Origin of the sequence: Streptomyces sp. NPDC005805 (genome assembly GCF_040630445.1) — a bacterium.
GTDB lineage: Bacteria > Actinomycetota > Actinomycetes > Streptomycetales > Streptomycetaceae > Streptomyces.
Map to the genome: position 1 here is coordinate 1 of NZ_JBEXXN010000053.1, position 51905 is coordinate 51905.

Consider the following 51905-nt stretch of genomic DNA (forward strand, 5'->3'; position numbering starts at 1 on the left):
CGGCGACAACCCCGTCGTCTTCGCCGTCGACTCCTTCCCCGAACAACTCCACAAACCCGTCACCGACCACGGCGACTTCATCAACGTCTTCGACGAGGCGCTGATGACGGAGCTGGTGGCCTGCGTCAACGAGGGCCGTCAGTGCGGCCCGGACGACACGGGCGGCACTCCGCCGGACGCGGGCGAGCAGCCCCCGGGCGACGGCGACGGCCAGGACACCGGCGGCCAGGACGGCGGCGGTCAGAACGGTGGCGGCGGCGCGCCCGAGCAGCCCGGCGACCCCGGTGAGCAGCCCGGTCAGAACCCCGGCGCGACCGGTGGAAACGGCGGCCAGGACGGCGGCGACCCGGGCCAGGGCGGCAACGGCGGCAACGGTGGCACGGAGGCACCCGCGCAGCCCGGCGCCCCGGACCAGGGCCAGGATCAGGCCGGGCAGGACGGCTCCGGCGCGGGCGGCGGCGGCCAGGACGGACGCCCCGGCACCGCTCCGGCCAAGGGCGCCCCGGCGGACCGCCCGGCGGCCGGGCGGCCGGCGGCGGACGACGGCGCCACCGCGCCGGACGCCCGGCCCGCGCCCGATGTCCTGGCCGACGGCGGCGACAAGCCGGCGGCCGGCAAGGGCGACGCGCCCACCGTCCGGGAGGACGCCCCGGAGGCGGGCGACGCGGCGGCGGCACCCGCCCCGGCGCCCTCGGCGGCGGACCGCACGGACGCCCCGCAAGGGTCCGGCGCCGGTTACGGCACCGCCCCCTCCCCCGCGGGCGGCACGGCGCCGCAGCAGTCGGCGGGCGGTTCCCTCGCCTCCACCGGCGCGCAGTTGTGGCCCTCGGCCGTGGGCGCCGCGCTGCTGGTCGCGGGCGTGGTGCTGCTGAGGATGCGCAACCGTCGTGAGCCGGTCGGGGGCCGCTGACCGGACCGGTTCCACCGGATGCCCGGGCGGGAGACGTGAGGTCTCCCGCCCGGGCATCCGCCGCTCCGGGGCCGGGCCGGGGCCCCCGGCGAGAGCCGCCCCGGCCGCACCGTCAGGGTGCGAGGTACGGCAGATCGTCGTAGCGTTCCCCGGCGCAGAAGCGGGCCATCAGCTCCGCGAAGTCGGAGATGCGTTCGATCGGGGCGAGGTGGTCGGTCTCCCGGACCGTCAGGAACCGTGCGCCGGGCAGATGCGCGGCGAGGTCCCGGCCCATGGCGGGGGTGGTGAGGGTGTCGTGCTCGCCGGTCACCACCAGGGTCGGCACGGCCGGCAGGGGGTCCGCCCGGTACCAGTCGTGGCGCATCAGCCGGGTGTTGTGCTCGGCCGACTTGGCCATCTCCTCGGGGCTCTGCCCGGCGATCTGCTGGTGGACGAGGCGGGAGACGGCCGCGTGGCGGCGGACGGTGCCGGCGCCGGCCGGCGACATGAAGCGGTCGGCGAGTTCGCGGGCGACCGTGGCGGTGTCGCCGGCCCGGATCAGCCCGTCCCAGCGGACCATCGCGGCCGCGTAGTCCGCCGGGATGGCCCGGGTCATGCCGACGAGCATCAGCCGGGCGATCCGCTGCGGATGGCGCTGGGCGACGCGCAGGCCCACGGCTCCGCCGAAGCAGGCGCCGACCAGGTTGACCCGGGGCAGGCCGAGTTCGTCCAGCAGATGGGCGACGGCCTCGGCGAGGAAGTCCGTGCCCCGGTCGGCGGGCAGGAAGTCGGCGGAGCCGTACCCGGGCAGGTCGGCGGTGACGACGTCGCACACCTCGGCGAGCCGCCGTTCGTGCCGGGTCCAGGAGTACCGGTCCTGGGAGGAGCCGCCGAGGACGAGCGCCGGTTCGGCCACCGGTGCGGCGCTGCGCACGACCCGCGCGGCGTAGCGATAGCCCTGGACGCGGAGCCGGTGCTCCGTGACGCCGGACCGGCGTGTGTCGTCCGGGCGGGTCGTCTGGCCGGGGAAGGGGTGCTGGACCGTGGTGACGGTGGGGGGCGTCGTGCGCGGCACCTGGGCTCCTGTGCTTGCGGGCGGGTCGGGGTGTCCAACGACGCCGGAGCGGGAGAGGTGTGCCGGGGGTGGCCCGCGAACGGATGTGCCCCGGGGCGGGGCGGGGCGGGCGCCCGGTCGCGCCCGCCCCGGTGCCGTCACGCGCCCGGGTGGCGTGGGCGCGGGGCCGCCGGGCCGGGGGCGGTGGGCGGGGTGGCGAGGGCCGCGGCGAGGGGCGCGGCCCGGATGATCGCGGCGACCCGGTCGTGCGGGGCCGCGCCCGCCCGGTGGCCGGTCCTGGCCGCCGGGATGCCGGCCGCCGGCGCCGGGCGGTGCGGTTCGCGGGCGGGCGGCGGCCCGCCGGCAGGGGCGTGGCGGACGGTGCGGCCCGCCCGGGGCCCGGTCACGACGCGCCGCTGCGGCGCTTGCGGCAGGCGGCCGCCGCGCGGCGCAGGAGCCATTCCACCTGCGGGCCGACGCCGTCGGCATCGCGCACGGGGCCGGTGAAGGAGATCCGGACGTCGGCATGGCTGCGCGGGTACTCGCAGCGCAGCGTGATGCCGTAGCGGTCCAGGGCGAGGGGGCGCACCCGCACGGCGCCCTGGAGCACCTCCGGGTCGACGAGCCGGCTGAGCTGCTCCACGACCTCGTGGTGGTCGTCGTCGAGGTGGGTGAGCATCGCCGCCTCCTGGCAGGCGAGCACATCCGGTTCGGCGAGGGCCAGTTCGTCCAGTCCGACGTACTCGACCAGGCCGCGCCGTTCGATCCCGGCCCGGGCGGCGTCGAGGCGGAGGACCAGGGCGCCGGCCGTGGGCTGCTCCTCGCAGGGGGTGAGCCAGCCCGAGAGGGTGACCCGGGAGCGGACCCGGTCCCGGACGCCGGTGGGGGCGACGTCGGTGAACTCCAGGAGCCCGGCCAGGACCCCCCGGGGAGCGAACGCGATCTGCACGGCGAGCGGGCTGTCCGCGGGCGGATGGAGCCTCAACTGGCCCCGCCGGTCGATGGTGTGCATCGCGATCAGGTCGTAGCTGCTGCCGTCGGTCGTCAGGCTGAGCGACGTGGCTGCGGCGACGACGGAGCGGATGCGCTCCGCGTTGCTCGGCCCGGCGGTGCGGACCTTGGCAAGGACCATTGGTAACTCCTAACTAAGGTAAGCCTAACCTAACAGACCCTGAGGGCCACTTGAAGCCCTCCGGACACATGAACACCAGGCGACCGGCGCCCATGCGGCGGACGATGTTTGTTAGGTTAGCCTTACCTAATAGCCAGGAGGGGGTCATGGTCGTTCACAGCGCGCTCCACCCGTACACGGGCCACGCCCCGGAGAGCGCCGGAGCACGGCGCGAGGACACCTTCGGGGCGGTGCTCCGTGCCCGCGCCGCCGCGCACCCGGCCCGGCTCGCCCTGGTGGCGCCGCCGGCCGGCCGGGGCACGGCCCGCCGCACCTGGACGTACGCCGCCCTCGACCGGCGCGCCGACCGGCTGGCCGCGGGGCTCGCCGCGCGGGGCATCCGGCGCGGGGACCGGGTCGTCGTCCAACTCCCCCGTACGCCCGAGTTCTTCGAGACGGCCTTCGCGCTGTTCCGGACGGGCGCGGTGCCGGTCTTCGCGCCCGCCTCCCCGAGCCGCCGGGAGCTGTCCGCGCTGCTGTCGGCCACCCGGGCGGTGGCCCTGGTGACCTCCGGCGCGGCCGGGGGCGCGCCGGTCGCGGGACCGGCGCTCGCCGCGGCGGCCCGCGCCCACGCGCCCTCGGTGCGCCATGTGTTCGTGGCCGGCGGCGACCCGGGGTACTTCGAGAGCCTGGCCGAGGTGTCCGCCGAGCCCGGTGAGCTGCCCGGGCCCTCGGCCGGGGACCTGGCCTTCCTCCAGTACGCGGGCGCCGGGACCCTGGCGCCCCGGCTGGTGCCCCGCTCGCACGGCGACCATCTGCGGCTGCTGCGCGCCGCCGGGCAGGCGGGCGGCCTGGACGGGCGGAGTGTCCACCTCTGTGTGCCGGACCAGGGCCCGGACCCGCTGCTCGCCTCCCCCGGGCCGCTGGCGGTGCTGTGCGCGGGCGGCCGGGTGGTGCTGGCCCCGGACGCCTCCCCCGACACGGGCTTCCGGCTCATCGAGAGCGAGCAGGTCACCGTGACCGGCCTCTCGGCGGCGACCGCCCGGGTGTGGACGGAGGCCGCGCCCCACACCGCGTACGACATCTCCGGGCTGCGGGTCCTCCAGGTGATCGGCGGGCGGCTCGGCGAGGAGGCGGCCCGGCGGGTGCGCCCCGCCCTCGGCTGCTCGCTCCAGCAGGTGTTCGGCACACCGGAGGGCCTGCTGACGTGCACCCGCCTGGACGACAGCCCGGAGACGGTCGCCACCACCCAGGGCCGGCCGGTGGGCCACGGCGACGAACTGCGGGTCGTGGACGACCAGGACAACGAGCTGCCGCCCGGCTGCACGGGCCATGTCCTGGCCCGCGGCCCGCACATCGCGGACGCCTACTGGAACGACTCCGCCGGCCGGCCCCGCGCCTTCACCCGGGACGGCTTCCACCGCACCGGCCGCACCGGCCGCCTCACCGGCTCCGGCCATCTGGTCATCGAGGGGGACGCGGACCGCGCCGGGGCCTGACACGCGGGCCGGGGCCCGGCCCGGGGAGCGCCGGGCGCGCTCAGGTGAACGGCCCGCCGGACACGAGCGCGCCGTCTACCCAGGTGCCCACGACCTCGATGTCCCCGATCCGGGACGGGTCCACGGCGCGCGGGTCGTCGCCGAGGACGACCAGGTCGGCGCGCTTGCCCGGGGTGAGGCTGCCCAGGGTGTCCTCCCAGTGGCAGGCCCGGGCAGCGGCGAGTGTGCAGGCGTGCAGGGCCTCGTCGACGGTGACGCCCTCGTCCGGGCCGATCACCCGGCCGGAGGCGGAGGCCCGTTCCACCATGAACTGGACGGCGCGCAGCGGCGATCCGTCCGCGACGGGGCGGTCGGAGCTGCTGACCAGGGGGATGCCGTGGTCCAGGAAGGACCGGCCGCGGTAGAGCCACGGGGCGCGTCTCTCGCCCATGACGGCCGCGTAGTCGTCGCCGAAGTACCGCAGGAAGCTGGGCTGGACGACCGCGCTGAGGCCGAGGCGGGCGAAGCGCGGGAGCTGGTCGGGGCGGATCAGCCCGGCGTGTTCGACGCGGTGCCGGGCGGCGGGGCGCGGCCAGTGGCGCTGGGCGTGCTCCACGGCGTCCAGGGCGAGGTCGGCGGCGCGGTCGCCGATGGCGTGGACGGCGAGCTGCCAGCCGGCCCGGTGGCCGTCCACGATCAGGGCGGTGAGGGCCTCGGGGTCGTCCTGCAACTGGCCGGTGTGGTCCAGCCCTTCGTACGGGTCGGTGAGGGCGGCGGTGCGGGCCATCATGCCGCCGTCGGTCCAGATCTTCAGGGCGCCCAGGGAGAGGCGGTCGCCGCCGAACCCGGTGCGCAGGCCGAGGTCGAGGGCCCGGGGGATGCCGTCGCCCCGGTGCGCGGCGACCGTGCGCAGCCGGTCGGCGGAGACCATCAGCTGCACCCGCAGGGGCAGCAGGCCCTCGTCGTGGGCGAGTTGGTAGGCGCCGAGTTCGACCGGGCTGTGGCCGAAGAGGGCGCCGCCGACACCGGCCTCGGCGCAGGCGGTGACGCCCTCGGCGAGGCAGGTCCGGGCGGCGCGGCCGATCGCCTCGGCCAGTTCCCGCTGGGAGTGGGGCAGGCGCAGCGCGCGGGCGGCCCCCATCGCGGCCTCCACGAGGAGGCCGTCGGTGTGCGGGACGCCGGCCGGGAGGAGGTCGAGGACGGCGGTGCTGACGACGCAGCCGTGCCCGGAGTCGTGCAGCAGGAAGACCTTGCGCCCGTGGGCCGCCTTGTCGAGTTCGGCGGCGGTCAGATGGCGGCCGAGCGCCCGCTGGTCGTAGCCGGCCAGGGTGACCCAGCCGCCGGGCTCGCTCGTGCGGATGACGGTGTCCGCCACGACGGCGAGGACCTCGTCGGCGCGCCGGAGGCCGGCGATGCTGACGGTGTTCTCCTTGAACCCCGTCCAGGCCAGGTGCACATGGGCGTCGACGAAGCCGGGCAGCACGGTGGCGCCCCCGAGGTCGATCACCTCCCGTGCGGGCAGGGCCCCGACGGCCTCGTCGAGGCCCACGATCCGGCCCCGCCAGATGCCCAGTTCATGGGCGAGGGGGCGGTCCGGGTCCATGGTCACGAAGCGCGCGTTGGTCAGCCTGGCGCAGAGCACGTCGGAGGTCCCGGTTCGCCGTGGGGTCAGTCGGTGGAGGCCGCGAGGGAGCGGGGGCGCAGGTCCTTCCAGTGCTCCTCGACGTACTCCAGGCACGCCTCGCGGGTGGTCTCCGGGAGGGCGACCGTCCAGCCGCCGGGGACCTCGGCGAAGGAGGGCCAGAGGGAGTGCTGTCCCTCCTCGTTCACCAGGACCAGGAAGCGGCCCTCGGGGTCGTCGAACGGGTTGGTGCTCATCTGCCGGTGCCTCCTCGGCCGTCTGCTGACGCCACGTCAACTACCGCGTGGAAAAGGGTGATTGAGCCCTCGGACAGCGGATCTTAGGTTAGGCTCACCTCATGCAGGCTGAGCCTAACCTCTCCCCCCACCCCCCACAAGAAGACCCCGCCCCGGGCCCCGGCGAGGGGTTCGCCCTGCCCGGCGCACCGGGCTCCGAGGAGTTCTGGGCGGCGGTGCGCACCCCCGTGATGGCGCCCGGCCCCGGCGGTGGCTGGCGGGCCCTGTTCCTGTGGCGCGGGTCGCCCGCCGGGATCGACTTCGAGAGCTGGTCGCCGCCGGTCCCGCTGCGCCGCTGGGCCGGTACGGACTGCTGGTACGCGCAGGTGCGGATGCCCGCGCGGCTGCGGGTGACCTACCGGTTCCTCGCGGACGGCACGCCGGCCGCCGACGCGTTCAACCCGGTCGGCGCGGGCCCCGACCGGTCCATCGCCGCGACGCCGGACGCCCCGGACCAGCCGCACTGGCCCGCCCTCGGCCCCGACGAGGCACTGCCGCTCCCCCGCACCAGGCTCCGCTGGGCCGGTGGACGCCTCGGCGGACGGCGCACCGTGCGGGTGCACCCGGTGGGCGGCGGGGGTCCGGTGGTGCTGCTCCTCGATGGGGACGACTGGCTGTATCTGCACCCGGCGGCGCAGGCTTTCGACGCGGCCTTCGAGGCCGGTGAGCTGCCGCCCGTCACCCTGGTCTTCCTGCCGGCGAAGGACCGGGAGGCCGAGTTCGGGTGCGAGCCCGCGCTGTGGGAGGCGGTCCGGGACGAACTCCTGCCGCTGGTCGCGGAGTCCGGGGTGCCGGCCGATCCGGACCGGCTGGTGGTCGCCGGGCAGAGCCTGGGCGGGCTGAGCGCGCTGTACGCGGCGCTGGAGTTCCCGGAGCTGGTCGACCGGATCGCCGTCCAGTCGCCCTCGTTCTGGTGGACGCCCGGTGCCGGGGACCTGGCGGACCCGCTGGGCGGTCCGGCGGGCGGGGTGATCGCTCAGCGGCTGCGCCGGGGCCCCGATCTGTCCGGGCTGCGGTGCGCGTTCGACGTGGGCGAGCACGAGAGCCGGATGCTGCCGCACTGCGAGCCGGTGGAGGCCCTGACCGAGCGGGCGGGGGCGGCGGTCCGGGTCTCGCGGTCGGCGGCGGACCACGACCGGGCGGGCTGGCGGCACGCGCTGCTGCGGGACGTCGCCTGGGCGCTGGGCTGAGCCGGTCGGCCGGACGTCCCCGGACCGCCGGGTCAGCGGGCGACCGCCAGGCAGTAGTCCTCGTCGGTGGCGAGCAGGTTGCGGTGGGTGTCCTCCGCGGTGACCACCCCGTCGTCCAGGACGAGGACCCGGTCGGCGGCGTCCAGGAGGGCCGGGCTGCTGGTGATCACCAGGGTGGTGCGGCCCCGGCGCAGAGCGGCGACCCGGCGGGCGATCAGCTGCTCGGTGACCGCGTCGACGGCGGTCGTCGGGTCGTGCAGCACCAGGATCCCGGTGTCGGCGGCCAGGGCGCGGGCCAGGGAGAGGCGTTGCCGCTGGCCCCCGGAGAGGTTGGCGCCCCGGTCGCGGACCGCGTACTCCAGCCCCTCGGGGTGGAGGGCGACGACATCGGTGAGCAGGGACGCCTCCACGGCCTCGGCGACGGTCCGGCTGGTGCCCGAGGGGTCGATATTGCTGCGCAGGGTGCCCGCGAAGATCTCCCCGTCGTACGGGTTGACGAGCAGGTGTCCACGGACCGCCTCGACCGACAGCTCCGCGAGCGGCTGCCCGCCGAGGCGCACCGCCCCCTCGTACGCGCCGGGCGGGACGTTCAGCGCGAGGACCGCCGCGAGGTCGGCCGCCGCGCGGGGCTGGTAGGCGGCGACGGCGACGAACTCCCCCGGGGCCACGTCGAACTTCAGGGTGCGCAGGGCCCCGTGGCGGACGCCGTCCACCTGGAGGCCGCCGCCCGGGGCGGGGCGGCCGGTGCCGGGGGCGGCGACCGGCGGGGCGGAGAGGACCAGGGCCATCCGGTCGGCCGAGGCGCGGGCCATCATCACGTACTTGGGCATCTCCGAGAACATCTTGAGCGGCTCCATGATGAACTGCGCCAGGCCCACGGCCATCACCAGTTCCCCGATGGTGATCTGCCGCTGGAAGGCCAGCCAGCCGGCGGTCAGGGAGACGGCGGCGGCGAGGACGGCGTTGAGGGCGAGCGCGGTGCCCGCGTAGACGCCGTTCACCCGGGCGACGGTGATCGCCTGGCGCTTGGCGTCCGTGCTGACCCGGCGGTAGGAGCCGAAGGCGGCGTGGTTGCCGCCGAAGCCGTGCAGCGGGCGCAGGCCGATGATCAGGTCGGCGACCTTGGCCCCGGCGCGCGCCACCCGCGCCTGCTGTTCGCGGGTGCCGGCGCCGATCCGCCGGGACATCACGGTCAGCACGGACAGGATGGCGACGGTTCCGGCGACCACCAGCAGCCCGAGCCGTAGGTCGGCCAGGCTCAGCGCGACGGCGGTGACCACCACGGCGGCGAGGGAGCTGACGAGCAGCGGCACCACCTCGATGATGTCGGCGGTCTGGTCGGCGTCCTCGGTGGCGACGGTCAGCACCTCGCCCGATTTGAGGTCGACGTCCCGGGCCACCGGCTGGAGGGCGCAGGAGGCCACCCGTACCCGCCAGCGGTGGGCCTCGGTGGTGTTGGCCTTCTGGAGGACGCGCATGCCGAACCGCCACGACAGCGACACGGTCGTGATGATCACGGCGAGGGCGCCGACGGACAGGGCGAGCGCGATGGGGCTGCGGTCCTGGAGGGCGTGCTCGACGATCAGGCCGAGCGCGATGGGGAAGGCGGTCTCCCCGGCCTGGTACAGGCCCATCAGGACGGTGCCCCAGACCATCGCCCCGACGTTGCGGCGCAGCGCGGTCCGCAGGATGGCCGTCCCCGGGCGGGGCCGCTGGGTGTCAGGAGTGTTCATCAAGGTGGCGGGCAATCGCTTCCGGGGTTCGCAGGGTGAACAGATCGCGGATGGTGACCACAGGACCGTACTCCCGGCGGAGCAGGCCGATCAGCCGGACCGCCGTCATGGAGTGCCCGCCGAGGGAGACGAAGTCGCCGACCGCGCTGACCTCGTCGTCGTCCAGGTCCAGGGCCTCGGCGAAGAACTCGCAGACCACGGTCTCGGTTTCGGTCCGCGGGCCGCGCTCGCCCGCCGTGGTCAGCGCGCCGAGGGGCCGGGCCTCGGGCAGCGCCCTGGTGTCGGCCTTGCCGTTGACGGTGAGCGGGATGGCGTCGACGCGGGCGTAGTGGGTCGGGCGCAGGAAGTCGGGCAGCGCGGCGCCCACTTCGGCGGCGACCTCGGCGAGTCCGGCGCCGTCGAGGACCAGGTAGGCGGCCAGCCGGTACGCGCCGTCGACCCGGGGGTCGGGCTGGGCGACGGCGGCGGCGAAGCGGACCGCCGGGTGGGCAGCGAACGCGGCCTCGACTTCGCCGGGTTCGACGCGGTGGCCGCGGATCTTGACCTGCTGGTCGGTGCGGCCGAGGTACGCGAGGTTGCCGTCGGGGCGCCGGGCGACCAGGTCCCCGGTGCGGTACATACGCTCGCCGGGCGTGCCGAAGGGGCAGGCGACGAAGCGGTGCGCGGTCTCGGCGGGCCGGTCGAGGTAGCCGCGGGCGATGCCGGCGCCCGCCACGTACAGCTCGCCGGGGACGCCGTCGGGCAGGGGCCGCAGCCAGGGGTCGAGGACGTACACATCGGTGTTGTCGATCGGCACGCCCACCACGGGGTCCTGGCATTCGAAGGTGCCCACGCCGAGGGTGTTGATGGTGTATTCGGTGGGCCCGTACAGGTTGTAGCCGACCGTTCCCTCGGTCCCGGCGAGCCGCTGCCACAGGGCGGGGGTGACGGCCTCGCCGCCCAGCAGCACCAGCGCGGGCCGCCGGCCGGGGGTGTCGAGCAGGCCCTCGGCCACCAGCTGCTGGGCGTAGGTGGGCGTCACGTTGACGACGTCGATGCCGTGGTCGAGGCAGTAGGCGGTGAGCCGGGGCGCGTCACGGCGCAGTTCCTCGTCGCAGATGTGCACCTCGTGGCCGTCGGCGAGCCACAGCAGCTCCTCCCACGACATGTCGAAGGCGAAGGAGACGGTGTGGGCGATCCGGAAGACCCGGTGGCCGTGCCTGGCGAGGACCGGTTCGAAGATCCTGCGCCGATGGTTGATCAGCATATTGGTGAGACCGGCGTACTCGGTGACCACGCCCTTGGGCTTCCCGGTCGATCCGGAGGTGTAGATGGTGTACGCGGGGTGCCGCAGGCGGTCCGGGTCGCCGGGGGTGAAGGTGGTGAACGGGTCCGCGGCGGGCAGCGGGCGGTCCAGTTCGATCAGCTCGCCGCCGAGCGGGGCCAGCCGGGGGGAGACGGCGCTCACGGTGAGGATCACCCGGGGGCGGGCGTCCTCGACGATCGCGGCGATCCGCTCGTCGGGGTGGTCCAGCTCCAGGGGGACGTAGGCGGCGCCGGTGCGCAGCACGGCGAAGAGGGCGGTGATCGAGTCCAGGGAGCGCGGGATCGCGAGGCCCACGGTCGTCTCGGGGCCGATACCGCGCGCGGCGAGGACACCGGCCACGGCGCGGCTGCGGTCGCGGAGTCCGGCGAAGGTCATGGCCGCGCCGCCGGCGACCAGGGCGATCCGCTCGGGGTCGCGGTCGGCGGCCCGGTCGAAGCGGTCGACGACGGTGTCCGTGCCGATGGCGGTGCGCGGGCCGGGTTCCGGTCGCGGGGCGAGTCCGGGCAGGGCGCCGAGCGGGCCGCGGGCGCGGGCCAGGTCCAGCAGGACGCGCAAATAGGCGTCGAGGAGCTCACGGGCCCCGGCCGGGTCGCCGCCGCGCTGCTCCAGTTTGACGGTGAGCCGGTCGCCGGGGGTGACGACCCAGGTGTACGGGTAGTGGGTGGAGTCGTCGGCCAGCACGGAGGTGATGCCGTGCCGGGCGTTCATCGCGGCGAAGGCGTCCAGGTCCAGGAAGTTCTGGAGCACGAACAGGTTGTCGAACAGGGTGTCGTGGCCGCCGGCGCGCTGGATCTCGCCGAGGCCCAGGTGCTCGTGGTCCATCGCCGCGACCCGGGCCGCCTGGACGGCCGTCAGATACTCCCGGGCGGTGTGGTCGGGGCGGGCCCGGGTGTGCATGGGCACGGTGTTGAGGAGGACGCCGACGATTCCGGCCAGCCCCTCGCCCTCCCGGCCGGAGACGGTCACACCGAACACGGCGTCGCTCCGGCCGGTGCGCGCGCCGAGGAGGAGGCCGAAGGCCCCGGTGAGGACGGAGTTCAGGGTGACGCCGTGGGTCCTGGCGGCCTCCCGCAGCAGCGCGGACTCCTCGGCGGAGAGGGTGTGGAGGAGGGTGTGCGGCAGGGCGTCGGAGAGGGCGGGCGAGGGACCGGCGAGCAGGGTGGGGCCGGTGAGGCCGGCCAGGTGGCCGGCCCAGAAGCGTTCGGCGGGGGCGGGGTCCCTGGCGGCGAGGGCGCGGGCGTGGTCCTCGAAGGAGGGCACGGCCGGGGCGTGGGGCAGCGGGGTGCCCTCGGCGGCGGCCCGGTAGGCGTCGAAGAGGTCCCGGAGCACGGTCTCGCGGGACCAGCCGTCCCACAGCAGCAGGTGGTAGCTGAGCAGCAGGCCGTCCCGGCCGCCGGGCAGGCGCACCACGGTCAGCCGGATCAGCGGGGGTGCGGCCGGGTCGAAGCCGGTCTCCCGGTCCCGGGCGCGCAGGGCCTCCGCGGCGGCGTCCGGATCGGTGCCGGTGCTTTCGGTGAGGTCGACGGTGCGGACGGGGACGCGGCGGCCCGCGCCGAGGAGTTGGACCGGGTTGCCGTCGTCGTCGGTGCCGAAGCCGGCGCCCGCGACCGGGTGCCGGGCGATCACATAAGCCATCGCCTCGGCCATCGCGTCCGGGTCCAGGCGCCGGTCGAAGGTGAACCAGCTCTGGGCGACGTACTGCCCGGCGGTGCCCGCCAGCTGGGCCTGGAAGTAGAGGCCGCGCTGGAGCGGGGTGACGGGCGCGGTGCGTTCGGCCGTCGCCGAGGCCGCCGCGATCTCCTCCAGGGCCGCCAGCCAGTGGCCGGTGAGCGCGTCGGGCACGCCCTCGGCGAGGGTGAAGTGGGCGTGCAGTCGGCCGGTGGCGTCGTCGGTCCAGGCGTTGACCTCGACGGCGTACGGGCTGTCCTGGTCGCCGCCGGTGATGCGCGGCACCTCGGACTCACCGCCGCGGCCCAGGTAGTTGAAGAGCACCTGCGGGCGGGCGGTGAGCAGGGGCGCGGTCTGCGGGTTGAGGTAGCGGAGCTGCCCGTAGGCGAGGTGTCCGTGCTCGTCGGGCTGGCGGTCGGCGAGTTCGCGGGCGGCGGCGACGGGGTCGGTGTGCGCGGTGAGCCGTACGGGGGCGACGGCGGTGAACCAGCCGACCGTGCGGGTGTAGTCGTGGTGCGGGAGGACGGGGACCCGGCCGTGGCGCTCCAGGTCGACGGCGAGGTCGGTGGGCGCGGGCTGGATCCGGGTGAGGGCGGCGCGCAGCGCCCCGCACAGCAGCTCGGTGAGACCGGTGCCGAGGGCGGCGGGCGCGGTGCGGGTGAGCCGGTCGCTCGCCTCGGCCGCCAGGACGGCGGTGGTCTCGCGCAGGGAGCCGGCGGCGGGCAGCAGCGGGGGCGCCTGGAGGGTGGTGATCCAGTGGCCGAGATCGCCGGTGGTCTCGGCGGCCCGCGCGGTCAGCGCTGCGGCGTACTCGGCGTAGGGGGTGGTCGGCGGGGGCAGGGGCGTGCCGCGCAGGGCGGTGGCCAGGTCGTCGAGGAGGATCAGCCAGGAGACCGCGTCCACGGCGAGGTGGTGGGCGGTGACCACCAGGGTGCGGGTGGCCTCCAGCCAGGTGAAGGCGACCGTCTCCCCCGCTTCCGGGTCGAGGCGGCCGGCCGCCTCGTTCGCGGCGGCGGCGGCGGTGGCGGTCGGTGCGTCGCCGTCGGCGCGGGCGACGGCGACCGGGCGGGCGGGTTCGGTGCGCAGGGACCACACGCCGTGGTGGACGTCCAGCCGCAGCCGGAGTGCCGGATGCGCGGCCACGACCGCGTTCGCGGCGCGTCCGAGGTCGGCGAAGGAGACGTCCGGGTCCACGGTCAGGGTCCTGGCCTGGGCGAACCGGGCGAGGGAGCCGCCCAGTCCGCGCCGGCGCAGGATGATCGGCGTCGGAGTCACCGGGCCGTCCTCGGCGCGGGGCGTCGCGGGGGCGGCGGGCCGGGGGGCGGCCGCGTCCAGCCGCTGGGCGATGGCGCGCGGGGTCTTGTGCAGGAACACGTCCCGGGGCGCGATCGGCAGGCCGAGGGCGCGGGCCCGGTTGACGACGGCGATGGCGACGATGCTGTCGCCGCCGGCTCGGAAGAAGTCGGTGTCCTCGTCCACGGCGGAGCCGGGCAGGGCCTCGGCGAACACGGCGGCCAGGGCGGCGAGCGCGGAGCCGGGCGCGGGCTCGTGTGCGCCGGCCGCCGCGTCGGTCGCCGCCGCACCGGCCGTAGCCGGGGCGTCCTCGCGGGCGGCGGCCCGTTCGGCCAGGGCCTTCCGGTCCAGCTTCCCGTTGACGGTGAGCGGAAGGGCGTCGGCCGGCAGGACCCGGCCGGGCACCATGTGTACGGGCAGCTTCTCGGCGAGCAGGGCGGGCAGATCGGCGGGGAACCGGCCCACGACATGCGCCACCAGGTGGTCCCCGCCGGCCGCGACGGTGACGGCCGCGTCGACCACACCGTCCACGTCCCTGATCGCGGACTCGACCTCGCCCGCCTCGATCCGGAAGCCCTTGACCTGGACCTGGTCGTCGGCCCGGCCGGTGAACTCCAGCTCCCCGTCGAGGGTGCGGCGGGCCAGATCGCCGGTGTGGTACATCCGGGAGCCGTCGCGCGCGAACGGGTCGGCGACGAACCGGGACGCGGTGAGCCCCGGGCGGCCGAGGTAGCCGAGGGACACCTGGTCGCCCGCGACATAGATGGCGCCCACCCGGCCCGGCGGCACCGGCCGGAGCCGGTCGTCGAGGAGATGGGTGACCAGGCCGGGGATCGGGCCGCCGATCGGGCTGGCCTCGTCGCCCGGTCCGAAGTCCTCGTCGGTGAGCACCCGGTGGGTGACATGGACGGTGGTCTCGGTGATGCCGTACATGTTGACCAGCTCGGGCGTCCGGGTGCCGTGCCGCGCGACCCAGCTCCGCAGCCGCCCGAGGTCCAGGGCCTCACCGCCGAAGACGATCCGCCGCAGCGCGGGCAGCGGCTCGCCGGAGTGCCGGTCGGCCTCGGCGAACCGGTGGAAGGCGGACGGGGTCTGGTTGAGCACGGTCACCCCGCGCTCGCGGACCAGCCGGTGGAAGTCGACGGGGGAGCGGGTCAGTCCGTGGTCCGGCACCAGCAGCTCGGCGCCGTGCGCCAGCGCGCCCCACAGCTCCCAGACCGCGAAGTCGAAGGAGAAGGAGTGGAACTGGACCCAGACGTCGTCCGGGCCGAAGTCCATGGCGGGGCGGGTGTTGGCGAGCAGGGTGACCACGGCGGAGTGCGGGACGACGACGCCCTTGGGGCGGCCGGTCGACCCGGAGGTGTAGATCACATAGGCGGGGTCGTGCGGGCGGGGCCCCGGCCCCGGGGTGGCGTCCGCCGGCTCCTCCTCCCCCGGCACCAGCACCCGGGCCCGGCTCCCCGCGCGGTCGAGCAGCGCCGCGAACCGGTCCTTCTGCTCCTCGTCCACGAGGACGACGTCCGGGGCGGAGTCGGCGAGGATGTACGCGAGCCGTTCGTCCGGGTACGCCGAATCCAGCGGGACGTACGCGCCGCCCGCGGTGACGGTCGCGACCAGGGCGACGACCTGTTCCGGGGAGCGCGGCACGGCGACGGCCACCCGGGTACCGGGTCCGGCCCCGGCCGTGCGCAGTGCGGCGGTCAACGACTCCTTGGCGCGGGCGAGTTCGCCGTAGGTGAGGGAGCGGGTGGTGCCGTCGAGGCCGCAGTGGGTGACGGCGGTGGCGTCCGGGTCGCGGCGCGCGGCGGTGTCGAAGAGCGCGTCGAGGGTGGTGGGGGCGACCGGTTCCGGGCGGGCGGCCGCGGGTGACGCCGGCTCGGCGACCGGGGCGTCCGGGCGGGTGAGCAGGGCGGTGAGGTTGCGGGCGAAGGTGTCCAGGATCGCGCGGGCGCTCGACCGGCGCAGCAGCGCGCCGTCGTGGATCAGGTTGAAGCGCGGGCGGCCTTCGGGGGTCCGCTCCACGACCAGCGTCAGCGGGTAGTGCGGGGCGCCCTCGTTGACGACGGCGCTGACGGCCAGGGTGTCGCCGGGCCGACGCAGCGCGCCGACGTCGGCGGCGACGTCGAAGACCACCAGGGTGTCGAAGAGGGCCCCGGCCGCGCCGGCCCGGCGGGCGGTCCGCGCCAGGGAGACGTGCTGGTGCGGCTGGACCGCGTTCTGGTGCTCCCGCACCGAGGCGAGGAGTGCGGCGGCCGTGGTGTCCGGGGTCCAGCGGGCGCGTACCGGGACGGTGTTGATGAAGAGCCCGACCATGTCCTCGATGCCGGGCACGTCCGCGTCGCGGCCGGAGACCGTGGAGCCGAAGACCACGTCGCTGCCGTGGAGGAGTCCGCCGAGGGTGAGGGCCCAGGCGCTGTGCACGGCGACGCTCAGGGGCACCCCGGCCGTGCGGGCGGCCGCGTCCAGGTCGTGTGCGAGACCGTGGGCGAGTCCGTCGTCCGGGTCCTCGTCCGGTGCGGCGCCCGGTTCCAGGACGGCGTCCGCGAAGCGGTCGGACGGGGTGTGGCCCTCGGCGACCAGCGAGCCGCCGGGGAGCCCGGCGAGCTGCTCGCCCCAGACGCGGTCGCTCTCCTCCTCGTCGCGTCCGGCGAGCCACCGGACGTAGTCGGCGAAGCCGCCGAGGGGGTGCACACTGCCCGGCGCGTGGTATTCGGCGAGCAGGGCGCGGAGCATCGGCGGCACCGACCAGCCGTCGGCGACGATGTGGTGCACGGTCTGCACCAGCACGTTCCGGCCCGCGCCCGCGCGGACCAGGGTGTAGCGCATCAGCGGCCCGGCCGCGAGGTCGAATCCGGCGCGGCGGTCCCGTTCGGCCAGGTCGCGGAGCGCTTCCTCGGTGGTCCCGGGCCGGTCCAGGACGGTGAACGGGGCCTCGGCGCCGCTCTCCAGGACGGAGACCACACGCCCGTCGGCGAGGGCGACGAACCGGGCGGCCAGGTTGGGGTAGAGGGCGAGCAGCCGGGTGGCGGCGGCCGCGAGGCGACCGGGGTCCACCTCGCCGTCCAGGGTGAGGAGTTGCTGTTCGACGTAGGCGCCGGCCGAGTCGTCGTCGAAGACCGAGTGGAAGTACAGGCCCTCCTGCAAGGGGGTCAGGGGCAGGATGTCGCGCAGGTGGGGGCCGTCGAGGGCGTCGACGTCGGCCTGGGTGAGAGGCAGCGGGGCGAAGTCGCTCGGGGAGTGGCCGCCGCCCGTCTCCAGGGTGGCGAGGGCGGCGAGGCCGGTGAGGGTGTCGCCGAAGTAGCCGGCGAGGGTGGTGATGTCCTCCTCGGTGAAGACGCCCTCGGGCCAGGAGAGGGTGGTGACCAGGCGGTAGCCGCCGTCCGGGGCGGGTTCGGCGACGGCGTTGAACTCCAGGGCGCGCGGCAGCCGCATCCGAGGATCGCGCCGCTCCCCCAGCTGCCCGGTCGGACCGGCGAGTTGCCAGTCCCCGGGGGCGCCCGCGTCGAAGCGGCCCAGGTAGTTGAAGAGGACCTGGGGCGCGGGGGTCTCGCAGCCGGCGGCGTCGAGATGGCGCAGGGCGCCGTAGGAGAGACCGGCGGCCGGTACCCGGGCGAGGTCCTCCTTGACCGCCTTCAGCGCGGCGGCCAGCTGGGCGGGGTCGGTGGGGTCACCGGCCGGGCCGGGGTCCACGGTCACCGGGAACAGGGTGGTGAACCAGCCCACGGTCCGGGAGAGATCGGGCTCGAAGGCCGCCGTGTCCGCCACGTGGCGGCTCTCGCGGCCGTGGCCCTCCAGTTCGATGTGCGCGAAGGTCTGGTCCTGGCCGAGGTCGCGCCGCCACCGGGCGAGGGTGACGGCGAGCGCGGTCAGCAGCACGTCGTTGACCCCGGCGTGGAACCGCGCGGGGACGGGCCCCAGCAGCGCGGCGGTGACCTCGGGGCCGGCGGGGACGGTGCGCAGCCGTTCCCGGGCGACGGTGTCGGCGGCGGTCAGGGGGCGCCGGCCGAGCGGTGCGTCGGGTCCGGGCAGGGGGCGCAGATGGTGGGCGCGGTCCGCGTCGAAGGGTGTCCGTGCGAGGAGCTGGGTCCAGCGCCGGAAGGAGGTGCCCACCGGGGGCGGTTCGACGGGCTCGCCCGCCTGGACCTGCCGCCAGGCGGTGGCGAGGTCGTCCATCAGGATCCGCCAGGAGACGCCGTCGACGACGACATGGTGGGCGACGAGGACGAGTTGGCGTGCCGTGCGGCGCCAGACGGCGCGCAGCATCACGCCGTGGTCGGGGTCGAGCCCTTCGGTGGCGAGGGCGGTGCAGGCGTCGAGGGGGAGGTCGCTCTCCTGCCAGTGCGCGGTGGCCCGGTCCGCCGCGGGTATGTCGAAGCTCCAGCGTTCCCCGCGCACCAGGTGGGCGCGCAGCATGTCGTGCCGACGGACGAGGGCGGTGAGGATCCGGTCGAGGGCGTCGGCGGTGAGTCCGGCCGGGGTGGTGAGGACCACGGACTGCACGAAGCCGTCGACGGCGTCGGTGGTCTCACCGAGCCACTGGACGATGGGCGAACCGACGACCGGGCCGGTGGGGACGTCGTCGTGGTCCACGGCGGCGGCGTCCTCGCGGCTCGCCACGGCGGCGAGGGCGCCGACCGTGCTGTGGGCGAAGATCTGGCGTGCCGTGACGTTCAGTCCCGCCTCGCGCAGGGCGCTGAGGAGGGATATCGCGAGGATGCTGTCGCCGCCGAGTTCGAAGAAGTCCTGGTCGGTGCCGACGTCGTCGAGCCGGAGGACCGAGGCGACGGCGGCGCAGACGGTGCGCTCGTTCTCGGTGGCCGGGGGAACGATCGTGCCGGTGCGGAGGACGGGTTCGGGCAGGGCGGCCCGGTCGAGCTTGCCGTTCGCGGTGAGCGGGAACTCCGTCAGCATCACGATGTGGGCGGGCACCATGTACTCCACCATGTGCCGGCCGGCCCACTCCTTGACCTGTTCGGCGCGCAGGTCCTCGCTGCCGGCGGCGGGGATCACATAGCCGGTCAGATAGGTGGCGCCGGCCGCGTTCTTCCGGGCGACGACGCAGGTGTGGCGGGCGCCGGGGTGTTCGGCGAGGCCGGCCTCGACGTCCTCGATCTCCAGGCGCATCCCCCGGATCTTGATCTGGTTGTCGGCGCGGCCGAGGAAGTCGAGGGAGCCGTCGGGGGCCCAGCGGGCCAGGTCGCCGGTCCGGTAGAGCCGGGAGCCGTCGCCGGCGAAGGGGTCGGCCACGAAGCGGGAGGCGGTGAGGCCGGGCGCGTTCACATAGCCGCGGCCGAGGAGGAAGCCGCCGACGTACAGTTCGCCGCCGACGCCGACCGGGACCGGGCGCAGTTCGTCGTCGAGGACGTAGAGCCGGGTGTTGGGGTTGGCCCTGCCGATGGAGGTCGACAGGCGTTCCGCCGCGCCCCGGTAGATCACATGGGACACGCCGATGGTGGTCTCGGCGGGGCCGTAGCCGTGGTAGAGCGGGATGTCGAGCCGGGTGCGGAAGCGTTCGTACAACTCCGGGGTGAGCACCTCGCCGCCGCACCAGACGTGCCGCAGGCTGCCGAGGCGGCCGGAGTCGCCGGCGATCTCCAGCAGGACGTCGAGCATGGAGGAGACCAGATAGGTGAAGGTGACGCGCTGCTCGGCGATGACGTCGAGCAGGTGGTGCGGGTCGCGTTCGCCGCCGGGCCGCAGGACGACCAGCCGGCCGCCGGACACCAGGGGCAGGAAGATCTCGTTGAGGGAGATGTCGAAGGAGAGCGGCGCCTTGAAGAGGGAGGCGTCGTCGGGGCCGAAGCCGAGGATCTCGTGGACCTGCCAGAGCAGGCGTTCGCTGATCGCCTCATGGCGGATCATGGCGCCCTTGGGCCGGCCGGTCGAGCCGGAGGTGAAGATCACATAGGCGAGGGCGGCGCCGGGGACGGTGGCGTCGGGGCCCTCGGCGGGGAGGTCGCCGTACGCCCAGCCGTCGAGGTCGACGGCGACGGCCTCCGGTTCACCCGGCTCCCCCGGGCCGCTCGCGCCCGAGGCGTTGAGCTGGAGGACCACCCGGGCGTCCTGGACGACGACGGCCCGGCGGGCGGCGGGCCACTGCGGGTCGAGGGGGACGAAGGCACCCTTGGCCCGCAGGACGGCGAGGAGGGCGACGACCATCTCGGCGGAGCGGGGCAGGGAGATGCCGACCACCTGCTCGGCGGTGAGGCCGCGCGCGATCAGCTGGTGGGCCAGCTGGGCGGAGTACACGCTTAATTGACGGTACGTCAGAGAGCGGTGCTCGTCGGTGACGGCGACCGCGTCCGGCCGCAGGCGGGCCTGTTCGAGGAAGAGCTCGACGACGGTGGGGCGGACCCGGTCGGCGTCGGTGTCGTTCCACTCGGCCAGCAGGGCGGTGCGGGCCGCCGCGTCGAAGGGTCCGATGGTGCCGACGGGCCGGTCCGGGAAATCGGCCAGGTCGTCCAGGGCCCGCTGGGCGTCGGCGAGCGGGACGCCGTCGGGGACGGTGATGCTCCGGCCGTCGGGGGCGGCCCGCCAGCCCCCGCTTCCGCCACCGCCGTTGTCGGCCCAGCCGAGGACGTCGGTGAAGGAGGTGGCGGGGGTGAGGTCGATGCCGTCGGGGCTCCGTCCGGTCGCCCAGTAGGAGAGTCCGATGGCGCACGCTTCGGCGATGGTCCGGTCGCTGTAGTCGCCGGTTCGCCGGCGAACGGCGGTGAGGCGGGAGGTGGAGAGCGTGACGTGAGGAGCACTCGGATCCGTCATCGAAGACTCAGCATCCTTCCAAGGCATGCAGGTTAGCCTAACCTAACTAGGCGTCAGTCTCACTACCCTCGCGCCAGGCACGCCACAGCCGCGCGTACCTGCCCCCCAGGGCCACCAGCTCCCCGTGCGTCCCCTCCTCCACCACGCGTCCCGCGTCCAGGACGGCGATCCGGTCCGCCGCCATCGCCTGGGTCAGCCGGTGGGCGACGAACAGGGTGGTGCGGCCCGCGCACGCGGCGAGCACGGCGCGCTCCAGTTCGGCGGCGCCCTCGCTGCCCGCCTCCGCGGTCGACTCGTCGAGCACCACGACCGGTGAGCGGGTGAGGACGAGCCGGGCCAGGGCGACCTGGGCGGCCCTGGTGCCGTCGAGGCGTTCGCCGCCCTCGCCGACGGGGGTGCGCAGTCCCTCGGGGAGGAGGCCGACCCAGTCGCCGGCGCCGACCGTCTCCAGGGCGCCGAGCAGCACGGCGTCGTCCGCGTCGGGGGCGGCGAGGCGCAGGTCGTCGGCGAGGGTGCCGGAGAAGACGTGCGTCTCCTGCGTCAGGATGGTCACCAGGGCCCGCGCGCCGGCCTCGTCCAGGCCGGCGAGGTCGTGCGGGCCGATGCGCACCGAGCCGGCGCCCGGGGTGCCGATGCCGGCGACCAGGGCGGCCAGGGTGGACTTGCCGGCGCCGGTCGCCCCCACCAGGGCGAGCGAACCGCCCGCGGGGATGGCCAGGTTCACGTCCCGCAGCACCGGTTCGCCGGTGCCGGGATAGCGGAAGGTCAGTCCCTCCACCCGCACCGGGTGGGGCACGGCCGCGGCCTCCGCCACGGTGGTGTCGCCCACCAGGCGCTCCTCGGCGGGCTCCCCCAGCACCCCGACCAGTCGGGTGAGGCTGGCGCCGGACTTCTGGGCCTCGTCGAAGGTGAACATGATGGCGCCGAGCGGGGTGAACAGCCGGTGGAACATCAGCGGGGCGGCCGACACCTCGCCGAGGGTGGCGGCGTCGGCCTCCAGGAGGGCGTAGCCGACCAGGAGGATCAGGACCAGGCCGATGAACTCGGCGCGGTTCTCCCGGCCGACGAAGCGGCCGAAGAAGCGGAACACCTCGACGCCGAGGTCGCGCACCCGCCAGGACTCGCTGGTGACCTTCTCGCGGACGGCGTCCTCCAGGCGGTAGGCCCGGACGGTGTCGATGCCGTTCAGCCCGCTGATCAGGGCCTGGGCGCGGTCGGCCTGGGCGATGCGCTGCCTGCGGTACAGCGGGGCGGAACGGGGCAGGTACCAGCGCAGGGCCAGGGCGTAGGCGGGCAGCGCGCCGGCGCCGGCGAGGCCGAGCCGCCAGTCGAGGCCGAACATGCCGGCCGTCGCGATGAGGACCAGGACCCCGGCCGAGAACACGGTGGGGACGGCGGTCCGGATGCCCTTGGAGAGGACGGCGACGTCGTCGCCGACCCGGGAGAGGACGTCGCCCCGGCCGACCTGTTCGACCCGGGCGCTCGGCATCCCCAGCACCGCGCGGACGGCGCGTTCCCGCAGTGCGGCGAGGAGTTCCGCGCCGAGCCGCCCGATCAGCCAGGTGGACACGGCGGTGGCCGCCGCGCCGAGGAGCGCGGCGGCCACCATCAGGATGCCGACCGTGACGAGCACCGAGGACGCCTCGTCCCCGACCACCCCGTCGACCACCCGGCCGAGCAGGAGCACCGGGAGGACCTGGAGCGCCGCCCCGGCCACCGTGGTCAGCACGGTGGAGGCGGTGAGCCAGGGGGTCTCGCGGCAGTGCGCGGCGACCCACCGGGCGGCCTCTCCTCCCGTCGCCGTGCGCAGGTTGACGGGGGCGGCGGGGGTGTCGGTGACAGTCACTCGGGGACCACATCATGCCGGGGACGGGAGGGGTGGACGAACACGCTACCGGGCCGATTCGACGAGTTCGTCGATGGCGTAGGGCAGGGAGAGCAGGGTGCTCTGGGAGATGGCGGCGCCGACCGCGGGGCCTTCGCTGTCCAGCAGGTACGAGACCTTGCCGTTCTTGACGGCGGGGAGGTTGGCGAAGAGTTCGAACTTCTTCAGGGCCTCCGTGTCCGCCTTGTCGTTGATGACGAAGATGCGGTCCACGTCGACCAGGTCGATGCGCTCCGGGGAGAGCTGGACGGAGAAGCTGCCGCCGGCGACCTTGTCGATCTCCGTCTGGTAGCCGTACCCGATGCCGGTGACGAGCCGTCCGCGGACATCGGTGGAGGTGAACGGGGTGACCGTGTCCTTGTACCAGGACAGGGCGACGGCCTTCCGGCCGGCGAACGCGGGGTTGGCCTTCTTGGCCGCGTCGAGCTTCTCCTGGATGCCCTTGACCATCGCGGCGCCCTCGGTCTCCTTGCCGAGCACCTTGGCGATGTGGACCGCGTTGTCCTGCCAGGGGGCGCTGAAGGGTTCCTTCTCGGCCTTGGTGCGGCCCACGGTGGGGGCGATCTTCGAGAGCTTGTCGTAGGCGGCCTGGTCGATCTCGGAGTAGACGGCGACGATCAGGTCCGGTCGCAGGGAGGCGATCTTCTCGTAGTTGGGGCCGGCGTCGCCGTTGTTCATGACGACCTCGGGGCGGGCCTCGCCCCACTTGTCCTTCACCCAGGGCCACTGGGTGTTGATGTCGGGGGTCCGTCCCGCCGGGTTGGGGTACTGGTCGACCATGCCGACCGGCTTGATGCCGAAGGCCAGGATCGCCTGGTCGTCCGTGTAGCCCACGGAGACGACCCGCTCGGGGGCCTTCTCGACCTCCGTGGATCCGAAGGCGTGCTCGACGGTGACCGGGAACGCTCCGGCGGCGGCCGGGGTGTCCTCGCTCTTGTCCTCCGTCTTCTTGTCCGCCGCGTCGGAGCCGCAGCCCGCGAGCAGGCCGACGCCGAGGGTCGCGGCGGAGAGGACCACCGCGAATCGCCGCCAGGGATTCACAAGCGTCGTTCGATGGAGAAGCATCCAGAGTCCCTTGCTTTCGTGCCGCCCACAGCACCCTGCGTCGAGGGCAGCCAGACACTATCCCGAGCAAGTGAGGCAAGCCTAGCCTAACCAGCCAACTTTCCTTCTCTGCAAGGGAGTTGAGGACTTCACCCCTGGCCAGCGCCCTGCCGGAGCCCCTCGACACCTGCTCGGACATGCGTGCGACCGATCGGTACGACGAGTGGTCCCCCGCCCGTCGGGTCCTCGATCACCACGGCCCGCAGCCCGAACGCCTCGTGCAGCAGCTCGGCGGTGATCACGTCCCGTGGATGCCCCTGCGCCAGGATCGAACCCGCCCGCATCACCACGAGGTTGTCGCTGTAGCGGGTGGCGAGGTTGAGGTCGTGCAGGACCATCACCACGGTGCGGCCCGACTCGTGCAGATCGTCGACCAGGTCCAGCACGTCGATCGCGTGCGCCAGGTCGAGATAGGTGGTCGGCTCGTCCAGCAGCAGCAGATCGGTGCCCTGGGCCAGGGCCATCGAGATCCAGACGCGCTGGCGCTGGCCGCCGGAGAGGGAGTCGACCGGGCGGGCGGCGAGTTCGCAGACCCCGGTCATGGCCAGGGCGCGCTCCACCACCCCGGCGTCGTCCGAGGACCACTGGCGAAGCCAGCTCTGGTGCGGATGGCGGCCCCGGGCGACCAGGTCGGCCACGGTCAGCCCCTCGGGCGCCACCGGCGCCTGGGGCAGCAGGCCGAGCTTCTTCGCCACGTCCCTGGTCCGCAGCCGGACGATGTCCTCGCCGTCCAGCACCACGGCTCCGCTGGTGGGCCTGAGCAGCCGGGTGAGGGTGCGCAGCAGGGTGGACTTGCCGCAGCCGTTGGGGCCGATGATCGTGGTGATCACGCCCGGCGGGATCGTGACGTCGAGACCGTCGATGACGGCCCGGCCGCCGTATCCGACGGTGACGCCCCGGGCGGCCAGCCGCGGGACTCCCCCGGCCCCGGGCCCGCTTCCGGCCTCCGTCCCGCTTCCCGTCCCCGTCTCGCTCCCGGTGGTGAACTGAGCGGTCACACGCCCCCCTTGGTCGGATTCCCTTGCTTCATACCCGCTGTCCCAGGTTCGCCCGCACCAGCAGATAGACGAGGAACGGGCCGCCGATCGCGGCCGTGACCACCCCGACCGGGAGCGTGACCGGCAGCACGGTGCGCGCGACCAGGTCCGAACCGATCAGCAGCAGCGCCCCCGTGAGACCGGAGGCCACGAACGGCGGTGTGGGGACGCGCGCCAGACGCATCGCCACCTGCGGCGCCACCAGGGCGACGAACGGTACCGGGCCCGCCGCGCTCACGGCCGCGGCGGCCAGCAGCACGGCGCACAGCAGCAGGACGGCGCGCACCCGGGTGTACCGGACGCCCAGCCCGGCGGCCACGTCGTCGCCCAGGTGCATCGCCTTGAACGGGAACGCGACGCCCGCGACGACGCACCCGAGGAGGAGGGTGCCCCACAGCGCGATCCGCACCTCGTCCCAGGAGCGGCCGTCCAGTGAGCCGATCAGCCACGCCTGGGCGCGGGCCACGTCCCGGATGTCGGCCGAGACCAGCAGCCAGGTGGTGAGCGCCTGCATCACGGCGGTCACCGAGATGCCGATCAGGATCAGCCGGAAGCCGTCGATCCCGCGCCGCCAGGCCAGGAAGTACACCAGCAGCCCGGTGCCGAGCCCGCCGAGCAGCGCGGCGGCGGAGAGCCCCCACGCGCCGACGACGGCGGCCGCCCCGCCCGAGACGGTCACCAGGAAGACGGCGACCGCACTGGCTCCCGAGGTGATCCCCAGGATGTCCGGGCTGGCGAGCGGATTGCGCGCCACGGACTGGGTGATCGCGCCGGAGACCCCGAGGGCGATCCCCACCACCAGACCGGCCAGCGCCCTCGGCATCCGCAGGTCCATCACCACGAACTCGTCGACCGGTTCGCCCCCGCCGAGGATCACGGCGACCACCCGGGACAGGCCGAGGGGGAAGTCGCCGACGGCGATGGAGAGGCAGAACACCAGGAAGGCCGCGGCCGCCAGCAGCAGCGAGACCAGGACGGGCCAGGGCCGCCACACGAACGACACAGGGCCGAGCCGTACGCCCGGCGTGACCGCTGCCTTCGCGTCGGCCCCGTCCACGTCCGTCTTGTTCACGCCCGCCCCGCTCACGTCCGTCCCGTTCATGCGCTCCTGAACTTTCCCCGCCAGACCAGGACCGCGAAGAAGGGGGCGCCCAGCAGGGCGACCACCACCCCCGCGTCCAGTTCGCCCGGCCGTACCACCAGGCGTCCCACGATGTCGCAGACGAGCAGGACCACACCGCCGAGCAGGCCCGCGTACGGCACCAGCCAGCGGTAGTCCGGCCCGGTCAGATAGCGGGCCACATGGGCCACCATCAGCCCGAGGAAGGCGATGGGGCCGCAGGCCGCGGTGGCCGCCCCCGCGAGCAGGGTGACGGCGGCGATGCCGGTGGTCCGGCTCAGCGCGAGGTTCACGCCCAGCGCCCGGGCCACGTCCTCGCCCAGGCTGAGGAGGTTGAGGGCGGGCAGCACGAGGAGCGCCATACCCAGTCCGGTGGCGATGAACGCGGTCACCGGCCAGATGACGTCGAAGCCGACCCCGGTCAGCGAGCCCGCGTTCCAGAACCGCAGGGCGTTCAGCGACTTCTGGTCGGTCAGCGCGACCGCCGTGGTCATCGCCAGGAGGAACACCGCGACGCCCTGTCCGGCCAGGGCGAGGGTCAGCGGGTTGCCCGCGCCCCGGCCGATGCTCGCGAGGCCGAAGACGACGACTCCGGCGACCGCCGCCCCGGCGAAGGCGAACCAGACGTACTGGAAGGGGTCGGTGAACCCGAGGACGGCGATCACCGAGACCACGCCGAACGAGGCGCCCGCGTTGATCCCCAGCAGGCCGGTGTCGGCGATGGGGTTGCGGGTGTAGCCCTGGATCAGGGCGCCGCCGACGCCGAGGGCGACGCCCGCGACGACCGCGAGGACCGTCCGGGGCAGCCGGACGGTCTGCACGATGAGCCTGACCTCGGTGAGCCGCCGGTCGGGGTCGGGGTCCGCGAACAGCCCGTGCCAGACCTCGGCGGGGCTCAGCGCGCGGGCGCCGACGGCCAGGGACACCGCCGCCGCGACGACGAGGACCCCCAGCAGGGCGCCCGCACCCGCGACCCGCCGCCGGCGGGCCTCCGTTGCGCCCCCGGGCACGGGGCGTTCCACTGCGATCGCGCACATGGGGACGTACGTTATTCCTCTGCTCCGTCGGGGCGGGCGGAAAGCCGGGAAGCCGGTGCGGCGGTCCGGGCGGTGGGGCGGAGCGTCGTTATCGGGCCGCGTTGCCGATGCCGCCGGCGGCCGGACGGGACTCGTCGGAGCCGGCCTTGACGCTCCGGTCGAGGAGCGAGTCCAGGATCTCGCCGACCCGTATCGCGGTGTTGGACAGCAGGGACGTGGTGATGCCGTGGGTGTGCTCCGTGCCGCCCTGGAGGTAGATCCCGCAGCGCAGGTCCGGGTCGGTGACGACGCGGTAGTCGCGCTCGACGCGCACCCGCCCGGCGTCGTCGCGGAGGCAGCGGCCGGCGATCCCGCCGAGCAGGCCGAGGGGGTCGGCCGGGCTGTAGCCGGTGGCGAACACCACGACATCGGCGTCCAGGGGCGTCTCCTCACCGGTGACGAGGGAGGTCACGGTGGCGCGCACACCGTCCGGGGTCTCCCGCACGCCGGTGACCCGGGAGACGTTGAGGAAGCGCAGGCGTTCGGCGCCCAGCACCTTCTCCCGGTACATCTGCCGGTACAGGTCGTCGATCAGATCGATGTCCACCACGGAGTAGTTGGTGTTGCCGTGATAGGCCATCAGCCGGCTCTTGACGTTCTCCGGGGCGGCGAAGTAGTCGTCGACCGCGCCGGGATCGAAGATCCGGTTGGCGAAGCTGCTGTCGTCGGCGGGGCTGTAGCCGTAGCGGGAGAAGACGGCGCAGACCTCGGCCCCGGGAAAGCGGCGGTGCAGATAGGCGACGTTCTCGGCGGCGCTCTGCCCGGCGCCCACGACGACGAACCGGGAGGGCGAGGCGTCCTTGAGGGCGTCGACCTTGCGCAGCAGGTCCGAGTTGTGCCAGACGCGTTCGCCGCGCGGGACGCCCTCCGGCATCAGGGGGCGCAGCCCGGTGCCGATGACGAGGTTGCGGGCCCGGTGGACGGACAGCCCCGCCGCCGAGCGGACGGTCACGTCCAGGTACTCCACGGTGCCGTCGTGGTCGACGGGGGTGACGGAGACGACCTCGTGGCCGTAGGAGACCAGGTCGCCGACCTGGGCCGCGGCCCACTCGAAGTAGTCGTGGAACTCGACCCGCAGGGGGAAGAGGCTCTTGTGGTTGATGAAGTCGATCAGCCGGTTCCTGCTCTTCAGGTAGCACAGGAAGCTGAACTCGCTGGCCGGGTTCCGGAGCGTGACCAGGTCCTTGAGGAAGGACACCTGCATGGTCGCGTCGTCGATCAGCATGCCGCGGTGCCAGCCGAAGCCGGCCTGCTGCTCGAAGAAGTGGGCGGTGACCTGCTCCTGCCTGCCGACGTGGGCGTTGTGCTCGCTGAGCGCGATCGCCATGGCCACGTTGGAGGGGCCGAAGCCGATGCCGATGAGGTCGTGGACCAGTGGTGCGTCGCCAGGAAGAACCTGAGACATGTCACTCCCAATTCATGCGGTTCATACGGGAAGCCGCCGGCCGGGGGTGGGGGGACGGACGAGGGGGGCGGGCCCCCGAGGGCAGCCCGGGGCAAAACTTAGGTGAGCCTAAGCTAATCGCACGCCGGTGTCGACAGGGCGGGGAAGGCGCTTTCTTTTCTTGATGAACCGTCAACAATGGCTGAAACAAGCCCTGTTGCCACCTTAGGTAAGCCTTGCTTTACTTTCCGTCGGTCTGCCGTCTGCCCCGAGGAGGAACCCGATGCGGGTCGTCATGTTCGGCTACCAGACCTGGGGGCACCGCACCCTGCAAGCCCTCCTGGACTCCGAACACGACGTGGCACTGGTGGTGACGCACCCCGGAAGCGAGCACGCCTACGAGAAGATCTGGAGCGACTCGGTCGCCGACCTCGCCGAGGCGCACGGCGTCCCCGTGGTGATCCGCAACCGGCCGGACGACGACGAGCTGTTCGAGCGCCTCAAGGAGGCGGACCCGGACATCATCGTGGCCAACAACTGGCGCACCTGGATCCCGCCGCGGATCTTCCGCCTCCCGCGCCACGGCACCCTGAACATCCATGACTCGCTGCTGCCCGCGTACGCCGGCTTCTCCCCCCTGATCTGGGCCCTCATCAACGGGGAGTCGGAGGTGGGCGTCACCGCGCACATGATGAACGACGAGCTGGACGCCGGTGACATCGTCCGGCAGGAGGCGGTCGAGGTCGGGCCCGCGGACACCGCCACCGACCTCTTCCACCGGACCGTGGACCTGATCGCCCCGGTCACCACCGGGGCCCTCGCCCGGATCGCCGCCGGCGAGACGGAGTTCACCCCGCAGGACCGCTCCCGGGCGACCTTCTTCCACAAGCGCTCGGAGGAGGACATCCGCATGGACTGGTCCTGGCCGGCCGAGGACCTCGAACGCCTGGTCCGGGCCCAGTCCGACCCGTATCCGAGCGCCTTCACCTTCCACCGGGGCAGGCGGCTGGAGATCCTCGCCGCCGTGGTCTCGAAGGGCCGCTACGGCGGCACCCCGGGCCGCGTCTTCTACCGCGAGGGGGACGGGGTGGTGATCGTCGCCGGGGCCGACGCCCGGAGCGGCCGCAACCGCGGACTGGCCGTCACCCGGGTACGGACCGAGGACGGGCGGGAGCTGCCCGCGACGGAGTACTTCACCGCGATGGGCGGCTATCTGACCGGCCGGCCCTGAGAGGCGGCCGGGCGCGGCGCGCCTGCGGGACGGGCCCTACGCGCGGCCGGGCGGCCCGCCTCAGGGGCAGCGCCCGGGTGCGGCCGGGCGTGGCCTAGGCGTGGCCGGCCCAGATCTCGTCGTCCTCGGCGGCGTGCTTGCGGCAGTCGGGGTTGTGGCAGGGGCCCGGCTTGTACACGGGGACGAACATCCCCATCGTCTTGTGCCGGGTGACCTCGGTCTCCACGGGCTGATGGCAGGCGGGGCAGCGCAGTCCGGCCTGCGGTGCCTTCGTGTCCTCGTCCGTGTCCTCGTCCTTGCGCATGTTCACCAGAATAGGTGAGTTTGCCAAATAATGGGACAAAAATGGCTGTGCTTAGTCCTCGGCGGCCCGCTCCGTCTCCTTCGCCCCCTCCGGGGGCCTGCGGATGCTCAGGAAGACGGAGACGGCGAGCACCACCGCGATGACCGCCAGGCTCACCGGTGAGGGGATCTCCGGGATGTCCGGGCTGACCATCTTGTGCAGCGCCTGCAGGATCAGCTTCACGCCGATGAAGGACAGGATGAGCGCGAGGCCCTTGCTGAGGTAGTGGAAGCGGTCGAGCAGTCCGGCCAGGAGGAAGTACAGGGCGCGCAGGCCCAGGATGGCGAAGGCGTTGCTGGTGTAGACGATGAACGTGTCGTCGCTGACCGCCAGGACGGCGGGGACGCTGTCCACCGCGAACACCAGGTCGGCCGCCTCGATCGCCGCCACCACCGCGAGGAGGGGCGTGGCCACCCGCCGGCCGTCCTCCTTCACGAAGAAGTGCGGCCCCGCGTACTCGTCCCGCACGGGCACGATCCGGCGCAGCATGCGGACCGCGAAGCTCTGCCCGGGGTCGAAGCTCTCGTCCTGGCCGGTGAGGATCTTGTAGGTGCTGTAGAAGAGGATCGCCGCGAAGACGAAGAGGACCGCGGTGAAGCGGCTGACCACGGCGACGCCCGCGGCGAGGAAGATGCCGCGGAAGACCAGCGCGCCGATGACGCCGAAGAACAGGACCCGGTGCTGGTACTCCCGGGGCACCTTGAAGTAGGCGAAGATCAGCGCGAAGACGAAGAGGTTGTCGACGGACAGGCTCTTCTCCAGGAGCCACGCCGTCGTGTACTCGACCCCGGGTGTGGGGCCGAGGACCAGGAAGACGACCCCGCCGAAGACGATGGCCAGGCCGATCCACACGCCGCTCCAGGCGGCGGCCTCCTTGAACCCGATGACATGGGTGTCGCGGTGCGCGAGGAGGTCGACGGCGAGTGACACCACGACGGTCACGGCGAACGCGATCCACAGCCAGGCCGGCACATCGAGCACGGGAGAACCCCCTCACCGGGCGGGTGCGGTCAGTGGCCCCCCTCCGGAAAGTCTCACCCACGGCGCGGCCCTTGTCTCCCCCACGCGCGCGCCGCGCCCCCGGTACTGCTGCCGGGGGCGCGGCGCGGTGATCAGGGCGCGGGCGGGCCGTCGGCGGCCCGGAGGTCCTTCTTGGAGACCTTGCCGACACCGGTCTGCGGGAAGGCGTCCACGAACACGACCCGGTCCGGCACCTTGTACGCGGCGAGCCCCCGCTCGCGGACGAAGCGGCGCACCGCCGAGCCCTTCAGCGGCTCGGCGCCGTCGCGCAGGATCACATAGGCGCAGGTCCGTTCGCCGAGGTAGGGGTCGGGTTCGCCGACCACGTTGGCGTCGTGCACCGAGGGGTGGGCCAGGAGGTGGTTCTCGACCTCCTCGGCGGCGATCTTCTCCCCGCCGCGGTTGATCTGGTCCTTGGCCCGGCCCTCGACGACCAGGTGCCCGGTCGGGGTCAGCCGGACGACGTCGCCGGTGCGGTAGAAGCCGTCCTCGGTGAAGGACCGCGCGTTGTGGTCGGGGGCCCGCCAGTAGCCGCGGATCGTGTAGGGGCCGCGGGTGAGCAGATGGCCGGTCTCCCCCACGGGCAGGTCGTTGTCCTCGTCGTCGACGACACGGATCTCGTCGTCCGGCGAGATCGGGCGGCCCTGGGTGGTGACGATGGTCTCCTCGGGGTCGTCCAGACGCGTGTAGTTGACCAGCCCCTCCGCCATGCCGAAGACCTGCTGGAGGGTGCAGCCGAGCGCGGGCCGGACCCGGCGGGCGGCCTGCTCGCTGAACTTGGCGCCGCCCACCAGCAGCACCTGGAGGCTGCCGAGGTCGTGCGCGGTCGACGCGGCGGCCTCGGTCCACACCAGGGCGAGCGGCGGCACCAGCCCGGTGATGGTGACGCCCTCCCGTTCGATGAGGGGGAAGGCGGTCTCCGGGGCGGGCCGGGGGCAGAGGACGACGGTGCCGCCGGCGTACAGGGCGCCGAGGGTGCCCGGGGAGGAGAGCGGGAAGTTGTGGGCGGCGGGCAGCACGCACAGGTAGACGCTGTTCTCGTCGACGCCGCAGAGCTCGTTGGAGCCGCGGACCGAGTACAGGTAGTCGTCGTGGGTGCGCGGGATCAGCTTGGGGACGCCGGTGCTGCCCCCGGACAGCTGGAGGAAGGCGAGGTCGCCGGGGGCGGGGCCGGGGACCCGGTCCAGGGCGGCGGGGTCGGTGGGCACCTCGGCGAGGGCCTCGTGCCCGCCGGGGTCGCCGCCGGTGACCAGGACGTGCCGCAGCGCGGGCGCCTCGGCGCGGACGGCGGTGGCCAGGGGGCGGTAGTCGTAGCCCTCGTGCTCGGCAGCGACGATATAGGCGACGGCCTCGGTGAAGCGGCAGAAGTAGCCGATCTCGGACTCGCGGTGGGCCGGGAGGGCGAACACCGGGAGGGCGCCGATCCGGAACAGGGCGAAGATCACTTCGAAGAACTCGGCCGTGTTGGGGAGTTGGACGACCACCCGGTCGCCCGCGGTGACGCCCCGGGCGAGCAGGCCGGCGGCCAACCGGTCGGCGCGCAGGTCGAGTTCGGCGTACGTCCAGCGCCTCTCCGTCGCCGGGTCGACGACCGCGACGCGTTCCGGGTGGGCCTTGGCGCGTTCGCGGAGCATCCCGCCGAAGGTCTCGCCGCGCCACCAGCCGGCGGCGCGGTAGCGCTCGGCGAACTCCTCGGGCCACAGCGGGGCGTCGGCCCCGGCCGGGGCCGGTGCGGGTCTCGGGTCGGTGGTCACAGCTCGGCTCCCACGGCGCTCAGGAAGGTACGGAAGGTGGCGGCGGTCTCGGCGGTCTCGGCCTCCGGACCGGAGGCGGAGACGACACCGGCTCCCGCGTACAGCCGCAGGGAGGTGCGTTCGGCCTCGGCGCAGCGGATGGTGACGACCCATTCGCCGTCGCCATGGGCGTCGCCCCAGCCGACCATACCGGTGAAGAAGCCCCGGTCGAAGGGCTCGCTCTCGGCGATGACCCGGCGGGCGGTGGCGGTGGGGGTGCCGCAGACCGCGGGCGTCGGGTGGAGGGCGAGGGCCAGGTCGAGGGCCGAGGCGTCCGGGGCGGCGAGGGTGCCGGTGACGGTGGTGGACAGGTGCCACATGGTCGCGGTGCGCACCAGGGTGGGCACGGCGGGGACGGACATCCCGGTGCAGTGGGGGGCGAGGGCCTGGTGGACGGCGTCGACGACGACCGCGTGCTCGTGCCGGTCCTTGGCGGACTCCAGCAGGGCGGCGGCGCGGCGCACGTCCTCGGCGAGGTCGTCGCTGCGGGGCGTGGAGCCGGCGAGGGGGTTGGCGACGACGCGGCGGCCGTGCCGGGAGACGAGGAGTTCGGGGCCGGCGCCGATCAGGGTGCGGCCGGGTCCGGTGGGCAGGGCGAAGGTGTAGCCGGACGGGTCGCGGCGGGCCAGGCGCTGGAGCATGGCGGGGACGTCGAGGGGTGCGTCGCCGTCGAGTTCGAGGGTGCGGGCGAGGACGACCTTGCTCAGTTCGCCGCGCCACATCCGAGCGACGGCCGCGCCGACCCGGGCGCCGTACTCCTCGGGTGCGGGGACCTGCCGGATGCGCCAGGCGGCCGGGGCCGGGGCGGCGGCGGGGAGTCCGACGAGGGGGTCGGCGGCGAGCGGGGGCGCGGTGCGCAGGGTGGCGGGGACGGCGAGGGCGGCCGGGGCGCTCCGGTCGAAGGGCACCGCGCCGACGACGACCGGGGCGGGGTGTCCGCCGGCCCGGGCGGCGCCGAGGGCGGCGGCGACCCGGTCGGGCAACGGCCGCTCGTCGTGCGGGACTTCGCACAGGACGCCGTGGCCGAGGAGGGTGCGGGTGGGGGTGCCCAGGAAGCGGGCGCCGGTGCGGTAGCCGTCCAGGAGGGCGGTGGCCGCGCCCACGGCGGGGTGGTCCTGGTCGGGGGCGGCGGGGCGGGCCGGGGCGGGCGTGTCCGGGACGGCGAGGGCGGTCGCCGCCCCGGTGGCCTCGGGCGGCCGTCCGGCGGCGGGGGTGTGGTGCGTGGCGACTTCGGGTGCCGTCGACACGGGGACTCCGTTTCTCCCGCGTGCCGTACCGGGGCACGGCGGGGGTGGGGGTGGCGTGCGGGTGAGGGTGGCGTGCGGCGGTGTCACCGGAGGGTGGCGCCGCCGTCGACGTAGAGCTCCTGCATGGTGATGTGGCGCGCGCGGTCGGAGACGAGGAAGAGGACCGCCTCGGCGATGTCCTCGGGCGCGGCGATCCGGCCGAGCGGGATGCCGGTGCGGTAGGTGGCGGGGTCGCCGTCGATGACGCGGCGGGGCGCCTCCTCGTCGGTCCACAGGGCGCGCTGCATGGCGGTGTCGGTGGACCCGGGCGCGACGATGTTGCATCGCACGCCGCTGCGGGCGAGTTCGAGGCCGAGGCACTTGGTGTACATGGCGGCGGCGGCCTTGGAGGCGGCGTAGGCGGCCATGCCGGTGCGCGGGATGCCGGCGGCGTTGGAGCCGACGGTGACGATGCTGCCGCTGCCCCGGGCGCTCATCCGGGCGGCGGCGGCGCGGCAGGTGTGGAGGACGCCGGTGGTGTTCACGGCGAAGGTGGCGGCCCAGTCCTCGTCGGTGAGTTGGGCCGCCGGTCCGGGGCGGAGGATGCCGGCGACGTTGACGAGGATGTCCAGCGGTCCGTGGTCCCGTTCGGCGGCGGCGACGGCCTCTTCGACGGCTGCGCGGTCGGTGACGTCCACCGCCCGCGCGCTCACCGCTCCCCCGGCGGCGCGCGCCGCTTCGGTCGCGGGCTCGATGCCGTCCGTGGTGCGGTCGGTCGCGACGACGTGGGCGCCCTCGGCGGCGAGGGCGCGGACGACGGCCGCGCCGATCCCCCGGGCGGCGCCGGTGACCAGGGCGGTACGGCCCGCGAGTTCGGATCGGGCACCGGATGTGCGGTCGGGCATGAGCCACTCCCCCCATGACTTAGGTAAGCCTAACCTAATGCATGGTTTTCGTACATCCGCACCGCCCCCGACACCCCAACCCGCCGACCCGGCCTGCCGGTCAGGGTGTATCAACCCCTTGACACACCCATCCCGGCCCCGGTTATCTGTATCAGGAAGGTGATACAGCTGTGCGGGGAGACGGGGGTACGGGATGGTGGCGACGGCACGACACGAGGCCCGCGGACGGGAGCGCGCCGAGACACCGCTCCGCTGGGCGGGCGCGCTCACCGGACTGGCCGTCAACTGGCTCGTCCCGTTCAGCCCGGACGCCGACGTCGATCTGCTCTACGGGTTCCCGGTGTTCGGGCTGTGCGTCATGGCGGGCGTCCTCGCGGCGCATCTCGTCGCGCGGCCGCGGCCGGCTCCGGTACGGATGGCCGGACTCGCGCCGCGCCGCGTCCGGGACGCGGTGCCGCGCGGTCTGACCACCTCGCTGGCCGCGCAGGCCCTGGTGCTGGTCGGGGTGCTCGTCGCCGCCACCGCGACGGCGGACGCGGGCGGCCGGGCGCTCACCGTCTCCTGCGCGACGGGCACCCGCACCCTCGCGCCGTGGCCCGGCCCGCACTACGCCTGGCCGGTCCTGGGCGGTCTGGCCCTCGGCACCCTGGTCTGCCTGCTGCTCCTGCGGAGCATCGTGCTGCGGCCGGGCGACGACGCGCAGCGGCGGGTCAGCGCGCGGGCCGCCGTGGGCGCCTGGGGCGTCCTGGTGAGCGCGCCGCTCTTCGCGGTCTGCGTCACGGTCGCCACCGTGGTACTGATGCTGCCGTGCGCGGGGGCAGCGAAGGCGGCGGCGCTGTGGGGGCTGGGCTCCACGGCCCTGGTCGCCGCGCTCACCGCCGGGCACTGCCTGGCCGTCCTCCTGCTGCCGCAGGTCTACCACAAGGAGCGAGCGTGACCGCCCACGGCGTCGGCATCCGGGTCGACCACACCGCGCACATCCCCCCGTACGAGCAGATCAGGGCGCAGATCGCCGAGTTGATCGCGGTCGGCCGGCTGGTCCGGGGCGACCGGCTGCCGTCCGTGCGCCAGCTCGCCGCCGACCTCGGGCTGGCCAACAACACGGTGGTGCGGGCCTATCGGGAGCTGGAGTCGGCGGGCCTGGTCCGCAGCCGGCGCGGTTCGGGCACGGAGGTCGTCGCCCCGGCGTCCGCGTTCGACGCGGGGGCGAGACTGGCCGAGCAGGCGGACGCCTACGCGGCGGCGGTCCGCCGCCTCGGCGCGTCCAACGAGGAGGCCCTCGCGGCGGTCCGCCACGCCCTCGCGGTGAGCGAGGGGGGCTGACCGGGCGCGAGGAGGGCTGACGGGGCGCGCCGTTCCGGGCCACGCCCGTCGCCCGCACGGGCGGGACGTCAGCCGTCGAGGCTCACCAGCACCGCGCAGGCGCACAGGGCCCCCGAGGTGAGGAGGGCGGCCACCGCCGCGCACAGCAGGCGGCGGCGGAGGCTCTCGTAGCGGGCGGTGTACTCCGCGCGGAGTTCGCCCGCGCGGGAGACCAGGGACTCCAGGACGCGGCGGGTGAGGGCGACGCGGTCCTGGACGTAGAGGCGGACGACGTCCTCGCGCTGGGCGGTGGTCAGCCAGGGCATGCGGTCCGCGAAGGCGTCGGCCTCCCGGCGGGCCTCCAGGACGCGGCCCTGGGCCAGCAGAAAGCCCTCCAGCCAGGCGATGCCGGACGCGGCCTCCTCGCGGACCGCGTGCGGGGCGGATCGGTTCATGGCCGCGCTCCCCTACTTGCTGTCGCCGTCGCCGAGCGGGGTTGCGACCCCCTTGCCCGGTTCGACGACATCGCGCCGCCCGGCGTCGCTCGCGTGGTCCAGGGTCGCGACCTCCGGGTGGTGCAGGTCGAACGCCGGGGACTCGCTGCGGATACGGGGCAGGGTGACGAAGTTGTGCCGGGGCGGCGGGCAGGAGGTGGCCCACTCCAGGGAGCGGCCGTAGCCCCAGGGGTCGTCGACGCCGACCTTCTTGCCGTACTTCTCGGTCTTCCAGACGTTGTACAGGAACGGGAGCATCGAGAGCCCGAGCAGGAACGAGCTGATCGTGGAGATGGTGTTCAGCGCGGTGAAGCCGTCGGCCGCCAGGTAGTCCGCGTACCGGCGGGGCATGCCCTCGGCGCCCAGCCAGTGCTGGACGAGGAAGGTGCCGTGGAAGCCGATGAAGAGCGTCCAGAAGGTGATCTTGCCCAGGCGTTCGTCGAGCATCTTGCCGGTGAACTTGGGCCACCAGAAGTGGAATCCGGCGAACATCGCGAAGACGACCGTGCCGAAGACCACGTAGTGGAAGTGGGCCACCACGAAGTACGAGTCCGAGACATGGAAGTCCAGCGGCGGGGAGGCGAGCAGGATTCCGGTGAGACCGCCGAAGAGGAAGGTCACCAGGAAGCCGATCGTCCAGAGCATCGGCGTCTCGAAGGAGAGCGAGCCCTTCCACATCGTGCCGATCCAGTTGAAGAACTTCACACCGGTCGGCACCGCGATCAGGAAGGTCATGAAGGAGAAGAACGGCAACAACACACCGCCGGTGACGAACATATGGTGCGCCCACACCGTCACCGACAGTCCCGCGATGGCGATGGTCGCACCGATCAGGCCGATGTAGCCGAAGAGGGGCTTGCGGGAGAAGACCGGGATGACCTCGGAGACGATGCCGAAGAACGGCAGCGCGATGATGTACACCTCGGGATGCCCGAAGAACCAGAACAGGTGCTGCCACAGCAGCGCCCCGCCATTGGCCGCGTCGAAGACATGCGCGCCGAACTTCCGGTCCACTTCGAGGGCGAACAGGGCCGCGGCCAGCACCGGGAAGGCCAGCAGGACCAGGACACCGGTCAGCAGCACGGTCCAGGTGAACATCGGCATCCGGAACATCGTCATACCCGGCGCGCGCATGCAGATGATCGTGGTGATGAAGTTGACCGAGCCCAGGATCGTGCCGAAACCGGAAAACGCCAGACCCATGATCCACATGTCCGCGCCGTAATAGGGCGAATGGACCGAGTCGGTGAGCGGGGAATAGGCGAACCAGCCGAAGTCCGCCGCACCCTGCGGGGTGAGGAAACCGGCCACCGCGATCAGCGAACCGAAGAGGTACAGCCAGTACGCGAACATGTTCAGCCGCGGGAACGCCACATCCGGCGCACCGATCTGCAACGGCATGATCCAGTTCGCGAAACCCGCGAACAACGGCGTCGCGAACATCAGCAGCATCACCGTGCCGTGCATCGTGAACGCCTGGTTGAACTGCTCGTTCGACACGATCTGCATGCCAGGACGGCCGAGTTCGGCCCGCATGACAAGCGCCATCAGGCCGCCCACCAGGAAGAAGCCGAAGGCGGTCGTCATGTACAGGGTGCCGATGGTCTTGTGGTCGGTGGTGGTCAGCCACCGGATCACCACATTTCCGGGTTCCTTCGCCCGGACGGGCAGTTCGTTCTCGTACGCGTCCTCGTCCTCGGCCGAGCCGAGTCGAGGAGAGGAACCCGTGGACACTGTGAACTCCCCGCACAAATGGGCGCCGTCGGCGCGTGACCGGACCGGACGTCCCGCTTTCGCGGCGTCCGCCGTAAGGCATACGCCGGAAATGTATCGGTACGCCCCGTCCGATCCGTGTCACGACATAGGCCGTTCGGGGAATTCCCACCGGTGGGGCCGCGAGGGGCGCGACCCGGGGTCACCCTGACGGGGAAGAGGCGGCGGGGTCAGGCGGAACCGGAGCCGATCGCCGCGGCGGCCATGGCGGTGACCGCGTCCCCGGCGCGGGCGTAGACGCCGAGCGGGACGTCGCTGGTGTCGACGTTGGCGCGCAGCAGCCGCCGGGCGGCCGCGCCGGCGGTCGCCGCACACATCGGCACCCCCAGGCGGACGCACTCACGGTGGGCCCGGACCACCGCGCTCACCGCGGCCGGGCCGACGACCGGCATGGCCAGGTCGACGACCACCGGGAGCGGGGCGTACGCGCCGACGAGCCGGGCGATACCGGCGCAGACACCGGAGCGTTCACTGATGTCGACATCGGTGGTGAGCGTGATCACGAGGACACCGCGTTCCAGCGCGTGAGCCAGCACGACAGCCTCCGATCACCGGGCGCTTGGCGAGGTTCTGCGTATTCAAGCCGCCCCGCCCAGGGCCCGCAACGCGCCACGCCACCGGGGAACGGCGGGAGTCGGGCGGGAGCCGCATCCGGCGGATGTTCGCTTTTTCTGCAACGGACGTACACATTCCGTTCACAGGCGTTACGGTGTCGCTCCCAGCCGCGGACCCGAGGGGGGACCATGAGCAATCCGTACGCGCATCCCGGTGGCACCGGACCGATACCGCCGGGGCCGCCCGGACCGCCCCCCGCGCACCGCCCGCCGTGGACGTACAAGCGGGTCTACGCGGGCGGTCTGCTGGTCGCCCTGCTCTCCTTCGGCTGCGGGGTCGCCGGGGGCTCGGCGGACACGGGCAGCGACGCCAGGCCGGCCGGGGCGACCGCGGCCCCGACGGCCACCACCACGGTGACGGCCGCCCCCACCACCACCGCGACGGTCACCCGGACGGCGAGCCCGGAGCCCGCGGAGACCGTCACCGAGCCCGGCCCCACCGTCACGGTCACCACGACACGGACGGTCCGGCCCGCCTCGGGGTCGGACTCGGGGTCCGGTGGCGGCTCCGGTTCGGGCGGAGGCTCCGGTTCGAGCGGCGGGGGCGGGGGTTCCGTGTACTACAAGAACTGCGACGCGGCCCGTGCCGCCGGCGCCGCCCCCGTCCGCGCGGGCGACCCGGGCTACGGCCGCCATCTCGACCGGGACGGAGACGGCACCGGCTGCGAATGACACCGGGCGTCGGCGCGCCCCGGCCGTCCGCTCCTGACGGCCGTGCGGATGATCCGCGCGTATCTGCCGGGCATGAAGAGCCGGGGGTTCGGCCGGGTGCTCAATGTGGCCAGCGACCCGGCCGTGGCCATTCCGGCCGAGATGATCCACTACGGGATGTCCAAGACCGCCCTGCTCGCCGTGACCCGGGGGTTCGCCAAGGACGCCGCGGGTACGGGCGCCACGGGGAACTCCCTGATCGCCGACCCGGCGCACACCCGCGGGGTGGAGGACTTCGTGCGCGAGCTGGTGGGCGACGACCTGCCGTTGGGACGGGGTGCAGCGGGAGTTCATGCTCCGCCACCGGCCGCGTCGCTGATCCAGCGTCTGATCGAGCCGGAGGAAATCGCCGATATGGCCGTCTACCTGGCCGCTCCGCTCGCCTCTGCGACCACGGTCGAGCGGGAGCTCCGCCTCGATGAGCCCCTCGGGGTCGTACAGGACCGTGTGCATGCCGGTGTGCATAGCGGGCCGGCCGACCCACTGCACGACGGCGCGTTCGACCTGTTCAGCGTCGCGCCAGGGGGTCTTGGTGCTCGATCAGCTCGGCCTTGGAGGTGCCGTTGAGTGCCTCGACCATCGCGTTGTCGTACGAGTCCGCGACGGAGCCCACCGCGGCGGCCGCGCCGTCCATCGGCCGCTCGCTGTAGCGGATCGACACGTATCGGCTGCCGCGATCACTGCGATGGATCAGGCCCGATCTCTTCTTGATGCCCTGGCGCCACACGGGCATCTCCAGGGCGTTCAGCGGGAGATCGGTGCGCATGTGGGTCGCGAGCTGCCATCCCACGATCATCCGCGAGTACACGTCGAGGACGAACGCAACGTAGACCCAGCCGGGCCAGGTCCGGACACAGGTCAGGTCCGCCACCCAGAGCTGGTTCGGCCGTGTTGCAGTGAAGAGCCGGTTGACCAGGCCCGGCGGGCGCGGGGCGGTCGGCTCCGGGATGGTGGCCCGACGGCGCAGGCCTCGGATGACGCCCTACAGGCCGTCCTCGCGCATAAGCCGCTCGATGGTGCAGCGGGCGGCGGCGACCCCCTCGCGCCGCAGTCGGCGGTGGATCCTGAGGGTGCCACAGGTCCCACCGGAGGCGATGTAAACGGCGCGGATCTTCGTCAGGAACTGCTCGTCGCGCAAGCGCCGGGCGGACTTCGGCCGCCTGCGGCGGACGTTGCATGCCGAGACCGAGATGCCCAGCTCCCGGAAGACCGGCTCGACCCCGACGTCGCCGCGAAGGCGGTCGATCACCGCGTCGGCCTCATGCGGGCTGATCGAGCTCCTTCGCGAAAAACACCCAGGCGGCTTTCAGGATCTCGTTCGCCCGCCTCAACTCAGCGTTCTCCCGGCGGAGCTGGGCGAGTTCGCTCTTCTCGGCCGTGGTGAGCAGGTCAGATCGCTCGCCCCGGTCGTCCTCGGCCTGACGGACCCATTGCCGCAGGGCTTCCTTCACCGTGAGCGACGACGCCGACCTGCAACCCTTGACCGACCGACTCGCCGAACTGCATCGCGGCGAGGTGCTCCGCACGGTCACGCACACCTTCGACGGTGCCCGGTTCCGCGGTGACCCGGCGTTGGGCGACGGCGCCTGGATCGCCCTCGGCGGCGTTTCCGGGAGCGACCGGGCCGTGGCAGCCACCTGGAGCGACCTGCGCACCGCGCTTCTCGGGCTCGGACGCTCTGCCCTTGTCGACGCGGAGGTCAACCACCCTGTCCTGAGGACTCTCGCCGACCTTCTGGGCGGCGAGCCCACCGACTGGCCGCTGACCGCCCTCAGCTCCCCGTTCGGCTCCGCCTTCACGGTCGAAGCCTTCGATCGGAGCAGCGCCGGAACACTGCTCTGCCTGCCCACCGCCTCCTTCGACGGAGCCTCCACGCGTCGGCTGGTCGATCATGTCCGAACAGTCGGCACGGCCTTCGGGTTCAGCCCGGGGATTTCCCTCAACGCCATGAACGAGCAGACCGTCCAAGCCACAGTCGACGTCTCCTTCGACCGGAGCGAGCCGGACCGTGTCGAAGCCGCCCACGCCTGCCTGGACGAACTCCAGCGCGTCCTCTGGGCCGACGGCTTCCACCCCTACCGGGTAGGCGTGCAGACCTTGGAGCGACTCCCCACCTGGGCCGACCCGTTCTGGCGCACCACTGCCCGCCTCAAGCACGCCCTCGACCCGACCCTCACCATCCCACCGGGCACAACCTGGCCTAACGAGCTCGTGCACGGCAGGCGGTGAGGCGTTGAGCCTGAATGGTTGATCATGGTCAGTGGTGGGGAACTCAACGCGTGGGGTGATCATCAGTAGTCGGCGGATCACAGGCCTGACCGTGGGAGTGGTTGCTGAACTCGTCGAGGAGATCGACCCGTTGTGGGGGGGACGTCACCAGGCGCGGCTTGCCGCCCGGCCGCGGAAGCGGGCCGTGGGCGCCGGCGCGAAGCACCGCATGGTTTTCGTCGACGGCTCCTGGCCACGCTCGTGCACCTCCGCCACGGAGTCACTCATGACGTGCTGGCCTGCTGGTTCGGCGTGGACGGCCCGACCGTCACCCGTGCCGGGCTAGGTACGGCCCCTGCTCGCGGAGCGAGGATGCACCATCAGCCCTGGCGTGCGGCTGCGGACCCTGGCCGAGGTCGTCGACCATCTCGGCCAGGCCGGGAATGCCGCCATCGTCGACGGGACCGAGGTCCGGGTGCGCCGCCCGGCCGTCGGCCGGAAGGACCGGGACAGGTTCATCTCCGGCAAGAACAAGCAGAACGCCGTGAAGGCCATGGTCCTCACCGACGGGGACGGGCGGCGGCTGTTCTGCAGACCGACCAGATCAGGCAACTGGACGGACATCACCCACGCCCGGGAGTTGGGGCTGGTCAAGCTCCTGGCCGACGGTCCTGCCGTCGAGATCCTTGCCGACGCCGGCTACCAAGGACACGGAGCACAGACCGGCGGACGCGTCGTGGCGCCACCGCACCGCAAGTTCAAGAAGAAGGCCCCGGACTGGTACGAGGAATTGCACGAACGCCAGCGCAAGGCCCACTCCTCACGCCGCATCCGGGTCGAACACGGCATCGCCCACCTGAAGAACTGGCGGGCACTGGCCCGCCACCTCGGTCGCCGAGAGCACATGGACGACACCGTCCAGGCCATCGCCGGCCTACTGTCCCAGCAGCAGACCGCAGACCGGACCCCGGCCTGGCAGGCGTGAGCATCGAGACTCCACCGAACCCTGCGACCTCCCAGCGCTTACCGTGCACGAGCTCGTTGCCAACCAGCCCGGAGCACACGCAGTTGCGTACAGCGGGGCGGCTGAGGCGACGTACTCCGGCCCCAATCCTGAGTAGGCACAGCTCTGTTGACACTGGGCTGAGGTCGGCAGGATTGTCCCGGCTTCGGCGAGGGAGCAGCCCTTGCTCGTAGTCATTGAACTCGGTCTACTCAAGGGAAATTCAGAGTGAAGGCAAAGGTAAAAGCAGGCGTCGTAATCGGCTCGGTCCTGACCGGCCTCTGTTTCACGGCAAGCCCGGCCCAGGCTGTTGCCAATGAAATACTGTGCGGGACTCCTGTCCAACTCGGCCCGAAGACTGCCGTTCAGTCTTGTGTCGAGCGATCAGGAAACTGGGTGCGAGGTACTTCTCTCTTGCTCAACTACGGAGAACGGCCTGCGGTCATGCGCACCGATGCGGTGCGCATCCTCTACAAGGTGGAGTTCGATCACAAGCCTTGCCTTACCGGCATCGGGACCGTGACTGTTCCGCGTTCGGGAAAGCTCCTGCCAGGCGCAGTAACCTGCACTACGGACTGGATCAAGCCGCCGAACATTCATCTGGCGGTTCGGATCAAGGTCGAGGCCACGGACGTTCACTGGGCGGAACGAGGGACAGCCATGTCCCCCTACTCGGAGTCGCCGACGCCGCCTCCTCTCGGAGGGTGACACACCTCCTGACCTTGTCGGACGGATCGCAGGCGGTGGACCTGACCACCAGCCGCGGCTCCTGCCCATAGGCGCCGGACCCGTGCCCCGTCCCGCCGCGTACGCTTGGTCCCGCGGGGTGCACCGCGGGACTGTCGGCCGTCATCCGCGTTCAGGAAGCGCGCAGCAGCACCGCGATGTTCTGGGCCCCCAGGCCGAGCCCTACCAGCGCGACGTACTGGGTGTCCAGGTCCTCCCAGTGTTTGGCCAGTGTGACCCCGACAGACGCGTGCGCCATGTTGCCGTACTCGGTGAACGTATCGATATGTCGGTAGGGCCGGATTCGCGCCGCCCAGTGGTCGAGCAGCAGACGCGACGACTGGTGCGTGATCAGCGTGACGTCCCGAGGCCGGACGCTGTGGCGTCGCAGCAGGTCGCGTACCAGTCGTACCGGCCCGTCCATGCCCGTAGTCAGGTACGCGCGACGGCCGGAGTCGTCGGAGATCCTGAACGCGGGACGCCCGGCCGCCGGGTCCCATGCCATGGTCATGGCGCCGAACTCGTCGCTCAGCACCTCGGTCCCCGTGTCCACGATCTCCAGCCCCGTGGTCGACCTGCCCACGAGGAACGCCGTCGCGGCGTCGCTGATGTAGTCGGCGAGGGGATGGCCGGGGTCGACGGAATGACTCATGCGACTGCCGACGGCCACCAGCGCGTGCTCGCTGCGGCCGATGGTGACGCCCTCCCACGCATGCATGATGCCCAGCAGCAGGTTGGCGAACTCGCCGTTGACCGGCACGGTCAGGCACCGCGACGACAGGCCGAGGTTCCGGTGGACGACGAACAGCCCGTTGGGGAACAGGAACTCCCCGAGCGAGACGTATCCGTACAGCCGGTCCACCCTGCCCGCGTCGAGCCCGGCGCCGTCCAGAACACGGCGGCCGGCGTCCACCACGAGGTCCTCGATGCTCTGCCCGGGACCGAGGACACGGCGCCCCGCCTCACCCGTGAACAGATCCGCCTGCTGATGCCCAGCGGCCGAAGCCCCGTCGAGCGTTCGGACCGTTCGAGGGGGAGCGGCGGGCGGTAGCGCGAAGGAACCGCCGATGAGCCGTACCGCTTCCCGGCGCGAGGACGAGTGCCCGGCCTTCAACGATCGCTCCCCACGGTCGCGAAACGCTCACCGTAGGGCGGCGGTTCCAGGTGGTCCACGGCCGCTGTCAGGACGTAGGGTACGCCCTGCCTGGCGGCCTGCTCCAAGGCGAGCGGGAGTTCCTTCAGGAGCTGCCCCGGGGAGTCGATGCGCACAGCTCGCGCGCCGAGGGAGCGGGCGAACTCCCCCAGATCCACTGAGCCCAGGTGGTAGAACGGATCGTCCAGATCGGCACCGCTTTCCCAGGACTCGCCGTGGTTGACCATCCCGAGGTAGCCGTCGTTCAGCACCACGTAGACCACACCCAGCCGCTGCCGGGCAGCGGTCGCGACCTCGGTTCCGTTCATCAGGAAGGCCCCGTCGCCCACGAGGGCGACAGCATTCCGGTCCGGCCGCGCCGCCTTCCCGCCGATCACGGCTCCGCACGACCAGCCCATGGTCGCCAGGCCGGTGGGGATGAAGATTCGGCCCGGGGGGTCCACCGTCAGGTATCGGGTCGCCCAGCCGGTGCAGTTGCCCATGTCGACGAAGACGTCCGTGTCGGGCCCCATGCACTGGGAGAACTCGCTGATCAGTACGGAAGCCGGCAGACGACCGGTCGAGTCGGTGTGGGCGACCTCCGGCCGCTCGCGCACCGGGAAGCCGCGGTCAGACTTCCGCCCCGCTCTCCCTTCGGTCGCGGCGTGCAGATCCCTGATGAACGCACCGGCATCGCCCGTAATCGCGTGATGCGCCGGTACGACCTGCCCGAAAACAGTCGGGTCGGCATCGACATGAACGATGACCCGGGCATTTTCCAGACCGGCGGTATTTCCCCCTGTCGCCCATTCTCCGAGCCTGCTTCCGAGAACGATTAGAACATCGATTCCTTCCGCACTGTACGCTCGGGCCGCCCGGCTGCCGGCGAGCCCGAAGACGCCAAGTGAGAGCGGGTGGCTTTCCGGAAATATTCCCTTGGCGCGCACACTCGTGGTGACGGGGATATTCATTCGCTCGACGCACTGCCGGAACTCGTCACCGTAGCGGGTGAGCGCACGACGGGCGCCACCGCCCAGAAAGAACAGAGGGCGCCGGCACTGGCGGAGAACACCCGCGAGCTCGTCCCCCGCCAGGGCGCCGGGCGGGCCGCCGGACGCCTCCGGGGCCGGCTGCACAGACAGCGATTCCGCCGCGGGCGCGCGAGAGACGTCGCTGGGGACGGCCAGGTGCACGGCACACCCCTGGGACGTCGCGAGTGACAGCGCCCGTCTGAGCAGGCGAGGGAGGCTGGCGGAATCCGGCACGCGTGTCGAGTAGCCGGTCGCGTGGCGGAACAACGCGGCAGTGTCCACACCGCACTCCGATGTGCTCTCCTGCACGGCCGTTGTCCCGGTCCGGTGGGCCGGCACTTGGCCCGAAACCAGCAACAGGGGCACGCCGTCCAGGTGCGCCGCCGCAACACCGGTGAGCGCGTTGGTCGCGCCGGGCCCCGCCGTCACCAGGCAGACTCCCATCCCTCCACCCGACCGGGCATATCCGTCGGCCATGAACGCGGCCCCGGCCTCGTGGGCGGCTACCACCATCCGAAGGCCGGGATGTGTCCGGATTCTCTGCATGATGGGGGAAATAGCTCCCCCGGGCACGCCGAACACGGTGTCCACACCCGCCTGGACGAGATGCTCCAAAATAAGCGAAGCCCCGTTGAGGGTGCGCGAATGAGCGTGCTCATGACCTTCGGTAGGCAATCGGAACTCCCTGCGCGGGGTGAAATCCCCATCGGGCCCTGAGGGCGGATCTCTGGAATGAGAAGTGCCGTCCGTACAGGGAGATCTTTCAAGCCGCACGGCAGAGGTGGATGAGTAATCGATACCTACACGGCGGCCGGCCGCTTTGCCGGATACCCGGTTTTCCGCGGCACGCCGTTGCAAGAGGTCCCCCGAACGGCAGGTGGGCCGCCCCGGTCGACGGGGCAGCCCACAGCGGCGCGACAGGCGGGGGAGCCAGTTGCCGTTCGCCGTCATTATTGGATCATGAAATCCGCAGGCCGTACATAAGCAGCCACTACTCAACTACAGTGCTCCGCAAGCGAGTTGACAACACCCCGGAGCCCGGGCGTACATCGCTGCGCCGCCTGGTGGGGGCCGGTGGCCTGGACCCACCGATTACCTATTGTCTCTTTTTTGTTGATTTAGGTACTGACTGCTCAGGGATTCCGCAGTGCGCAGAGGTGTGCTGGAGGCAGAGGGAATGTTCCGGCGCTTGAGCGGATGGTGGTCTCCATGTCGAGTCCCACGGTTGTACGTGGCGGGCAGTCGCTGACCGCCGAAGCGGGCGGGGCCGAGCAGAGGACGTTCGGTCTGCTGCTGGACCACGGCCCGCTCGCGCCGGCGACGGCACGGCATGAGGCCCGCGGGGTGCTGGAGCAATGGGGGCTGGGGAAAGATCACGTGTACGACCTGCTCCTGGTGATCTCGGAGCTGGTGACCAACGCGGTGACGTACGCCCTGCCGCCCGTGGTACTGCACCTGCAGGCAGCGGCGGACAGCGCGGGCCATGTGCAGGTCCACGTCAGCGACGGCGGCCCGCGCCTGACCGCCGCCGGTTGGGCCGCCGACCGGCCGGACGCCGAGCACGGGCGTGGCGAGGCGATCGTGGCGGCCCTGGCGGACCACACGGGAGCCGGCCCGGGCACCGATGGCCTGATCGATCACTGGGCCGACCTGCCGCCGGCCTGAACCGTCCCAGCGCATTCCGCAGGAGAAGCCCCGCAGTCCTACCGGAGAAGGCCCGGCAGGCGCGGCCCTGCCGTCAGTTCAGCCAGGGTGAGCCGTCGGTGATGCCGAAGTTGGCGCTCTCGTAGGTGTTCATGCCGGGCTGCGGCATCCACGCGTACGCCCGCACGCCGCCGAAGACGCGGTTGGGCGTGGCGGGTGAGTCGTCCTTCACCCACGGCGACGTGCAGGACTTGTACTCCCCGGCCCTGATCTCGCCACGGAAGCAGCTGTTGTTCGGATACCAGTTGATCAGTTCCTTCCCACCCTGGTTCGGCGTGCCCATTCCTTCGCCGACCATCCTGGTGAACTGCAGCTCACGCGAACCCCAGCGCCCGTAGTTGTGCCCGAAGTTCGTCGTTGTCCCCGAGCCATTGAAGACGGTCAGGGTGCCGGCGAAGTACTCGACGCCGCTGGTGACGGTCTTCTGGATGCACGTCTGCATCCACATCGACCGATGGACGTTGCCGCTTGCGGGGCCCTGGTACTGGTCGAACGGCATCCACACACCACAGCTCGTTTGCTCCCCAGCCGCGGCGGCGGGAGTGGCGGACGCGATGGTGGAAGCACCCACCGTACCGAGCCCCAGCAGAACAGCGGTCGCCATCCTCATAACCGATTTCATCCCTTACCTCCATGTAAACATTGCCGCGTTTCGACCGTGGACCGTGACAACCCTCGTCCATCAGCTGCCACGAAACCTGAGTACCCGTCACTCATCTGTAGGTCCGGTGTCTTCTTCTCACCGGTGTGAGACTGGAGGCATGTTCACTCACGTCCTCACCGCAGCCGGTGTGCTCGCCGTAGTGACCGTGGTGCCCGGACCGGACATGGCTGTTGTGACGAAGCGGGCGGTCTCCGCCGGCTGGCGGGACGGCCTACGGACAGCCGGCGGCATCACGGCTGGGCTCCTTGTGTGGGGTGTGCTCACGATTGGGGGCCTCGCCGCGGTGCTGGCCGCGTCCGCGGCCGCGTACACCGTGGTCAAGCTGGCCGGTGCCGCCTACCTGATCTTTCTCGGCATCCAGGCGCTCCTCCACAGCCGGCGTGGTCGGGCATCAAACGCGGACTCACCCCCCGCCGCCGCACCGTCCGACAGCGCGTGGCGGACCGGCTTGGTCAGCAACATCTTCAACCCCAAGATCGCTGTCTTCTACACCGGCCTGCTGCCGACGCTGGCCCCACCCGGGCTGTCCCCGCACATCGGCATGGCGCTGCTGGTCCTCATCCACGCGGCGTTGACCGCAGCATGGCTCGGCGGCTACGTGATGCTCCTGGCCAAAGCCCGCGCCTTCTTCCAGAAGCCTTCCGTACGCTGCGCGATGGACCGGATCACGGGCGCCGTCCTGATCGGGTTCGGCCTCAAGGTCGCCGCGACCCAGCCCTGACCGGCTCCGCTGCCGGTTTCCGTGGTGAGGCCGCCTGCCGGCTGCGGAATCGCCGCGCGGGAGGGGGCGGCGGCCATCTGTTCGCGGGTCCAGGCCCTCAGGGGGCCATCGCTTCCGGACCTGGGCGAAGCTCACCTCGGATCTGACCGCCGAGATCTACGGCAAGGGCCGTATCGTGGTGGACTGCCGGATCTGGAACGGGTCTGCTCGCGGCTCATGGGCCACTGTGACCGGCACCCCGGCCCGAGCAGCCGCTCGGCGACATCCGGGCTGCTCGCCGCCGGGGTACGTACCGGCTCCGACACCGGACCGAGCAGCACCACGACGTCCTCGGGGTGGCGTGTTCGGCGAAGGTCTCCCACGGCGCGGTGGGAACCCCGCCGGTGCGGGCCGCCTCCGTATGCGCGGCGGGCACGATCCGGCACAGGCGTCTCTCCCCGGCCCCGCCCCGCGTGAGGAGGGCCGACCGCAGCGGCGCCTGCACCACGTGGCCCCGCCGCGGACCGGCGCCCACCACCACCCCGCCCCCCGCCCGCCCATGCCCCTCCGCCTGCCCCTGCTCCAGCTCGCCCGGCCCCTGGTCCTGGTCCGCGGCGGCCACCAGGTCGCCGCCCTCCTCCGCCTTGGGCGTCGTTTCCTTTGGTGGTTTGGCTCGTTGTGGTGGGCATGGCGAGTCTCGCCGAGCGGCTGGTGCCGGAAGAGTTGTGGGAGCTGTTCCGGCGCGTGGTGCCGCAGACGGTGGTGGTACGGCCTCAGGGTGATGGCCGTCGACGAGCCGGGGACCGTGAATGTCTGGCCGCGATCGTGTTCGTCGCCGCGTCGGGCTGCACGTGGCGGCAGGTGCCGTCGGTGTTCGGCCCGGCCTGGCCGACCGTCTACCGACGCTTCGCGCGCAGGAGTGTTGACCGGGTGTGGGCCCGTCTCCACCGCGTCGTCCTGGACGAACTCGGTGCCCGGGGAGGGCTGGACAGGTCGCGCTTGGCCATCGACTCGGTGAGTGTCCGGGCCCTCAAAGGGGGCTGCTGACCGGACCGAATCCAACCGACCGTGGGAAGAACGGATCGAAGATCCACCTCGGACCGGTCGGGCCTGCCGGTCGAGGTCGCGATCTCCGCAGCGAACACCCACGACAGCCTCGCGCTGAAGCCGCTCGTCGCGTCGATACCGCCGATTCGCAGCCGCAGCGGACCACGCCGCCGACGGCCCGACAAGCTCCACGGGAACAAGGGCTACGACTGTCCTCACCTGTGGCAATGGCTCCGCAGCCGCGGCATCACCCCGCGGTCGCCCGCCGGGGCATCGAGACCTCACAGCGACGTGGACGTCACCGATGGGTCATCGAGCGGACCATGCCCTGGCTTGCCGGTTGTCGCCGGCTCCACCGGCGCTACGAACGCAAGCCAGAGCACTTCCTTGGCTTCACGGCCGTCGCTACCGGCCTCGTCAACTACCGACGACTCACCAAGCGAAACGGCGCCCAGAAGGGTCCTGGCCAGCGAGTCGGCCGACCATGCCCTCAGAGGTTCCGGCGACGGACTGACCAGACAACGACGCCGAGCCATTTGACTGCCACCAGCGGCGGAAGCGGGTCCATGAGCGGCGCCTCCAACGCATCCGGACGGGCGACATGAGGGTGGACCCGCGGGAGCGAGGCGGGAGGACAGAGGATGCGCGCCAGCCTGCTTCCTCGACAAGCCGGTGCCAACATGGACCGGCTGCGGATCGTGGACGGAACCTTGATCCCGGTCCGCGACCGCATGGTCGGGCCTCCTCCCGCAACTACCGGCTCTCGGCGAACGAACAGGGCATCATCGACGCCGGAACCCCGCCTGGTCACCGCCTCGGCCCGGCCGGCACTGTGGAACGAGGCCGACGCCCACGTCTGTCCCGAATCGGGCCTCCCGGCCGCGCGAAATGCCGAGTGACCGTGCGACGCACACGGCCTGTGGGAAGGTCGGTGCGCATGTACACGTCGGCATGGTGAATGGCAGGTGGCCACCCTGTCCGGGCATGCCGTCCACCTCGTTGGCGCGGACGACACATGTGGATGAGTAGTAGTTACTCTTCCCGACGGCGATTCAGTCTAGTATTTTTAACGTCGACATTCAGTATTATTGAAATAAGGACACACGAAAAAGATGCTGAAAATCTTGACCCGCCGATTCACTTCGGCGGCCATAGGTTCATTCTTGCTCTTGATTTGGTCTCTAGTAGCTGCACCTTCTGCTTCTGCTGTCACTCCGGGATCCAGTTTCACCTCAGGTGGCATGATCTGTCACACGGAAGTGATTGCCATATATGATCCCGAGCTGGACGATGCCATGGTGACATGCTCGGGTAGACAGAACGGATCATGGCAGGCTTACGCTCGGTGCAACTACAGCCCCTTCTACTACAACGGCGGATACGTCAGCAATTATGATGGCAAGACCCACTGGTCGCGTGTTGTTTTGAATTGCTGGGCCGGAGTGGCGGACATCACCATTCGATGGGCCTAACTTGGGCTTTAACCTCTGGGGTGGCCTGGCTAGTCCCCGGCGAAGACCAAGTGGCTGCCGGGGGTCGCGGCACAGGCTTCCAAGTAGGTGGTGAGGGCGCGAATCGCTTCAGCTTCGGAGTCATCGGTGCAACACTCCAGAAGATCTGGGATCTCGCGAAGCGCGGCCGCGGCCTCTTGCTCGTTGAAGATCGTGTCGTTGTACGGGTCGACCGTCCAGAGCTTGCCCGACGTGTTGCGGGGAATCTTGGCGATCAGCTGAGCCAGTGCCTCGCTGAGTTCGTGAGACTGCCGGATCAGCGTGGCTCTGCGCTTTGACCGGCGACTGGGCCAGAACGGACGGCCGTCGTGCAACTGCAGATCGATCCCCATCACCAGATTATGTCGCGGCCTTCTCCCACTTCGCCCCTGACTCACGAGGTCGAATGGCGCGTCGAACTTGATCACTCGGTTCGGTAGCCGCCGCAGCGAAGCGGCCTTCGTCTGAACATGTACTCCGACCAAGGAACACACACGTTCAGACGAAGGCCGTGAGAATGACTCTGCTGCATGGTGACGTCCGCCGGGAGCGTTGGCGCGACTGCCACGCTTCCGGGGCGAGTTCTATTCGTGTCTCACCTCTCGTTCGGACGCGTTGTTCGAGGCGGCCGACGGTGTCCTGTGCGGTGACGGGCCGGTCAGATCACTGGGCCTTTTCCAACCTCAGGGTCTGGTGCAGGTTCGGGTGACAGGTTTGGTCACGCGGCCTGGAGGTCCGGTGTGGTCATGACGGTCTCGTATTCGACGGGTGTCAGGCGGCC

Annotated in this window: 39 protein-coding genes and 4 pseudogenes; 15 read left to right on the forward strand and 28 right to left on the reverse strand. The window is 72.5% G+C overall.

The features are described from left to right. Window positions 1-910, forward strand: a pseudogene (locus ABZ457_RS24230) (hypothetical protein); the annotation flags it as partial. A gap of 112 nt (window positions 911-1022) precedes the next feature. Here ABZ457_RS24230 and ABZ457_RS24235 read toward each other — a convergent pair. From ABZ457_RS24235 to ABZ457_RS24245, 3 genes are all read right to left on the reverse strand, one after another. Continuing rightward, complete coding sequence (locus tag ABZ457_RS24235; protein WP_359160814.1) at window positions 1023-1964, reverse strand: alpha/beta hydrolase; 942 nt, start codon at window positions 1962-1964, stop codon at window positions 1023-1025. A gap of 137 nt (window positions 1965-2101) precedes the next feature. Then, entirely contained in the window at window positions 2102-2350 is a 249-nt protein-coding gene (locus ABZ457_RS24240) for a hypothetical protein (protein WP_359160817.1), read from the reverse strand. Then, the gene (locus ABZ457_RS24245) at window positions 2347-3075 is read right to left on the reverse strand and encodes a DUF2470 domain-containing protein (RefSeq protein WP_359160820.1); all 729 of its coding nucleotides are present in this window, start codon (window positions 3073-3075) and stop codon (window positions 2347-2349) included. The genes ABZ457_RS24240 and ABZ457_RS24245 overlap by 4 nt, the downstream gene beginning before the upstream one ends. A gap of 146 nt (window positions 3076-3221) precedes the next feature. Here ABZ457_RS24245 and ABZ457_RS24250 point away from each other — a divergent pair, with 146 nt between their 5' ends. Next, window positions 3222-4553 (forward strand): AMP-binding protein, encoded by a 1332-nt coding sequence (locus ABZ457_RS24250; RefSeq protein WP_359160823.1) that lies wholly within the window; start codon window positions 3222-3224, stop codon window positions 4551-4553. A 40-nt stretch (window positions 4554-4593) separates the two neighbouring features. On the opposite strand, the gene ABZ457_RS24255 is transcribed toward ABZ457_RS24250, so the two are convergent. Further along, window positions 4594-6174, reverse strand: coding sequence for an amidohydrolase (locus ABZ457_RS24255; RefSeq protein WP_359160826.1), 1581 nt, complete (start codon window positions 6172-6174; stop codon window positions 4594-4596). 26 nt (window positions 6175-6200) lie between these two features. Then, entirely contained in the window at window positions 6201-6410 is a 210-nt protein-coding gene (locus ABZ457_RS24260; protein WP_359160829.1) for an MbtH family protein, read from the reverse strand. A 230-nt stretch (window positions 6411-6640) separates the two neighbouring features. Here ABZ457_RS24260 and ABZ457_RS24265 point away from each other — a divergent pair, with 230 nt between their 5' ends. Next, window positions 6641-7639 carry an alpha/beta hydrolase-fold protein gene (locus ABZ457_RS24265; RefSeq protein WP_359160917.1) on the forward strand — a complete coding sequence of 333 codons (999 nt, stop codon included), beginning with the start codon at window positions 6641-6643 and terminating at the stop codon, window positions 7637-7639. 32 nt (window positions 7640-7671) lie between these two features. On the opposite strand, the gene ABZ457_RS24270 is transcribed toward ABZ457_RS24265, so the two are convergent. The 8 genes from ABZ457_RS24270 to ABZ457_RS24305 all read right to left on the reverse strand — a co-directional run bounded on the left by ABZ457_RS24270 (window position 7672) and on the right by ABZ457_RS24305 (window position 28028). Next, window positions 7672-9372 carry an ABC transporter ATP-binding protein gene (locus ABZ457_RS24270; RefSeq protein WP_359160832.1) on the reverse strand — a complete coding sequence of 567 codons (1701 nt, stop codon included), beginning with the start codon at window positions 9370-9372 and terminating at the stop codon, window positions 7672-7674. Then, a complete protein-coding gene (locus tag ABZ457_RS24275; RefSeq protein ID WP_359160835.1) occupies window positions 9359-20401 on the reverse strand; it encodes an amino acid adenylation domain-containing protein in 11043 nt (3680 codons plus the stop codon). The genes ABZ457_RS24270 and ABZ457_RS24275 overlap by 14 nt, the downstream gene beginning before the upstream one ends. Window positions 20402-20447: 46 nt before the next feature. After that, window positions 20448-22247 carry an ABC transporter ATP-binding protein gene (locus tag ABZ457_RS24280; RefSeq protein WP_359160838.1) on the reverse strand — a complete coding sequence of 600 codons (1800 nt, stop codon included), beginning with the start codon at window positions 22245-22247 and terminating at the stop codon, window positions 20448-20450. 45 nt (window positions 22248-22292) lie between these two features. After that, window positions 22293-23351: an iron-siderophore ABC transporter substrate-binding protein gene (locus ABZ457_RS24285; RefSeq protein ID WP_359160841.1), complete on the reverse strand. Its 1059-nt coding sequence runs from the start codon at window positions 23349-23351 to the stop codon at window positions 22293-22295. A gap of 128 nt (window positions 23352-23479) precedes the next feature. Continuing rightward, window positions 23480-24298, reverse strand: coding sequence for an ABC transporter ATP-binding protein (locus tag ABZ457_RS24290; protein ID WP_359160920.1), 819 nt, complete (start codon window positions 24296-24298; stop codon window positions 23480-23482). A 118-nt stretch (window positions 24299-24416) separates the two neighbouring features. Beyond that, a complete protein-coding gene (locus tag ABZ457_RS24295; protein WP_359160844.1) occupies window positions 24417-25529 on the reverse strand; it encodes an iron ABC transporter permease in 1113 nt (370 codons plus the stop codon). After that, the gene (locus tag ABZ457_RS24300; protein WP_359160847.1) at window positions 25526-26584 is read right to left on the reverse strand and encodes an iron ABC transporter permease; all 1059 of its coding nucleotides are present in this window, start codon (window positions 26582-26584) and stop codon (window positions 25526-25528) included. Before ABZ457_RS24300 ends, ABZ457_RS24295 begins: the two co-directional genes overlap by 4 nt. A gap of 88 nt (window positions 26585-26672) precedes the next feature. Then, window positions 26673-28028, reverse strand: a complete 1356-nt coding sequence (locus ABZ457_RS24305) for a lysine N(6)-hydroxylase/L-ornithine N(5)-oxygenase family protein (RefSeq protein WP_359160850.1) — start codon at window positions 28026-28028, stop codon at window positions 26673-26675. Between the two features lie 262 nt (window positions 28029-28290). Between ABZ457_RS24305 and ABZ457_RS24310 the strand changes: the two genes are divergently transcribed. Next, complete coding sequence (locus tag ABZ457_RS24310; RefSeq protein WP_359160853.1) at window positions 28291-29238, forward strand: methionyl-tRNA formyltransferase; 948 nt, start codon at window positions 28291-28293, stop codon at window positions 29236-29238. A gap of 94 nt (window positions 29239-29332) precedes the next feature. Here the strand turns inward: ABZ457_RS24310 and ABZ457_RS24315 are convergent, their stop codons facing one another. The 5 genes from ABZ457_RS24315 to ABZ457_RS24335 form a co-directional block, all read right to left on the reverse strand. Continuing rightward, window positions 29333-29542, reverse strand: a complete 210-nt coding sequence (locus ABZ457_RS24315) for a hypothetical protein (protein WP_359160856.1) — start codon at window positions 29540-29542, stop codon at window positions 29333-29335. Window positions 29543-29593: 51 nt separating this feature from the next. Then, entirely contained in the window at window positions 29594-30562 is a 969-nt protein-coding gene (locus tag ABZ457_RS24320; RefSeq protein ID WP_359160859.1) for a TerC family protein, read from the reverse strand. Between the two features lie 131 nt (window positions 30563-30693). Continuing rightward, a complete protein-coding gene (locus tag ABZ457_RS24325; RefSeq protein ID WP_359160862.1) occupies window positions 30694-32355 on the reverse strand; it encodes a (2,3-dihydroxybenzoyl)adenylate synthase in 1662 nt (553 codons plus the stop codon). After that, entirely contained in the window at window positions 32352-33497 is a 1146-nt protein-coding gene (locus ABZ457_RS24330) for an isochorismate synthase (protein WP_359160923.1), read from the reverse strand. The genes ABZ457_RS24325 and ABZ457_RS24330 overlap by 4 nt, the downstream gene beginning before the upstream one ends. A gap of 227 nt (window positions 33498-33724) precedes the next feature. After that, entirely contained in the window at window positions 33725-34525 is an 801-nt protein-coding gene (locus ABZ457_RS24335; protein WP_359160865.1) for a 2,3-dihydro-2,3-dihydroxybenzoate dehydrogenase, read from the reverse strand. A gap of 193 nt (window positions 34526-34718) precedes the next feature. Here ABZ457_RS24335 and ABZ457_RS24340 point away from each other — a divergent pair, with 193 nt between their 5' ends. Further along, window positions 34719-35462: a hypothetical protein gene (locus ABZ457_RS24340; protein WP_359160868.1), complete on the forward strand. Its 744-nt coding sequence runs from the start codon at window positions 34719-34721 to the stop codon at window positions 35460-35462. Continuing rightward, on the forward strand, window positions 35459-35848 hold the full coding sequence (locus ABZ457_RS24345) for a GntR family transcriptional regulator (RefSeq protein ID WP_359160871.1): 390 nt from the start codon (window positions 35459-35461) through the stop codon (window positions 35846-35848). The genes ABZ457_RS24340 and ABZ457_RS24345 overlap by 4 nt, the downstream gene beginning before the upstream one ends. A 68-nt stretch (window positions 35849-35916) precedes the next feature. Here the strand turns inward: ABZ457_RS24345 and ABZ457_RS24350 are convergent, their stop codons facing one another. From ABZ457_RS24350 to ABZ457_RS24360, 3 genes are all read right to left on the reverse strand, one after another. After that, window positions 35917-36282 carry a hypothetical protein gene (locus ABZ457_RS24350; RefSeq protein WP_359160874.1) on the reverse strand — a complete coding sequence of 122 codons (366 nt, stop codon included), beginning with the start codon at window positions 36280-36282 and terminating at the stop codon, window positions 35917-35919. Window positions 36283-36294: 12 nt separating this feature from the next. Further along, on the reverse strand, window positions 36295-38055 hold the full coding sequence (gene ctaD, locus ABZ457_RS24355) for a cytochrome c oxidase subunit I (protein ID WP_359160877.1): 1761 nt from the start codon (window positions 38053-38055) through the stop codon (window positions 36295-36297). Between the two features lie 209 nt (window positions 38056-38264). Beyond that, a complete protein-coding gene (locus ABZ457_RS24360; RefSeq protein WP_359160880.1) occupies window positions 38265-38630 on the reverse strand; it encodes a hypothetical protein in 366 nt (121 codons plus the stop codon). Window positions 38631-38837: 207 nt separating this feature from the next. Between ABZ457_RS24360 and ABZ457_RS24365 the strand changes: the two genes are divergently transcribed. Together ABZ457_RS24365 and ABZ457_RS24370 are read left to right on the forward strand one after the other, a co-directional pair. Next, window positions 38838-39380, forward strand: coding sequence for an excalibur calcium-binding domain-containing protein (locus ABZ457_RS24365; protein ID WP_359160883.1), 543 nt, complete (start codon window positions 38838-38840; stop codon window positions 39378-39380). 48 nt (window positions 39381-39428) lie between these two features. Beyond that, entirely contained in the window at window positions 39429-39986 is a 558-nt protein-coding gene (locus ABZ457_RS24370; RefSeq protein WP_359160926.1) for an SDR family oxidoreductase, read from the forward strand. Here ABZ457_RS24370 and ABZ457_RS24375 read toward each other — a convergent pair. The 3 genes and pseudogenes from ABZ457_RS24375 to ABZ457_RS24385 form a co-directional block, all read right to left on the reverse strand. After that, a complete protein-coding gene (locus ABZ457_RS24375) occupies window positions 39928-40290 on the reverse strand; it encodes a DDE-type integrase/transposase/recombinase (RefSeq protein WP_359160886.1) in 363 nt (120 codons plus the stop codon). The two genes, ABZ457_RS24370 and ABZ457_RS24375, sit on opposite strands and share 59 nt — an antisense overlap. A gap of 111 nt (window positions 40291-40401) precedes the next feature. After that, the gene (locus ABZ457_RS24380; RefSeq protein WP_359160889.1) at window positions 40402-40668 is read right to left on the reverse strand and encodes an IS3 family transposase; all 267 of its coding nucleotides are present in this window, start codon (window positions 40666-40668) and stop codon (window positions 40402-40404) included. A 40-nt stretch (window positions 40669-40708) separates the two neighbouring features. Continuing rightward, a pseudogene (locus ABZ457_RS24385) lies at window positions 40709-40870 on the reverse strand (IS3 family transposase); the annotation flags it as partial. A gap of 1 nt (window position 40871) precedes the next feature. On the opposite strand from ABZ457_RS24385, the gene ABZ457_RS24390 reads away from it, so the two are divergent. From ABZ457_RS24390 to ABZ457_RS24400, 3 genes are all read left to right on the forward strand, one after another. Beyond that, entirely contained in the window at window positions 40872-41648 is a 777-nt protein-coding gene (locus ABZ457_RS24390) for a hypothetical protein (protein ID WP_359160892.1), read from the forward strand. A 370-nt stretch (window positions 41649-42018) separates the two neighbouring features. After that, window positions 42019-42612, forward strand: coding sequence for a transposase family protein (locus tag ABZ457_RS24395; RefSeq protein ID WP_359160894.1), 594 nt, complete (start codon window positions 42019-42021; stop codon window positions 42610-42612). 246 nt (window positions 42613-42858) lie between these two features. Then, window positions 42859-43338 (forward strand): hypothetical protein, encoded by a 480-nt coding sequence (locus tag ABZ457_RS24400; RefSeq protein ID WP_359160897.1) that lies wholly within the window; start codon window positions 42859-42861, stop codon window positions 43336-43338. Window positions 43339-43489: 151 nt separating this feature from the next. Here ABZ457_RS24400 and ABZ457_RS24405 read toward each other — a convergent pair whose 3' ends face one another. Together ABZ457_RS24405 and ABZ457_RS24410 are read right to left on the reverse strand one after the other, a co-directional pair. Then, the gene (locus ABZ457_RS24405) at window positions 43490-44470 is read right to left on the reverse strand and encodes a 3-oxoacyl-[acyl-carrier-protein] synthase III C-terminal domain-containing protein (RefSeq protein WP_359160900.1); all 981 of its coding nucleotides are present in this window, start codon (window positions 44468-44470) and stop codon (window positions 43490-43492) included. Continuing rightward, window positions 44467-46194: a thiamine pyrophosphate-binding protein gene (locus ABZ457_RS24410; RefSeq protein WP_359160903.1), complete on the reverse strand. Its 1728-nt coding sequence runs from the start codon at window positions 46192-46194 to the stop codon at window positions 44467-44469. The genes ABZ457_RS24405 and ABZ457_RS24410 overlap by 4 nt, the downstream gene beginning before the upstream one ends. 534 nt (window positions 46195-46728) lie before the next feature. Here ABZ457_RS24410 and ABZ457_RS24415 point away from each other — a divergent pair. Continuing rightward, window positions 46729-47184: an ATP-binding protein gene (locus tag ABZ457_RS24415; RefSeq protein WP_359160906.1), complete on the forward strand. Its 456-nt coding sequence runs from the start codon at window positions 46729-46731 to the stop codon at window positions 47182-47184. A 73-nt stretch (window positions 47185-47257) separates the two neighbouring features. Here the strand turns inward: ABZ457_RS24415 and ABZ457_RS24420 are convergent, their stop codons facing one another. Further along, complete coding sequence (locus ABZ457_RS24420; protein ID WP_359160909.1) at window positions 47258-47827, reverse strand: hypothetical protein; 570 nt, start codon at window positions 47825-47827, stop codon at window positions 47258-47260. Between the two features lie 157 nt (window positions 47828-47984). Here ABZ457_RS24420 and ABZ457_RS24425 point away from each other — a divergent pair, with 157 nt between their 5' ends. From ABZ457_RS24425 to ABZ457_RS24435, 3 genes and pseudogenes are all read left to right on the forward strand, one after another. Next, a complete protein-coding gene (locus ABZ457_RS24425) occupies window positions 47985-48608 on the forward strand; it encodes a LysE family translocator (protein WP_359160912.1) in 624 nt (207 codons plus the stop codon). A gap of 666 nt (window positions 48609-49274) precedes the next feature. Beyond that, a pseudogene (locus tag ABZ457_RS24430) lies at window positions 49275-50071 on the forward strand (IS5 family transposase); the annotation flags it as partial. Between the two features lie 246 nt (window positions 50072-50317). Beyond that, a pseudogene (locus ABZ457_RS24435) lies at window positions 50318-50512 on the forward strand (IS5/IS1182 family transposase); the annotation flags it as partial. Window positions 50513-51135: 623 nt separating this feature from the next. Here ABZ457_RS24435 and ABZ457_RS24440 read toward each other — a convergent pair. Further along, window positions 51136-51477 carry a hypothetical protein gene (locus ABZ457_RS24440; RefSeq protein WP_359160915.1) on the reverse strand — a complete coding sequence of 114 codons (342 nt, stop codon included), beginning with the start codon at window positions 51475-51477 and terminating at the stop codon, window positions 51136-51138. Window positions 51478-51905: the final 428 nt, after the last annotated feature.

Coding starts and splice junctions, on each gene's coding strand:
- ABZ457_RS24270 (WP_359160832.1), bottom strand. CDS start 9,372: ATGAACACTCCTGACACCCAGCGGCCCCGCCCGGGGACGGCCATCCTG.
- ABZ457_RS24335 (WP_359160865.1), bottom strand. CDS start 34,525: ATGCCCGACCGCACATCCGGTGCCCGATCCGAACTCGCGGGCCGTACC.
- ABZ457_RS24285 (WP_359160841.1), bottom strand. CDS start 23,351: ATGCTTCTCCATCGAACGACGCTTGTGAATCCCTGGCGGCGATTCGCG.
- ABZ457_RS24440 (WP_359160915.1), bottom strand. CDS start 51,477: ATGGGGATCGATCTGCAGTTGCACGACGGCCGTCCGTTCTGGCCCAGT.
- ABZ457_RS24350 (WP_359160874.1), bottom strand. CDS start 36,282: ATGAACCGATCCGCCCCGCACGCGGTCCGCGAGGAGGCCGCGTCCGGC.
- ABZ457_RS24260 (WP_359160829.1), bottom strand. CDS start 6,410: ATGAGCACCAACCCGTTCGACGACCCCGAGGGCCGCTTCCTGGTCCTG.
- ABZ457_RS24300 (WP_359160847.1), bottom strand. CDS start 26,584: ATGTGCGCGATCGCAGTGGAACGCCCCGTGCCCGGGGGCGCAACGGAG.
- ABZ457_RS24415 (WP_359160906.1), top strand. CDS start 46,729: ATGTCGAGTCCCACGGTTGTACGTGGCGGGCAGTCGCTGACCGCCGAA.
- ABZ457_RS24295 (WP_359160844.1), bottom strand. CDS start 25,529: ATGAACGGGACGGACGTGAGCGGGGCGGGCGTGAACAAGACGGACGTG.
- ABZ457_RS24365 (WP_359160883.1), top strand. CDS start 38,838: ATGAGCAATCCGTACGCGCATCCCGGTGGCACCGGACCGATACCGCCG.
- ABZ457_RS24245 (WP_359160820.1), bottom strand. CDS start 3,075: ATGGTCCTTGCCAAGGTCCGCACCGCCGGGCCGAGCAACGCGGAGCGC.
- ABZ457_RS24265 (WP_359160917.1), top strand. CDS start 6,641: ATGGCGCCCGGCCCCGGCGGTGGCTGGCGGGCCCTGTTCCTGTGGCGC.
- ABZ457_RS24420 (WP_359160909.1), bottom strand. CDS start 47,827: ATGGCGACCGCTGTTCTGCTGGGGCTCGGTACGGTGGGTGCTTCCACC.
- ABZ457_RS24315 (WP_359160856.1), bottom strand. CDS start 29,542: ATGCGCAAGGACGAGGACACGGACGAGGACACGAAGGCACCGCAGGCC.
- ABZ457_RS24425 (WP_359160912.1), top strand. CDS start 47,985: ATGTTCACTCACGTCCTCACCGCAGCCGGTGTGCTCGCCGTAGTGACC.
- ABZ457_RS24370 (WP_359160926.1), top strand. CDS start 39,429: ATGATCCGCGCGTATCTGCCGGGCATGAAGAGCCGGGGGTTCGGCCGG.
- ABZ457_RS24310 (WP_359160853.1), top strand. CDS start 28,291: ATGCGGGTCGTCATGTTCGGCTACCAGACCTGGGGGCACCGCACCCTG.
- ABZ457_RS24340 (WP_359160868.1), top strand. CDS start 34,719: ATGGTGGCGACGGCACGACACGAGGCCCGCGGACGGGAGCGCGCCGAG.
- ABZ457_RS24305 (WP_359160850.1), bottom strand. CDS start 28,028: ATGTCTCAGGTTCTTCCTGGCGACGCACCACTGGTCCACGACCTCATC.
- ABZ457_RS24250 (WP_359160823.1), top strand. CDS start 3,222: ATGGTCGTTCACAGCGCGCTCCACCCGTACACGGGCCACGCCCCGGAG.
- ABZ457_RS24275 (WP_359160835.1), bottom strand. CDS start 20,401: ATGACGGATCCGAGTGCTCCTCACGTCACGCTCTCCACCTCCCGCCTC.